General features: G+C 47.6%; 51 protein-coding genes (2 of these 51 running past the window's edge). 21 read left to right on the plus strand and 30 right to left on the minus strand.

Annotation, left to right across the window (positions count from 1 at the left end):
* A protein-coding gene (gene rfbC, locus DDT52_RS12435; protein WP_136156643.1) for a dTDP-4-dehydrorhamnose 3,5-epimerase crosses the window boundary here: on the plus strand, nucleotides 1-81 show its 3' end. Its footprint begins 453 nt before the window's first position; 81 of the gene's 534 nt are visible here — the last part of the coding sequence; its start codon lies off the left edge, out of view; its stop codon occupies nucleotides 79-81.
* Nucleotides 81-926, plus strand: coding sequence for a dTDP-4-dehydrorhamnose reductase (gene rfbD / locus DDT52_RS12440; protein WP_136156644.1), 846 nt, complete (start codon nucleotides 81-83; stop codon nucleotides 924-926). Before rfbC ends, rfbD begins: the two co-directional genes overlap by 1 nt.
* A gap of 42 nt (nucleotides 927-968) precedes the next feature.
* On the opposite strand, the gene DDT52_RS12445 is transcribed toward rfbD, so the two are convergent.
* From DDT52_RS12445 to wecA, 17 genes are all read right to left on the minus strand, one after another.
* Entirely contained in the window at nucleotides 969-2,135 is a 1,167-nt protein-coding gene (locus tag DDT52_RS12445) for a nucleotide sugar dehydrogenase (protein ID WP_136156645.1), read from the minus strand.
* A 63-nt stretch (nucleotides 2,136-2,198) separates the two neighbouring features.
* Complete coding sequence (locus DDT52_RS12450) at nucleotides 2,199-3,200, minus strand: NAD-dependent epimerase (RefSeq protein WP_136156646.1); 1,002 nt, start codon at nucleotides 3,198-3,200, stop codon at nucleotides 2,199-2,201.
* Between the two features lie 29 nt (nucleotides 3,201-3,229).
* The gene (locus tag DDT52_RS12455; RefSeq protein WP_136156647.1) at nucleotides 3,230-4,351 is read right to left on the minus strand and encodes a glycosyltransferase family 4 protein; all 1,122 of its coding nucleotides are present in this window, start codon (nucleotides 4,349-4,351) and stop codon (nucleotides 3,230-3,232) included.
* Between the two features lie 54 nt (nucleotides 4,352-4,405).
* Nucleotides 4,406-5,470, minus strand: a complete 1,065-nt coding sequence (locus tag DDT52_RS12460; protein ID WP_136156648.1) for a hypothetical protein — start codon at nucleotides 5,468-5,470, stop codon at nucleotides 4,406-4,408.
* On the minus strand, nucleotides 5,457-6,434 hold the full coding sequence (locus tag DDT52_RS12465) for a glycosyltransferase family 2 protein (protein WP_136156649.1): 978 nt from the start codon (nucleotides 6,432-6,434) through the stop codon (nucleotides 5,457-5,459). Before DDT52_RS12465 ends, DDT52_RS12460 begins: the two co-directional genes overlap by 14 nt.
* Before the next feature lies 1 nt (nucleotide 6,435).
* Complete coding sequence (locus DDT52_RS12470) at nucleotides 6,436-7,545, minus strand: polysaccharide pyruvyl transferase family protein (protein ID WP_136156650.1); 1,110 nt, start codon at nucleotides 7,543-7,545, stop codon at nucleotides 6,436-6,438.
* An 8-nt stretch (nucleotides 7,546-7,553) separates the two neighbouring features.
* Nucleotides 7,554-7,991, minus strand: coding sequence for an acyltransferase (locus DDT52_RS12475; RefSeq protein ID WP_168709775.1), 438 nt, complete (start codon nucleotides 7,989-7,991; stop codon nucleotides 7,554-7,556).
* A 124-nt stretch (nucleotides 7,992-8,115) separates the two neighbouring features.
* Nucleotides 8,116-8,919, minus strand: a complete 804-nt coding sequence (locus DDT52_RS12480; RefSeq protein WP_136156652.1) for a glycosyltransferase family 2 protein — start codon at nucleotides 8,917-8,919, stop codon at nucleotides 8,116-8,118.
* Between the two features lie 37 nt (nucleotides 8,920-8,956).
* Nucleotides 8,957-10,210 carry an O-antigen translocase gene (locus tag DDT52_RS12485; protein ID WP_136156653.1) on the minus strand — a complete coding sequence of 418 codons (1,254 nt, stop codon included), beginning with the start codon at nucleotides 10,208-10,210 and terminating at the stop codon, nucleotides 8,957-8,959.
* A complete protein-coding gene (locus tag DDT52_RS12490) occupies nucleotides 10,207-11,316 on the minus strand; it encodes a DegT/DnrJ/EryC1/StrS family aminotransferase (RefSeq protein ID WP_136156654.1) in 1,110 nt (369 codons plus the stop codon). The genes DDT52_RS12485 and DDT52_RS12490 overlap by 4 nt, the downstream gene beginning before the upstream one ends.
* On the minus strand, nucleotides 11,309-11,779 hold the full coding sequence (locus DDT52_RS12495; RefSeq protein ID WP_109053624.1) for an acyltransferase: 471 nt from the start codon (nucleotides 11,777-11,779) through the stop codon (nucleotides 11,309-11,311). Before DDT52_RS12495 ends, DDT52_RS12490 begins: the two co-directional genes overlap by 8 nt.
* Nucleotides 11,757-12,176, minus strand: coding sequence for a sugar 3,4-ketoisomerase (locus DDT52_RS12500; protein ID WP_109053625.1), 420 nt, complete (start codon nucleotides 12,174-12,176; stop codon nucleotides 11,757-11,759). The genes DDT52_RS12495 and DDT52_RS12500 overlap by 23 nt, the downstream gene beginning before the upstream one ends.
* Nucleotides 12,177-12,189: 13 nt before the next feature.
* A complete protein-coding gene (gene rfbA / locus DDT52_RS12505) occupies nucleotides 12,190-13,056 on the minus strand; it encodes a glucose-1-phosphate thymidylyltransferase RfbA (protein ID WP_136156655.1) in 867 nt (288 codons plus the stop codon).
* Nucleotides 13,057-13,185: 129 nt separating this feature from the next.
* Nucleotides 13,186-15,366: a tyrosine-protein kinase Wzc gene (gene wzc, locus DDT52_RS12510; RefSeq protein ID WP_136156656.1), complete on the minus strand. Its 2,181-nt coding sequence runs from the start codon at nucleotides 15,364-15,366 to the stop codon at nucleotides 13,186-13,188.
* 16 nt (nucleotides 15,367-15,382) lie between these two features.
* Nucleotides 15,383-15,817 carry an arsenate reductase/protein-tyrosine-phosphatase family protein gene (locus DDT52_RS12515; RefSeq protein ID WP_136156657.1) on the minus strand — a complete coding sequence of 145 codons (435 nt, stop codon included), beginning with the start codon at nucleotides 15,815-15,817 and terminating at the stop codon, nucleotides 15,383-15,385.
* A gap of 10 nt (nucleotides 15,818-15,827) precedes the next feature.
* The gene (locus DDT52_RS12520; protein WP_136156658.1) at nucleotides 15,828-16,964 is read right to left on the minus strand and encodes a polysaccharide export protein; all 1,137 of its coding nucleotides are present in this window, start codon (nucleotides 16,962-16,964) and stop codon (nucleotides 15,828-15,830) included.
* A 118-nt stretch (nucleotides 16,965-17,082) separates the two neighbouring features.
* Nucleotides 17,083-18,189 (minus strand): UDP-N-acetylglucosamine--undecaprenyl-phosphate N-acetylglucosaminephosphotransferase, encoded by a 1,107-nt coding sequence (wecA, locus tag DDT52_RS12525; protein WP_136156659.1) that lies wholly within the window; start codon nucleotides 18,187-18,189, stop codon nucleotides 17,083-17,085.
* A 723-nt stretch (nucleotides 18,190-18,912) separates the two neighbouring features.
* Between wecA and DDT52_RS12530 the strand changes: the two genes are divergently transcribed.
* Complete coding sequence (locus DDT52_RS12530; protein ID WP_136156660.1) at nucleotides 18,913-20,499, plus strand: TerC family protein; 1,587 nt, start codon at nucleotides 18,913-18,915, stop codon at nucleotides 20,497-20,499.
* A 54-nt stretch (nucleotides 20,500-20,553) separates the two neighbouring features.
* Here the strand turns inward: DDT52_RS12530 and dcuC are convergent, their stop codons facing one another.
* From dcuC to apbC, 5 genes are all read right to left on the minus strand, one after another.
* Nucleotides 20,554-21,906, minus strand: a complete 1,353-nt coding sequence (gene dcuC, locus DDT52_RS12535; RefSeq protein ID WP_136156661.1) for an anaerobic C4-dicarboxylate transporter DcuC — start codon at nucleotides 21,904-21,906, stop codon at nucleotides 20,554-20,556.
* 325 nt (nucleotides 21,907-22,231) lie between these two features.
* Nucleotides 22,232-24,064 (minus strand): outer membrane assembly protein AsmA, encoded by a 1,833-nt coding sequence (asmA, locus tag DDT52_RS12540; RefSeq protein WP_136156662.1) that lies wholly within the window; start codon nucleotides 24,062-24,064, stop codon nucleotides 22,232-22,234.
* Between the two features lie 121 nt (nucleotides 24,065-24,185).
* Complete coding sequence (gene dcd, locus DDT52_RS12545; RefSeq protein WP_109053633.1) at nucleotides 24,186-24,767, minus strand: dCTP deaminase; 582 nt, start codon at nucleotides 24,765-24,767, stop codon at nucleotides 24,186-24,188.
* A gap of 61 nt (nucleotides 24,768-24,828) precedes the next feature.
* Entirely contained in the window at nucleotides 24,829-25,470 is a 642-nt protein-coding gene (gene udk / locus DDT52_RS12550; RefSeq protein ID WP_136156663.1) for a uridine kinase, read from the minus strand.
* A gap of 265 nt (nucleotides 25,471-25,735) precedes the next feature.
* Nucleotides 25,736-26,845: an iron-sulfur cluster carrier protein ApbC gene (apbC, locus tag DDT52_RS12555; RefSeq protein WP_109053634.1), complete on the minus strand. Its 1,110-nt coding sequence runs from the start codon at nucleotides 26,843-26,845 to the stop codon at nucleotides 25,736-25,738.
* 245 nt (nucleotides 26,846-27,090) lie between these two features.
* Between apbC and metG the strand changes: the two genes are divergently transcribed.
* From metG to DDT52_RS12585, 6 genes are all read left to right on the plus strand, one after another.
* Nucleotides 27,091-29,118 carry a methionine--tRNA ligase gene (gene metG, locus DDT52_RS12560; RefSeq protein WP_136156664.1) on the plus strand — a complete coding sequence of 676 codons (2,028 nt, stop codon included), beginning with the start codon at nucleotides 27,091-27,093 and terminating at the stop codon, nucleotides 29,116-29,118.
* A gap of 281 nt (nucleotides 29,119-29,399) precedes the next feature.
* Nucleotides 29,400-32,447, plus strand: coding sequence for a formate dehydrogenase-N subunit alpha (gene fdnG / locus DDT52_RS12565; RefSeq protein ID WP_136156665.1), 3,048 nt, complete (start codon nucleotides 29,400-29,402; stop codon nucleotides 32,445-32,447).
* 12 nt (nucleotides 32,448-32,459) lie between these two features.
* Nucleotides 32,460-33,353 (plus strand): formate dehydrogenase subunit beta, encoded by an 894-nt coding sequence (gene fdxH / locus DDT52_RS12570; protein ID WP_136156666.1) that lies wholly within the window; start codon nucleotides 32,460-32,462, stop codon nucleotides 33,351-33,353.
* Nucleotides 33,346-33,981, plus strand: a complete 636-nt coding sequence (gene fdnI, locus DDT52_RS12575) for a formate dehydrogenase-N subunit gamma (protein ID WP_136156667.1) — start codon at nucleotides 33,346-33,348, stop codon at nucleotides 33,979-33,981. Before fdxH ends, fdnI begins: the two co-directional genes overlap by 8 nt.
* Before the next feature lie 289 nt (nucleotides 33,982-34,270).
* Nucleotides 34,271-35,347 carry a sugar ABC transporter substrate-binding protein gene (locus DDT52_RS12580; RefSeq protein WP_136156668.1) on the plus strand — a complete coding sequence of 359 codons (1,077 nt, stop codon included), beginning with the start codon at nucleotides 34,271-34,273 and terminating at the stop codon, nucleotides 35,345-35,347.
* Between the two features lie 13 nt (nucleotides 35,348-35,360).
* Complete coding sequence (locus DDT52_RS12585; protein ID WP_136156669.1) at nucleotides 35,361-36,611, plus strand: LVIVD repeat-containing protein; 1,251 nt, start codon at nucleotides 35,361-35,363, stop codon at nucleotides 36,609-36,611.
* A 46-nt stretch (nucleotides 36,612-36,657) separates the two neighbouring features.
* Here the strand turns inward: DDT52_RS12585 and pgl are convergent, their stop codons facing one another.
* A complete protein-coding gene (pgl, locus tag DDT52_RS12590; protein WP_136156670.1) occupies nucleotides 36,658-37,656 on the minus strand; it encodes a 6-phosphogluconolactonase in 999 nt (332 codons plus the stop codon).
* Nucleotides 37,657-37,814: 158 nt separating this feature from the next.
* Here pgl and DDT52_RS12595 point away from each other — a divergent pair, with 158 nt between their 5' ends.
* Nucleotides 37,815-38,636 (plus strand): pyridoxal phosphatase, encoded by an 822-nt coding sequence (locus tag DDT52_RS12595; protein WP_136156671.1) that lies wholly within the window; start codon nucleotides 37,815-37,817, stop codon nucleotides 38,634-38,636.
* Between the two features lie 159 nt (nucleotides 38,637-38,795).
* Here the strand turns inward: DDT52_RS12595 and modC are convergent, their stop codons facing one another.
* From modC to DDT52_RS12615, 4 genes are all read right to left on the minus strand, one after another.
* On the minus strand, nucleotides 38,796-39,854 hold the full coding sequence (gene modC, locus DDT52_RS12600; protein ID WP_136156672.1) for a molybdenum ABC transporter ATP-binding protein ModC: 1,059 nt from the start codon (nucleotides 39,852-39,854) through the stop codon (nucleotides 38,796-38,798).
* Nucleotides 39,854-40,543 carry a molybdate ABC transporter permease subunit gene (modB, locus tag DDT52_RS12605; RefSeq protein ID WP_136156673.1) on the minus strand — a complete coding sequence of 230 codons (690 nt, stop codon included), beginning with the start codon at nucleotides 40,541-40,543 and terminating at the stop codon, nucleotides 39,854-39,856. The genes modC and modB overlap by 1 nt, the downstream gene beginning before the upstream one ends.
* A complete protein-coding gene (gene modA / locus DDT52_RS12610; protein WP_136156674.1) occupies nucleotides 40,543-41,316 on the minus strand; it encodes a molybdate ABC transporter substrate-binding protein in 774 nt (257 codons plus the stop codon). The genes modB and modA overlap by 1 nt, the downstream gene beginning before the upstream one ends.
* A gap of 150 nt (nucleotides 41,317-41,466) precedes the next feature.
* A complete protein-coding gene (locus DDT52_RS12615; protein WP_136156675.1) occupies nucleotides 41,467-41,625 on the minus strand; it encodes an AcrZ family multidrug efflux pump-associated protein in 159 nt (52 codons plus the stop codon).
* Between the two features lie 203 nt (nucleotides 41,626-41,828).
* On the opposite strand from DDT52_RS12615, the gene modE reads away from it, so the two are divergent.
* The 10 genes from modE (at nucleotide 41,829) to gpmA (ending at nucleotide 54,436) form a co-directional block, all read left to right on the plus strand.
* Nucleotides 41,829-42,620: a molybdenum-dependent transcriptional regulator gene (modE, locus tag DDT52_RS12620; RefSeq protein ID WP_136156676.1), complete on the plus strand. Its 792-nt coding sequence runs from the start codon at nucleotides 41,829-41,831 to the stop codon at nucleotides 42,618-42,620.
* A gap of 83 nt (nucleotides 42,621-42,703) precedes the next feature.
* On the plus strand, nucleotides 42,704-44,218 hold the full coding sequence (gene modF / locus DDT52_RS12625) for a molybdate ABC transporter ATP-binding protein ModF (RefSeq protein WP_136156677.1): 1,515 nt from the start codon (nucleotides 42,704-42,706) through the stop codon (nucleotides 44,216-44,218).
* Nucleotides 44,219-44,380: 162 nt separating this feature from the next.
* Nucleotides 44,381-45,397, plus strand: a complete 1,017-nt coding sequence (gene galE / locus DDT52_RS12630) for a UDP-glucose 4-epimerase GalE (protein WP_136156678.1) — start codon at nucleotides 44,381-44,383, stop codon at nucleotides 45,395-45,397.
* 69 nt (nucleotides 45,398-45,466) lie between these two features.
* Nucleotides 45,467-46,513, plus strand: coding sequence for a galactose-1-epimerase (gene galM / locus DDT52_RS12635; RefSeq protein WP_136156679.1), 1,047 nt, complete (start codon nucleotides 45,467-45,469; stop codon nucleotides 46,511-46,513).
* Nucleotides 46,514-46,755: 242 nt separating this feature from the next.
* Nucleotides 46,756-47,202 (plus strand): hypothetical protein, encoded by a 447-nt coding sequence (locus tag DDT52_RS12640; RefSeq protein WP_136156680.1) that lies wholly within the window; start codon nucleotides 46,756-46,758, stop codon nucleotides 47,200-47,202.
* Nucleotides 47,203-47,278: 76 nt separating this feature from the next.
* Nucleotides 47,279-47,623, plus strand: coding sequence for a copper-binding protein (locus tag DDT52_RS12645; RefSeq protein WP_136156681.1), 345 nt, complete (start codon nucleotides 47,279-47,281; stop codon nucleotides 47,621-47,623).
* A 15-nt stretch (nucleotides 47,624-47,638) separates the two neighbouring features.
* A complete protein-coding gene (locus DDT52_RS12650) occupies nucleotides 47,639-48,898 on the plus strand; it encodes a TolC family protein (RefSeq protein ID WP_136156682.1) in 1,260 nt (419 codons plus the stop codon).
* A complete protein-coding gene (locus DDT52_RS12655) occupies nucleotides 48,895-50,412 on the plus strand; it encodes an efflux RND transporter periplasmic adaptor subunit (protein WP_136156683.1) in 1,518 nt (505 codons plus the stop codon). Before DDT52_RS12650 ends, DDT52_RS12655 begins: the two co-directional genes overlap by 4 nt.
* Entirely contained in the window at nucleotides 50,409-53,546 is a 3,138-nt protein-coding gene (locus DDT52_RS12660) for an efflux RND transporter permease subunit (RefSeq protein WP_136156684.1), read from the plus strand. The genes DDT52_RS12655 and DDT52_RS12660 overlap by 4 nt, the downstream gene beginning before the upstream one ends.
* 137 nt (nucleotides 53,547-53,683) lie before the next feature.
* Nucleotides 53,684-54,436, plus strand: a complete 753-nt coding sequence (gene gpmA, locus DDT52_RS12665) for a 2,3-diphosphoglycerate-dependent phosphoglycerate mutase (protein WP_136156685.1) — start codon at nucleotides 53,684-53,686, stop codon at nucleotides 54,434-54,436.
* Between the two features lie 118 nt (nucleotides 54,437-54,554).
* Here gpmA and aroG read toward each other — a convergent pair whose 3' ends face one another.
* Nucleotides 54,555-55,610 (minus strand): 3-deoxy-7-phosphoheptulonate synthase AroG, encoded by a 1,056-nt coding sequence (gene aroG / locus DDT52_RS12670; RefSeq protein ID WP_109053657.1) that lies wholly within the window; start codon nucleotides 55,608-55,610, stop codon nucleotides 54,555-54,557.
* Nucleotides 55,611-55,919: 309 nt separating this feature from the next.
* On the opposite strand from aroG, the gene zitB reads away from it, so the two are divergent.
* Nucleotides 55,920-56,840, plus strand: a complete 921-nt coding sequence (zitB, locus tag DDT52_RS12675) for a CDF family zinc transporter ZitB (protein WP_136156686.1) — start codon at nucleotides 55,920-55,922, stop codon at nucleotides 56,838-56,840.
* A gap of 27 nt (nucleotides 56,841-56,867) precedes the next feature.
* Here the strand turns inward: zitB and pnuC are convergent, their stop codons facing one another.
* Nucleotides 56,868-57,593 (minus strand): nicotinamide riboside transporter PnuC, encoded by a 726-nt coding sequence (gene pnuC / locus DDT52_RS12680; RefSeq protein WP_136156687.1) that lies wholly within the window; start codon nucleotides 57,591-57,593, stop codon nucleotides 56,868-56,870.
* Nucleotides 57,594-57,670: 77 nt separating this feature from the next.
* Nucleotide 57,671: a 1-nt sliver of a quinolinate synthase NadA gene (gene nadA, locus DDT52_RS12685; RefSeq protein WP_136156688.1), read on the minus strand. It continues 1,061 nt past the right edge of the window; only 1 of the gene's 1,062 nt is visible here; its start codon lies off the right edge, out of view; its stop codon straddles the right edge of the window (only 1 of its three bases is visible, at nucleotide 57,671).

Genomic DNA, 57,671 nt, shown 5'->3' on the forward strand with positions numbered 1-57,671 from the left:
ATCGGTATTAATTGGCCAATTTCAGAGCCCTTACTGTCAGAAAAAGACAGGCAAGGGAAACTGTTCAGAGATTTGAAATAATGAAGATATTACTCACTGGCGCAAAAGGCCAACTGGGCCGCTGTTTTCAGGATCGTCTTCCATCAGAATGGGAAATCTGGGCAACGGACTGCGATGAACTTGATATCACAGACATTGGGCAGGTTGAACAGGCGGTAGAACACTTTCAGCCAGATGCCATCGTAAATGCAGCGGCGTATACCGCTGTTGACAAAGCGGAATCAGAGCCCGAGTTAGCAGATCTAATCAATGTAGCAGGCCCGGCCAATTTAGCCAGCGTTGCGAATAAACAGCATATACGCCTCGTTCACGTTTCCACTGACTATGTCTTTGATGGCAAGGCTACACAGCCTTACACTGAAACCAGCTCTACGAATCCATTAAGCGTATATGGCAGGACGAAACTCGCGGGCGAACAGGTGGTGATGAAAACAGCGCCTGATTCGATCATTGTACGTACCGCATGGGTATTCAGTGAGTATGGTAATAATTTCGTCAAAACCATGCTTAGACTGGCTAAAGAACGAGATACGCTGAGCATTGTGAACGATCAGCGCGGATGTCCGACCTATGCCGGTGATTTGGCGCAGGCGATTATTGAACTATTGCAACAACAGGCAAAAGGCGAGATTTATCACTATTGCGGTGATAGAGAGGTGAGCTGGTATGAGTTTGCTGAAGTGATTTTTGATGTTGCAGCAAATAAATCGGTTCTGGCAAAAAGGCCGATACTGGCACCAATAACAACGGAACAATATCCGACACCGGCTCACAGACCTGGTTTTTCTACGTTGGCTTGCAATAATGTTAAACAGTTAAGTATTGATTTATCCAACTGGGAAAAAGCATTAGAAAAAGTCATTTAACCAAATCCCTACTTTGCGTAACACAAAGTAGGGATAACCATCTCAATCCGAGCCAAAAAGATCGCGCGTATACACTTTTTCTATAACATCAGAGAGTTCATCAGTCATACGATTAGAAATAATCACATCGGATATCCCTTTGAACTCATCCAGATCATTAATTACTCGAGACCGGAAGAACGTATCCTCTTTAAGTACAGGTTCATATACCACAACCTCAATACCCTTCGCCTTAATACGTTTCATCACCCCCTGGATCGCTGAGGCACGGAAATTATCTGAACCTGCCTTCATTACCAAACGATAAACACCCACAACCTTGGGGTTGCGTTCGATAATAGAATCGGCAATAAAATCTTTGCGGGTACGATTTGCTTCAACAATGGCGCTAATCAGGCTATTTGGTACACTAGCGTAGTTCGCCAACAACTGTTTCGTGTCTTTCGGTAAGCAATAACCACCGTAACCAAAAGAAGGATTGTTGTAATGGCTGCCGATACGGGGATCTAATCCTACCCCCTCGATAATCTGTTTACTATTCAAACCATGAATTTGCGCATAACTATCCAACTCGTTGAAATATGCTACGCGCATTGCCAGATAGGTATTGGAAAAAAGTTTTATTGCTTCAGCTTCTGTTGAATCTGTAAAAAGGACAGGAACATCTTTCTTAATAGCTCCTTGCAGTAATAGACTTGCGAATATTTCCGCTCTTTCTGAACGCTCGCCGATGACAATGCGGGATGGATATAAGTTATCATACAGCGCTTTTCCTTCTCGCAGGAATTCCGGAGAGAAAATAATATTCTCAGTGTTGAATTTATCACGTAACTGTTTAGTATATCCAACAGGGATTGTAGATTTTATAATAATGATGGCATTAGAAGCAATGCTCAATACATCTTGAATCACTGACTCCACAGATTTTGTATTAAAATAATTCGTTTTAGGATCATAATCTGTAGGAGTTGCCACAATGACAAAATCAGCGTCTTTATATGCTACATACTTGTCTATCGTAGCATGTAAATCAAGATTTTTATTTTTAAGAAAATCCTCAATTTCCGTATCGACAATCGGAGATGTTTTATCGTTTAAAAGTTCAACTTTTTCAGGAATAACATCTAATGCGATAACATGATTATGTTGTGCCAGTAATATGGCATTAGAGAGGCCTACATAGCCTGTACCTACAATTGCTATTTTCATTTTCTAACCGTAAAATTAATAAAAAAATTGTAGTTTTTGTTTATAAAAATCAAGAAATTAACTTTAATAAAAAGATTTATACCAGTTTACAAAGTTTGTCACACCTTCATTTATTCCAATTTTGGGTTTATACCCTGTAGCAGTAAAAAAGTCTTTCGTATCAGCCCAGGTCTGATAAACATCACCAGGTTGCATTGGCAAAAAGTTTTTCTTCGCCTCTATACCTAATACATTTTCTAAAGCAGTAACAAAATCCATTAATTTTACTGGGCTACCATTTCCTATATTATATATTTGATATGGTGCAGAACTGGTCGCCAAACTTCCAGACTCAACACTCCAATTATCATTTCCTTTAGGAACAGTGGCCGTGATGCGAACAATGCCCTCCACGATGTCATCAATATAGGTAAAGTCTCGACTTAAATTACCATTATTGTAGATATCAATAGGCTCATTATTTAATATATTTTGCGTGAATTTAAATAACGCCATATCTGGACGTCCCCATGGACCATAAACGGTAAAAAAACGTAACCCAGTGGTAGGTATATTGTATAGATGGGAATACGAATGAGCCATTAGTTCGTTTGCTTTTTTAGTAGCAGCATATAATGAAACAGGATGATCTACTGAATCAACTGTAGAAAATGGAGTTTTATTATTCAGGCCGTATACTGAGCTAGATGAAGCATATACCAAATGTTTTATCTTACATTTCCGACAACATTCTAAAATATTAAGGTAGCCGACTAAATTACTGTCTGCATACACACTAGGATTTTGCAATGAGTACCGCACTCCCGCTTGAGCTGCAAGATGAACTACGCAGTCAAAATTCTCAGACATAAACAAACTATTAAGGCCATCTTTATCAGAGATATCCAATCTGATAAATTTAAAATTATTCTCAGATTTCAAGATATCTAATCTAGATTCTTTCAGATTTATATCATAGTAATCATTGATATTATCAATACCAACGACAGTATCGCCTTTACTACAGAAAGATAGAGCAGCTGCATAACCAATAAATCCAGCTGCACCTGTAATCAATATTTTCATAGGTTCCACTCAAGAGTAAAAAGTTTAGCTTAGTAAGCTCGAACTAATTCTTTAACAGCCCTGACATATTCATTAATAACAATTTTCTCATCAAATTCATTCTCAGCTTTTTTACGACTATATTCTCCCATAGCCAATCTTTGAGCATGAGTCATATTTATCATACTTTCCATTTTTTCAAGAAGACTGAGACTAGATCTTGGCGTACATAAAAAGCCATTAATACCATCAACTACAGTTTCTCTGCATCCAACATTGTCGGTAGTAATAATTGGTTTTCCCATAGCACAAGCCTCCAAAAGAGATTTAGGTACCCCCTCTCTATAAAAAGAAGGTAAGACGATACAATCAGATCGCCCAATCTCTTTTTCAACATTTTGTGATACTCCCAAGTATGAAACAATGCCTTCATTAACCCAGATGTTTATTTGGTCTGACGATATCGCAGACGGGCTTACTGAATCAATAAACCCTAATAGGTTAAACTCGACAGAATCGCCATACTTATTTTTTAAAATTTTTGCAGCTTCTGCAAAATGAACTACACCTTTTTCTACTAATAATCTAGCGACCAAAAGAAACCTGACAACGCCATCATCTGGCGCCGAAACAGTGCAAAACCGTTCTAAATCAACTCCTGAACCAGGTAATCTTTTGGTCTTACTAATTGGAATAAGGTCGTTATCAATGAAAAAATTTCTATCTGTTTCGTTTTGAAAAAAAACCCTATATGCTTTATTTTGAGATAGCTTATATAAATTTTTCACTATAAAATATAAAAAATTATTTTTATTAAAAGACACTCCCAATCCCGCAATATTATTAATAACCTTTGAACCTGCATAGGTTGCAGCCAATGTGCTATAAATATTATTTTTAGGCGTAAAATTTAACACAACATCAGGTTTTAATTTATTATAAATTTTAAAAAACCTAATTATCAGTAAAATTTCCTTCAAAGGATTGATACTACCCCGTTCGATATGGACGGGAATAAAATCGGCTCCTAATGAAATTATTTTATCTGAATATTCATCTTTAGGGGATATAACAACGATAGAATAACCATTATCAATTAATGCCTTGATTGTATTTTTTCTAAAATTATATATATACCAACTAGTATTTGCAGTAAGCACGATAACGGCCATAACTTAACCTTAAGAAAATTTCAATAACAAATAAATACTTTATGAATCAAAATATCATAACACTCCCGTATTCCCTAAATATCTCTTTTCCATGCGAGAAAATATCGGAATACAGTAAAAAAGAATAAGTAAAAATGGATAATAACCTTGCTTATATCTAATAGCACTACCATAATTCATAACACCGAATGGATATGTGGCGAAAAGTAAAAGGAGAGTAGAAAAAACCAGCATTGATATAAATGAAAGTCTAAATCTATTAGATATCAAAATAAAAAACAATGTTATTAATATAATAGTTATTATCAGCGATTCAATAAAAACAAAAAGGACAATCATACTTCGTCCAGCCTCGGAAAATGTTGGTCCCCAAAAAGATAACAACATGCCTTCAAAAGCTTTTGTATACCAATCACTAGGCCTTACCCAAAACTCCTCACGACTCGCTCCAGCTTCGAGATCAAATCCTCGGATAACTCTGAATACCGTGTCAGAAATTACATCATTGAATGAATAGAGGGTAATTGCTATTGCCGTAATCCCAATTATAGATACCATCAGAAAAATACTTGCATTAGAATTTTTCTTACCAAATAGATAACCTGTTAGATAGCAAACAATAATGCTTGGCATATATTGAGGTTTAAATATAACAATGATATAAAGTGCTAATAAAACAACAAAAGAATTAAGCCGGTTAAATTTAAAGTATAACCTGACAATATCAGACGCCAGTATAATCATAAAACCTGATACAATTGCTTCTTTTGATGGAACACTGGTCCAGATTAAATAACTTGGAAAGGATAAGAAAGCAAGCAATGTGTAAAGTTGGAGACGTGTAAACGTGAAATCTCTTAGTGCATAAAACGTTAAGCATAAATTTATAATTGCAAATCCCAAGAATGCAAACGCACTACCACCAAGACCAAGAATACCGCCAATAAAATCCATAAAAGCAGTAGAATCATAGAAAGTCCTTAGCGAAATATTCAAATCCGCATTAATATATCTTTCACTATCACCAATTTTAGTAATGCTACTAAGAATGAAAAGTGATATTAAAGAATAAAGAACTTTTATTGAGAAAAAAAGGAACCAAGGTTTATTTATTTTCATATTTCCAGCAAAATTCAAATTTATTTTTACTTGTAAAAAAATATCTTACCAGAGACAGAAGTCTTAACACAGAGTGAGCAAGATTTTTTTTCCCAAAAACAAGAATATAGATAAGAGAAAAAATGAAGAGAAATAACAAAGCATATTTAACTTTAAAAAAAGAAATAAACAAAAACAAAGAAAAGAAACCCAAGAAACAAAAAAAGGGAGATTGATTTAGGATCGTATATTTAAAAGAACCATTTTTATAAGAATTAAATATATAATGAGAAAAATAATAACCAGTCCCATATCGTTTACAATAAGACCGAATGTTTGATGAGTAACTAGCAGTCTTTCTATTATTATGAATAATAAATGGAATGTTAATACACTTTATATTATAGCCCAGACTCATAATATTAGATAAGACAAGTTGTTCTTCCCACATAATCTGATCTGGTTGGAACCCTCCAGACTTTATTAAAACATCTCGGCGAACTAAAAATGCACCACCAATGTGTTTGACATTAGACATATTTTTGTTTTTATAGAAGTCTTTCGTTTTAATTTCAAACTCATTTCGGAAATAATTAAAAGTATTTTCTTGGCGAAGTCCAATGCAACCAACTGTAGAATCAGACAGAATATTCTCTGAAAAAATATTTTCTAGAAAACTTACATCTAAGAGCATATCACCATCTAAAAATAAAATATAGTTATACTTAGCATTTAATTCACCAACTTTTCTCGCAGCCGAAGCACTTCTGTTTTTAGTAAGCTTAAATATTTTACAGTTTCTAACCCCTCGAGCAATATCAACACTTCTGTCAGATGAACCACTATCTACATATATAATCTCATATTCAGCACGATCTAACTTAGAGATAGCTTTTGTTATAGACTGGAAACATCCATCTAATGATACCTCCTCATTAAGTCCTATAACAACAAAAGAGATCGAAATCCTCGAATTATCCATCATTCTAGCCTAATATTCTGCTGTAAGGTTTCAAAGAAAAAGATTCATAATCACTTGGTTTGAGCACATCAAGTTTAGCGGTGAGCAATTCATTGAGCACTAAATCAACCCTCTGAGAGGTAATATTGATATTATCTAATCTTATATCTCTAGGATAGAAAATAGCATTATTAAAATCAGTGCATTTTTTATGATATTCAACAAGACAAAAATTAATGCCTGATAAATACGCAGCAATACCCCCATGTAGTCTAGTTGTAATAAAAAAATCACATTCCTTTATTTTATCTATTGATTGTAAGGGATTTTCATGTTGCCAAAGGGAAACATTTATTCCATTTTCAGTAAGAAGATCGAATATATTTTTTGATATATAATAATCACCCAAATCATCATTAGTATTTAAAACAAAAACAATAACTTCAATGCTTCTATTTTTAGAGCAAAAATTGATAATACCATCAATAAGAGCGGAACTTCGATTATCTTCAATTCTTTTATCGCCTCCCGCATATCGTTCATAAAAGCATAAAGATACACCTAGTTTCTGAGTATTAGAGGGATATAATTTAATACGTTTGAAATAAGGATAGAGCACACCGGCTATATCAAAATTATTATCAGGAATATGTGTACATTTAATACGCTTACACTCATCAACAGATGCATTATCTCTAACTGAGAGATAGGATAAAGAATTAATAAACTTTCGACTAAACACCTCATCTTTCTTGCTAGAAAAAGGACCGACTGAAACACCTATAGCGTAAAACTTACAAATACCTATCCTTGCAAGAATATACTGAAGCATTCTCATATTATTTGATGTATTTGATGAAATAACAGATCCACCTGCAAGCACAATTTTATCGTATAAGAACGAGTAAAATAGCATAAAAAACATACGGGTAAGCTTGCTAAAAAAACTATTCCCTCGATAAATTTCACTTAAAAAATCTGGTACTAAAAAATTAGCATCTATCCCATCAATCTTAGGAGATAATATAGCTATATCAATTTCAGTCTCATTCTTTAATGCTTCTAACGATGCAAGAGGGAAAAGATCGTCACCAAAGTTATTAAAACCGTAGTAGCCGGTAAATAATATTTTCATAAATATATCTAGTCTAATTCTCTAATAACAACTGCAGGATTACCTGCCACCAAGACATTATCAGGAACAGAAGTTGTCAACACACTTCCTGCACCAACTATAGAGTTAATACCTATTGTGACGCCTTTTAATATGATCACATTTGAACAAATCCATACGTTATCCTTTATAACAACATCTCTGTCAATAGCATTTTTTTTAGTTTTCATACCGCTTGTAATAGCATGAAAGTCACTTCCAAATATTTTAACATTATCACCGATCAAACAATTATACCCAATCTCGATCTTTGCTTTATTTGCAATAATACAGAAGCCATTATTAATGGCCGTATTATCTTTAATAATAATCTCTGAGTCTACTTCTCGAGCTTCTATATATGCATATGTATTTAAATATCCAGGTGAATTTCTAACTCCGAAGGTAACTGAGCTATGTATTTTCACATTCCCTTTTCCTGTTATATATACCGGCTGCATAGCTTTAAAAGAGTGAATTCGGAATAATATTAAACTATAGTAAGCACGTCTTAGATATTGATGACTTTCAACCAAAAGGAACCTTATTATTCTAAAAAATCTTTTCATATAAAATTCTACCTATAATTCTAAAATCATATAAAAAGTAAAAAATGTTTAACTTGATTTTCTCAGTTAAATTGAAATCATTCAAAGTTAGAGCTGCTTTCCTGCATTTTATAAAATATCTACGCCTGTCAATGTAACTCGCTATGGTATTAAATGTGTTAGTTATATTAGAATCGTGCCTTCGATAAAAAGATATAATATCCGGAATAAACACTAGTTTTCCTGCAGAAGCTATTTTTAGATAAACTAGCCATTCTCCATAAAGCTTATATGATTCATCCCATCCAGAAACAGATAAGAAAACACTCTTCCTGAAACAGAGCCCGCAGCTTTGAAAAATGTTTCTTTTAGACATCTCATATCTATAATTATTTGTGACCTTAATTATTTTAGATGGTGAGATAAAATAATCGCCGACAATATCAGTTGGACTCAAAATCTTTGATGCATTATGACAAATAGTGACATTTTCGTCGAGGAAGACATCTTTTATCTTATTAAGATGATTTTTATCTAATACATCATCTTGCCCTAAGCAAATAATGAGTTCCCCTTTAGCCTGAGAAACTGCTTCATTAATATTCTTAGCTAATCCTTGATTTATTTTTTTTTCAATAATTTTAACTTCTGTAGGATACCTCGACCTTACCATGTTAACAGTACCATCTTTAGATGCATCATCAATAAGAATAATTTCAAAATCACGAAATGTTTGTTGTAGTATGGAATCAATAGTTTTAAAAATATATTTCTCGCCATTATAAGACGGTATCACTATCGTGAACATTGAACGTAACCTATAAATTAATTATAAATTTAAAACACTATACTAATTTCTTATAAAATACAAAGGTCAACATAAAAAAGAAATGCATTATGTAATTACATACATAAGCATAAGTCACACCAATAACACTATTAGTTTGTTTAATAAACATAAATGACAATAAAACAAAGGAAATAGAAAATATTACTTCAGAAAAAATAACGATTTTCACCTCAGCTTTTGAAATAAGGATAAACGCAAGCAACCAAGATGATATCTTAATCACATCACCAGTGAGTTGCCATTTAAATAACTCTCTCATTGCCATGAAGTCATTATTAAACAAAACCAAAATGATAAAATCCCTTAGCAAAAATATACTTAGCGACATAACAATAACAACAGGAAGGATTATCTTATATCCATTCATCAACTCTTCCCGCAACTCAGTCCGTTCTTTTATTTCTGAGAGCCGAGGCAAATAATAAGTACTTAAAGCAGTGGTAATAACCATCAGATACATAGTAGATATATACCAAATTGCCTGCCAATAGCCTGCAGCATCCCAACTAATTTTATCCACAATATAATTACGAACAATCAATTGAGAAATAGGAAGAGTCAATGCAGATGTTAATGCCATCGCCGCAAACCCTAGAAGTTTTTTACCTTCCACTTTATCAAATCTATGTAAAAAATTATCCCACTTTATTACTGCATGTTTTCTCAGCATCCATATAACAATTAGAAACACTACCGACTGGTTTGTTACTAAAGCAATAAGAGCTCCATCTATACCCCAAAAAACAATCAGTACAGTAGTGAAAACCAATCCATATAAGCTTTGGATTATATTAATAGAAATAAATGATTTAATTTCTCTTAATCCATTAAGAATAGATAAAATCAATTGATTTAATGAAAAAAGAATAATGGTAAAACCAAATATTACAAAAATATACTGATATTTTACGTCATGCAAAAAGTGCAAAGATGCGAAATTGGAAAAAAAAATGGTAAAGGCACCTACAATAACAGAGCAAATGATAGATATTTTAGCCGAAGTACTTATTAAAATAGGAACTTTCTCTTCCTCATTATTACCATACTCTGCAATGTACTTAGTAACACCGCTATTTATTGCTCCCTTAGCAGCAGTCATTGCTATTTGACTAAAATTCTGAAATTGGCCCACTAAAGCCAGACCAGCAGGTCCAACAAACATAGCAATTGCTTTATTTATTACTAACCCAGCTAAGACTTTAATGGCCGTTGCAATAAAACTTAAAATAGAAGTTTTTATCAAGTTCATTGGTAATCATTTACCGCTTCTATTACCTTATTTACCTCATTCTGCGTCATTGTAGGCCCCATTGGTAGACTTAAAACTTGCTGATGTATTTTCTCAGTAATAGGTAAATCCCCTATAGAATAACCTAACACTTGGTATGCCTTCTGCAAATGTGGTGGAGTTGGGTAATGTATTAACGTTTGTACCCCTTTTTCTAAGAGATACGCTTGTAGTTCATCCCGGCTTTCACATTGAATAACAAATAAGTGCCATACATGTTCACCAGTGGATTCAGGCAAACAAGGTAACTTAATTAAATTATTTTTTATTCCAGATGTATACGCTTTAGCTATTTCCTGTCTCCTGATATTGGTTGAATCCAAAAACTTCAATTTGACAGAAAGAAAAGCAGCCTGAAGCTCATCAAGTCGGCTGTTTACTCCCTGATATAGATTTTCATATTTTTTATGCGAACCATAATTTCTCAATGCATTGAGTGCCTCTGCTAACTCATCATCATTAGTTGTTATTGCTCCCGCATCCCCAAGTGCCCCGAGATTTTTACCTGGATAAAAGCTAAAACCAGCCGCATCTCCCCAAGCACCTGCTTTTTTGCCTTCTAATGACGCACCATGTGCTTGCGCACAATCTTCCAATACCAGAAGATTATATTCTTTTGCAATGGATATAATCTCATTCATTGGAGTTATTTGACCATAGAGATGAACTGGCAAAATTACTTTTGTTTTTGGAGTAATTGCCGCTTTTACTTTATTAGGAGAAAGATTATATGTTTGAGGATCTGGCTCAACAAATACAGGCTTCAGCAGATTTTCGGTAATAGCAAGAATAGAAGCGATATAAGTATTTGCTTGAACAATAACCTCATCACCTTCTTTTAACCTCCCCAATTCCTTCCATGCTCTGAGGGTTAAAGTTAGTGCATCCAAGCCATTAGCGACACCAATGGCATATTTTGTACCACAGTAATCAGCAAACTGTTTTTCAAATGTCGAAAGCTCTTTTCCTGTAATATACCAACCTGAATCTAGTACTTTTAAAAAGCTATCCTTCAATTCATTTTTATAAGCTGCATTGATCTCTTTGAGATCGAGAAAATTAATCATCTTCATGTCCAATATATCGAATAATTTTAGCAGGATTACCAACAACAATCGCATTATCAGGAACATCTTTAGTAACTACCGAGCCAGCACCAATCATGCTGTTCATACCAATTTTTATTCCTGGTAGTATCGTTGCATTCGCACCGATAGATGCATTTTTTTTAACTGTCGTTTTTAAAAACTGATCAGGATATACTTTTGAACGAGGTTTTTTATCATTAGTAAATGTAACACAAGGACCTATAAAAACATTATCCTCAACTATTATTCCATCCCATAAATACACTCCAGATTTTATCGTAACATTATTTCCAATAACCACATCATTTTCAATTAGAGTGTGCGCGCAAATGTTACAATTACTTCCTATCACAGCCTCTTTTAAAATCACAGAAAACTGCCATATCCGAGTGTTATTGCCTATATTTTCTGTTTGAACATCACTGAGGGGATGGATAAACATTAGAAGCCACCATATCTACAAATTTATCATAGTCTCGAATATAATCAGATTCATCATAAGGTTGGTCGGCCAAGACCATTAATACACAATCATCTGAAAAATCATACATTTCATGCCAGAAGTGCGGTTCAATTACTACACCCTGAGCTGGGTTATCCAGCAGCAACTCTATCTTTTCAGTACCATCATCCAACAAGAAACGACATGAACCACGCACAGCGATAGCTACCTGCTTTAGCATTCTGTGGGCATGGAAGCCTCTGCGTACACCTTCTTTTGTTTTAAACAAATAAAAGACCCGTTTAATGTCAAACGGAATGTTTTTACCTTCTTCTAATGCCACTAAGGCACCACGATCATCACCATGAGTTTGTAGCTGTAGAATTTTTATTTGCATAAATTTGATTCCATTATTCTTTGATCAATCGTTTAAGATATTGCCCATACTGGTTTTTAATTAATCTATTTGCCGAATCTAATAGCTGAATATCAGTCAACCAACCATTCCGCCAAGCAATCTCTTCTAAGCAAGCAATTTTCATTCCTTGCCTTTTTTCAACTGTCTCAACAAATGTCGAAGCCTCAATAAGGCTATCATGCGTACCCGTATCTAACCAAGCGAACCCACGACCTAAAAACTCAACCTGTAGCTGTCCACGTTTCAAATACATATCATTTAATGTAGTGATTTCTAACTCACCTCTTACTGAAGGTTTCACTTGTTTAGACAAATCCACTACCTGATTATCGTAAAAGTAAAGTCCAGTTACCGCCCAGTTTGATTTGGGGGCTTTCGGCTTTTCTTCAATAGAAATAACATTGCGGTTTTTATCAAACTCGACTACGCCAAAACGTTCAGGATCTACAACCTGATAGCCGAAAATCGTTGCGCCTGATACTTTTCCCGCAACGCGTTTTAAAACAGGGCTAAACCCTTGACCAAAGAAAATATTATCACCTAAAACAAAACAACAACTGTCCCCGTCTAAAAATTCTTCACCGATAATAAACGCCTGGGCTAAACCGTCAGGTTTAGGCTGGACAGCATATGAGAGTTGGATACCAAAATTTTCTCCATTGCCTAATAACCGCTGAAAGGTACTTTTATCCTCCGGTGTAGTGATAATTAAAATATCCCGAATGCCTGCCAACATAAGTACAGACAAAGGATAGTAAATCATGGGTTTATCATAAATAGGCAATAATTGTTTGGAAACACCCAATGTAATAGGATAAAGACGAGTTCCAGAACCGCCCGCGAGGATTATACCTTTCACTGCCAACTCCAATAGAAAATCAATTTTAATATAAATTTTAATCTATGATGACATACAAGAATAACCGGACGTACCGTACTCATCCGGTTATCTTAATAAACATGAATGATTTTATCAGATGGAATATTACTAACTATTTTTCTCTGACTTATAGTCATAAGTATAATAGTGATAGTTCCCATATCCATAATAGCTTGCTGCGCGTTTTACAATGGCGTTGAGAATAACACCTTTGATTTCAGCACCATTCTGTTCAAATCGACGGATGCTCACCTCAATTTCTTTCAATGTATTAACTTCAAAACGCGCAACCAATAATGATGTACCAGCATGCCTGCTGATAATTGCTGCGTCCGTCACAGCCAGAATAGGGGGAGTATCCAATAATACAATGTCATAGTGCTTAGCAGCCCATTCAATAAACTCAACAAAATGCGCATGCATTAACAACTCCGAAGGATTAGGCGGAATTTGCCCTCTAGGTATAAAGTCCATATTTTCTACTGCAGTTTTTCGGAGTGCTTTTTCCACAGTAATCTGCCCAGATAAGATATCTGACAAACCATTAACACCATTAGTACCCATCAATTCATGTGCATACCCCTTGCGCATATCACAATCAACTATCAGGACTTTTAAATTAGATTGAGCTATGACAGCGCCCAAGTTAGCACTGACAAAGGTTTTACCAATCGCCGGACTTGCACCAGAGATCATCAGCACATTATTCTTCGCCTCCATCATGGCGAAATGCAGGCTAGTACGTAAACTTCGAATAGCTTCAATTGCTAAATCTGTTGGGTTCCCAACTGCAAGTAATTCATTCGAACGCGCATTAATCTTTTTATTTTTATTATGAATGAATAATTCTCTGTCTTTTTTCTGTTGCCATTCAGAAAGTGGTACGCTCGCGTATACGTTAATACCTAACTCTTCAAGCTGTTCCGGACTTTCAATACCTTTATGCAACACCGCTCTAGCAATAACAACAATAATTGACGCCAACGCCCCGAAAATTGTTATCAATAGAACTATCAATATTTTTCTCGGTTTTACTGGGCTTGGTTGCGTAACTGCTGGATCAATAATACGAACATTACCTACAGTGCTCGCTTTATTAATACTTAGCTCTTGCTGCTTATTCAGCAATTGCATATACACTTCCTGCCCCGCTTGTACATCTCTAGTCAAACGTAATATCTCTTGCTGAGTCTTTGGCATCCCTCCTACTCGTTTATTTAATTTATCACGCTCTTGTTCCAGCGTTACTCGTTTCTCCATTAATGCACGATAAGCAGGGTGCTCTTTGGTATAAAGCTTAGATATCTCAGCTTCTTTAAATGTAAGCTCATTTAATTGTGACTCTACTGAGACCATTGTATCGAGAACTGCCTTAGCTTCTAAAGTTAAGTCAACCGATTCATTTTGTTGACGAAATTTATTAAGCTTATTTTCAGCTTCATTTAAGGCGTCACGAACACTTGGCAATTGTTCTTTTAAAAACTCTAAACTCTTACCTGCTTCTTCTGATTTTCTCTCTACATTTTGCTGTAGATAGTTTTGACTAATACTATTTAATATTTTGCTAGCTCTAATAGGATCTTCATCTTCAAGACTTAATTGCAATACCCCAGTATCCTTCCCTTTATCAACTACGGATAAATCATAAAGTAATGAATTAATAGCTGTCAGCTCATTTAACTTTTTGACACTAAAAACAGTTTTTGGTTTTGCGGCAATATCACTAACTAATACAGTAACACCATTGTGTTGTTCTAACTTCCCTACCGTTCCAGTAAATTTTACTAAATCACCTGAATTTATCTCATAAGTATTCTCTGTTAACACTGTTAATTCAATATCTTTATCCTGCCAAGATCCCACAACATCCAAACGGGACACAGCTATTTTTCCAGGCTCATTGCCTAACACGCGCGCAAGTCCCTTTCCAAAAACAGGGAAATACCTTTGCTCAACAACAGTATCTAATGATAGATCCCGAATGGTTTTTCCAATAACCATTCGAGATCTAATTAATTCAATTTCAGCTGCAGACTGCGGTTTCGCATCAGGTAACATACTAGAAATATCATTCAGTAAACTATTCCCCGACTTCTGCTCCACCTGAATCAAAGCGTCGGACTTATAAATTGGAGTTGCCAATGTTACATAAAGAATACCAATAATTGTAAATAGCGTAGTAACGCCAACAATCAGCCATTTATTGTCCAGCAATGTTCCCAATAAATGCCCTAAATCGATTTCATCTGCTTTATTTTCAGATGATTTTACTGAAATTTTCTCTGCCATGGATTTCCCTGACTGGTTAACGGCTTAATGCTTGCGCCCATTTTTGGGCAGACTGCTCAAGTTGTGAATAGACGAATTCAAACGCTTCGCGGCTTTTACGGTAGGGATCGGCAATTTCCTGCTGGTTCAGCCAATGACCAAATAGCATGGTTTTGCCACGCACTTCCGGTGCAATTTTACTTACAGCATCAATATGCTTTTTCTCCATGACCAGAATCAGGTCATATTGACGGCATAACGATGAAGTCAACTGTTGTGCACTATGTCCTTCCAGAGATAGTCCATGCGCTTGTGCCACATCTCTTGCCATGTCATCTGCTGGTTTATCCACCAACGCACCTAGTCCAGCTGACGCAATGTGTTTATTGGGTAATGCCTGTTTTAACAGTCGTTCCCCAGTTGGGGAACGACAGATATTACCAACACAGACCACTAATATTGAACCAAACATAGTCATATCCTTATGGCCAAGTACGGATACGTAAACTTCCTGCACTGAGGTCATTAAAGGCAGAAATAGTAGGCGCAAGTTGTGAAATTAAACGGTTCCAACGGCCAACCGGAGCAGTTGTCACATAGACAACATCGTACGGCTGCAATTGGAATTCAGTTCCCATTACCAATGATGTGGCATCCGATGCATTAAGCTGATAAATATCTGCGAGCTTAGGCCCTTTCGTTCCACGTAATGGACGAATCACAAATATACCTGTCGCATCCGCCAGTGATTGATCCATCCCCTCAGCATTACCCAGCGCTTCAGTCAATGTCATACCACTACGGTCCATTTTAAGCGTGCTTTGCTTTGTCACTTCTCCCATCACGAATATTTTCAGATCGTCATTGCGAGGAATGTAGAGAATATCACCCGGATAGAGGAGATAATTTTGCGAGAGATCGCCGTTTTGCATCAGCGCCTGGAGGGAGAGTCGTTGTTCTTTACCATTGTGCGTCAACACGATATTACGCCAGTCCGCATTCTCAGTCAGACCACCGGCTTTATTAATCGCATCCAACACCGTCAGTGGTACGTTGGTAATTGCCTGTTCTCCAGAAGTTGCCACTTCTCCGGTTACATAAGCTTTTTGAGAACGGAATGAAGCTATATTGACATCAACTTGAGGAGATTCAATATATTGAGCAAGTCGGCTCATAATCTCCTCACGCACTTCAGTCACCGTTTTACCCGCAACTTTTACCTTGCCGATATAAGGGTAGAAAATCGTACCATCAGAATGCACCCAGTTACCGGTATCCGCCGCAGTACGGTAAGTACCGGCCGGAGTAGTTAACTCAGGGTGATCCCATACGGTCACCATGATCACATCACCAATGCCGATACGATATTCATAGCCTTGCAGTTCTTTTTCCAACGCCGGATTACTTTGCGCTATCAGCGGTTTCGGCCGCATTTTTTCCACTAAATAAGGCGTTAGAGGATAAACATTAACCAACTTATCAATATCAAAATCAGCATCTTGCTGCTTAATTACTTCCTTGCCGCTGGTGGAAAGGTGTGTGCCGGGAATTATGGTGCAGCCACTAAGCAGAGCTGCCGACACCACCACCGGTATCAATTTTAATTTGTGCTTTATCATCCTGTGTATGCCATCGCTCTTAATTGAATATTGCGCAAATCCCTACAAAATAGTTCGTTATTATAGAGAAGAACAGACCCAAATTAACCCTCGGTCTAACGTGTAAAAAGCAGGTAATTTACCGCTTTAGCGGTGTTGTGCCATCTTTATCTACATCTACAAGTACTGTTCCGGAACGCTGCGGCCTATGGCTGATACGTCGAAACCAGGTCAATACACGCCATATTCTGCTGATCATCCAGAAATAGCCGACAAACGCCATCAGAAATACGCTTAACATAATAGACTCTGTCGTCCCGCTACGCTCGCTGATAATGCCTACAGCAGCAAATAAAATCGCCGCACCGACAATAACAGCCAATGCCTGACGTGGCGTTAAGCCCGCACGCATCAATATATGATGTAAATGTTCGCGATCGGGTTTGAACGGGCTATCTCCCCGACGGATACGACGTATCATGATCGTCACCATATCCATTAGTGGAATAGCGATCAACCAGAGTGCCGTTACCGGGCGTATTACAGCATCCTCACCCTGCGTTGCCAGCATTAACAGCCAGATTACCGTAAAACCTATCAGCGTACTGCCCGCATCCCCCATGAACACCTTAAATCTATTCCCCCAAAGAATCCCCAGATTCAGAAGGATATAAGGCAACGTTGCCGCCAGCAGGCACAAACTCCAACTGGCCAACGCACCATGGCCGCCAAGATAGAAAACCACAGCAAGCGCACCAAACGTCACGCAAGATAAAGCCCCCAGTAAACCATCAATGCCATCAACCATATTGAAAGCATTGATCGCTCCCCATACTGCAAACAAAGTAACGAAATAACCCAAAATGCCTAAAAAGAGTTCATATCCGAAGAGTATCTTTCCTAATGAGGTCAGATACAGACCCGCATACATCATCAATCCGGCAACAAATGCCTGTAATCCGATGCGGGGTAAGACAGGAAGATCGAAGCGATCGTCCAATACGCCGACAACCAGCAGCGCAGTGGCACAGATCATATAGAGGGAGAAATCGGGTAACCAGTCCGGCTGTAACGCATACAGTACCCATAGCGCCATATAGATGGATACCCCGCCAACGAGCGGAATATTTCCTTGATGTTTCTTACGTATGTTGGGCTTATCCACTAATCCAACGTTGATTGCCGCTTTTCTCGCCACGAATAATGCGACGAATGCGCTTAAAAATATCACCGTGAGTTCTTGCATTTTTACACCATCATCAACCGTTATGAGTTGTTACATTGGGCACGCTACCGCCCCTGGCTTATAGCTACCAATGCACTGTCAAAGTACGGAACACCATCCAGTGGTTAGACTTTGGAGCCGTAAGTTACACTTTTTTCTCTGTGAGCCTTTTTGTAGCTATGCAGCCCAATCAATTATGTTGAATAATTGTTGCAAGTAACAGATTTTTTACACAAAAAGCAATTCCTTTAGCAAAAATCGATTTCCAAGCATTCATAGTATTGACGACTAAGCGCAGATCACAAGAATTAAGATGTCGGAGGGTTTTTTTTCAGAATAAGACTACGTGCATCCATAGCGTTCGATCCTCCCTCAGGATGAAAAACCAACTTAAAGGATAAAGTCAGCATATTTCGATGAAAATTTTATAAAAGCACACCATCTTTAACGGGTAAGGCGCCTGACAAGTACGCGCGCTATTCTATGTGCGGTTCACTGATATGATCAAATGTTGCGGCCTGTATCGTGCCGATATAGTAGAAAATTTTGCGTATGGCCGCTTTTTTTAACCTTTATTAGCTAAAATTTGGCGACGCCATCTACAAACAGCTAACAATATACGTTGGATATTCATGTGTAATCGTTTTTGTTAGATGTTACATAATGCCTTTACAAATTCTGGTTCATTCACGTTGGCCCTGATACGCTAGTCATGTCTACGTCAAGAAAGGTGAAATAATAAATATGGAGTGGATCGCAGATCCAACGATATGGGCCGGTTTGGCCACACTGGTCGTGCTGGAACTGGTATTAGGTATTGATAATCTTGTTTTTATTGCCATTCTGGCGGAAAAACTACCAAAAGAACAACGAGATAGAGCCAGAGTCGTAGGACTTTTGCTCGCATTGCTGATGCGACTGGTTCTCTTATCTTCAATTTCCTGGCTGGTTTCTCTGACAACCCCCCTCTTCACGCTATTTGGACATACCTTCAGCGCTCGTGATGTGATCATGCTGATTGGCGGCCTGTTTCTGCTATTCAAAGCCACCATGGAGCTTAATGAACGGCTGGAAGGCAAAGATGAAGAGCAGCATGCCCAGCGCAAGGGGGCCAGATTCTGGCCGGTCGTCGCACAAATTGTCGTTCTGGATGCCATTTTCTCACTGGATTCGGTCATCACCGCCGTTGGCATGACGGACCATTTATTGGTGATGATGTCTGCCGTCACCATCGCCATCTTTTTAATGCTGCTGGCCAGCAAGCCGCTGACCCGGTTTGTCAGCGAACATCCGACGATTGTGATTCTGTGTCTCAGTTTCTTGCTGATGATCGGCTTCAGCCTGGTGGCAGATGCCTTTGGCTATCACATCCCCAAAGGTTATCTCTACGCCGCAATTGGTTTCTCAGTACTGATTGAATTGTTGAATCAGGTTTCGCAATTTAACCGCCGACGCTTTCTCTCCTCTTCGGTTCCCCTGCGCCAGCGCACTGCTGAAGTTGTGTTACGTATTCTGCGCGGCGATCATGAGGAAGCCGAACTGGATAATCAGACATCATCGATGATTGCGGATAATGCGCATACAGGTAACGAGGTCTTCAATCGTCAGGAACGCCGTATGATTGAGCGTGTGCTGGGAATGGCGCAGCGTACCGTCAGCAGTATTATGACCTCACGCCACGATATCGATCCGGTTGAATTGAATACCCCGCAAAGCGAACTTGCCCGGATACTCACCACCAATCAACATACCCGGCTGATTATTACGGACAGTGAGACGTCAGATGAACCGTTGGGGATTGTGCATGTCTCGGAGATTCTGCAACAGCAGTTGAATCAGAAGCCGTTCGATCTCTCTATTCTGATCAGGCAGCCGCTGGTCTTCCCTGAACAGCTCTCTCTGTTGCTGGCGCTGGAGCAATTTAGAGAAGCAAGGACTCACTTTGCATTTGTCGTGGACGAATTTGGCTCGGTTGAAGGGATTGTGACACTCAGCGATGTGATGGAAACCATCGCGGGCAATCTGCCGCTGGAAGGTGAAGCCGTGGATGCCCGCCATGATATTCAGCAGAACGAAGACGGCAGTTGGACCGCAAACGGCTATATTCCGCTGGAAGACCTGACCATGTACGTTCCGCTCTCGCTGGATGAAAAACGGGAATACTATACGCTGGCCGGACTATTGATGGAGCATTCTCAACGTATCCCGCAGGCTGGTGATAAGCTGTCTATTGATGGCTATCAATTCACCATCCTCACCGTCGAGAGCCATCGCATTATGAAAGTGCTGATTACCCCCGGCAGCGAGCCGCAATCTGACTTTGAGGTTTGATTTTGCGTAGAGAAAACGGCGCCTTCCCCAGAGGGAAGCGCCGTTTTTATGTTCTTAACGTGGCACCATAATCTCGGTTGCGACCACGACGACGATTAAGCCCACCAGTACCGGAACTGATGTCCGTTTCACCACCTCGAAAGGCGATATTTTCGCCATCCCGGCTACCGCGACAACAACGCCGGAAACGGGGGAAATCGTCCGTCCAAGGTTCGATGCCTGTAACATGGGAATAGCCAGATAGGCCGGGTTGATACCCATTTGCGAAGCCAGCTTGGGAATCAATTCAACGAACGCATAGAACGGCGCATTACCTGAACCCGTTGTCATCGCCGCCAGCATGGTGATCACCACCAGCACCAGCATAATCACCAATCCACCGCTGCCAAAAGACTGGGCAAAACCGATTAAACCGCTGATAAATCCAACCGTGCTGAGGCCCTGTGCGAAAACGCCTGCCGCCACCAGCAGAATGACCACGCTGGAGAACGCTTCAGCCATACCGCGATAAGCGACATCCAGACCGGCAAAGATCTTTTGTGCATTAAATAAACGAATAAACTCCAGCACCGCCGCCAGAATAATACACATCACCAGTACGGTAATGATGTGCAGTTCCGGTCCCCATTTGCCATCAAATATCAGCACCCCCATGATAGGGGTAAATGGCAGGATAGCGTAAAAACGCGGCGCGTCAGTGGTAATCTCACTGGCATCCAGGATTTCATGGCTGACATTCGCTTTATTATCCAAATAGCGTTGCCAGAAGAAATGCGCCACCGCCATGCAAACAATGGCAATGACGGAGATGGGCAGCGTAATCTTGAAGGCAAAATCGACCAGCCTCATCTCTGCAGCCTGTGCGGCCAGCACCACATCACCGGATGTCGGGGACAGGATCAGCGCAACCGGAGACGCGCAAATTGCGGCGGCGGCGCCACGGCTGATGCCAACGTTGACCATAACGGGAAACAGAGTCGCCATCAGTAAAACGCCCAACCCCGTTGCGGATGACACCGCCAGCGACATCAGGCAGGCAACAAAGTATGCCGCAATCATCAGCAAATAAGGCGAGTTGATCATTTTCAGCGGGCGTGACACCAGCTTGACGACAACATCGTTCGCGCCGATGTGGGTCATGTAGGCGGCAAATCCACACAGCGCCATGATCATCATGCCAAGGTCGCCGCCTCGGCTCATCAGCAAAATCTTAACGTATTCAACAATATCTGTGGCACTCAAGCCGGTTGACTTGGCGCCGGCGGGCAACACATCTTTCCCCAGCAGGGCGCTGATGACCAGCAACACCAACCCGCCCACCATCAAGACCCCGGTGGCTGAGTAGCCTTTTATGATGTAACGTCCCACAAGCACCGTTACAACAACACCAATCAGAAGTTCGAGCATTTAGTTTTTGTACCTGAATAATAAAATGTAAATCGCCTGGCGTTCAGGCGTTAAAATTCGGCAGCAACAGATTCCTCTGTTACAGGCGGAAAAGAGTGTACAGATCTGCCAAAGAAGCTCAAATATTCAAGTGAGATCCGTGAATCAACGCATAGAAAAGATATAATGTGCTCGCAAAAGAAGCCGTACTGTGAGGAGTGTTCAGGTTTTCACGCCGACCGATATCGGCGCTATCCCCGCTAAGAAAATAAAAGCTCGCCGCCGGGTGGCGTTGCTGGAAGCGGCGCAAGTCGGCCAGGCAAAAGTATAGTAATAAAACCGATGCTTACAGCCGATCGAGCAGCTGTTTCAGGTCCTTACCTTTCTGACTTTCCTGGTTTTTATTAGCCCAGTCATTTAAGCGTTTCTTCAATTCATCTTGCAGGCGTTTACGCAGCAATTGATCTACCTGTAGCTGATAATTCAAATTATCCCACGAGCCATAAATCCGTAAGGGAATCGCCGTATTTTGCAATACGTTGATTAACTGTTCGTCACCTTGCCATCCCTCGGTGATCCGTACGTCCAGATTGGTATCACTGGTTCTGGCAGTGAGATCAACCACCCCGGAACCGGTTAACGCCAGCAATTCAGAACTACCATTCAGGTTAGTAATTCGCAATTTACCCGCATTAAGCTGCACATTTCCCGTCAACTGCCGTACTTCGGTATAACGTTCATAGCGTTCCTGCCCACGTATATTCATGTTATTACGCACGACAGCCATCTGCACCATTTGCTGAATATTCATCCCCTGTAACCGCAGATTGCTGGCTTTCAACGCCGCCTTCCCCTGCCACTGCTGTGTCAAGGCAGGCAGACTGAACGCGTTACCGGAAAACTGGCCGTTCAGCGATAGCTTACCGCTCAGGCTCTGGGGCAGCGCAAACGCTGCCGTTAGTTGTGAAACATCAACATTCGTGAGTTCAGGCTGAAAAGTGATAGCAGGAGACACGTTTGCATCTATCTTTCCCGGTAAGGAGAAACTCCCTTCGCCCAGCTTGCCGTTCAGCGCGTCGATATTCAGCACGCCCTGCTGGTTAGTCGCCAGAAGATTAAACTGACTGATGTTAAGTCCACGATAGACCAGCGAATCGGCTTGCAGTGATAAACGCGCGGTGAACCCCTTCAGGTCATCTTGCACATCGGGTGGGGGCGCTTGCGTGGAAATCACCGGCTTGCCCGCTTTAGCCTGAACAGCTGACGCGCCGTTCACCATGGCAGGTTTCATGCCGAGCAGCGCATCCAAATCCAGCTTGCTGGATTTCAGATCCAGAACGTAGTCGGGAAGTTCGCCAAGCCTGGCGCTGCCGCTTCCCGTTATCTGGCTCTCATTGGCGCTCAGCGCCAGTTGGCTGACAGTGATTTTTTCAGGCTGTTGTTGATAGCTGGCTTGCAAACTGCCGCTGCCGCTAATTCCGCCTTCGGGAATGCCTGCGCCCTGAATCTGGTACTCCAGCGAGCTGATATTCGCGTTGACCTGCTGCGGAAAGTGTTGCATATCCATATCCGCAGACAGAGAAAATGCGATATCGCGCTGGTCGCGATTAACCCGGCTGGATAAGGTAATACTGACCTGGCGGTTACCGTCCTGCTCCATCAATAAATTGATATCACGAACGTTGATCTGCTCATCATCGCTGCGCTGTAGCACCAATAGGCTATCCGCTACTTTCAGTTTATCAATGTCGAATCGCCATCCCTGCGCTTCTGCCGGTGCCGGTGATCCGGCCGGCGCAATAGGCGCACTACCGGATTTTTTCGCTTCGCTTGCGGGCGTCAACTGAATAACCGCCCCTTTCAGCATGATCTGCTTGATCGCAAGCCTGTGAGACAGCAGCGGCAGAAGCTGCACATCAAGCCGCATATTTTCCGCGCTAACCACGGGCGCCGTCGACCCGGGCGCGCTTAGCGACATACCGCCAGACAGAATGCTCAACTGCGGCCAGACGTGCCAGCGCAGATCGCCATCCAATTGCAGACGATAGCCGCTACGCTCCTCGACCTGTTTTATCATATAAGCGCGAAAATCATTGGGATTAACCAGCACTACCAGGGCGGTCATTCCTGCCACCAGCACGACAAGCAGAATTGCCAGTGTTGTCAGAAATCTTCTCATGCCATCCTCACATGTGATACGCGTTATGCCCTTCATCCCTCAAGCTGCAAACGTGCGGCTTTCGCTTTCCGCCTTACCGCGTCTTGAAATCTGTCAGGTATACAACAGGCCTGCTGGCAATTTAGTCTTCATCAATCCGGCTCGCGACAGCGCCCTGCTGATCTTTATATTTGGCATCCTGCCGACGATTGTAAGGACGAGCCGCCGGACCTGATAACGGCTCAAAACTCAGCGCGCCGATCATCATTCCGGGACGCAACGCCAACGGCAACTTACCTGAATTATAGAACTCCAGCACAATTCTTCCTTGCCAACCGGGATCAATACGGTGCGCAGTCACATGGACCATCAATCCCAGGCGAGCGAGAGAGGAGCGACCATCCAGCCATCCGACCAGATTATCCGGCAACGTTACCGACTCGAACGTCACCGCCAGCGCCAGTTCTCCCGGATGAAGAAAAAAGGCTTCGCCTTCCGGTAAAATAATCTCATCGCTCATCACACGATCCAGAGCCGAACTGACTTCATCCTTCGGTCCGCTTAGATCAATATAGGCCGCGGTATGGCCGCTGAACACCCGAAACTGGTTTCCCAAACGGACATCAACAGTCGCGCCATTAATTCTTTCTGTTGGCGGGCGGGGAGTAATCACCAACCGGCCATCATCCAACCAGGCTTCAATGTCACGATCACACAGTCTCATCTTTTTCTCCACTCGACACTGGCATTGGGGAAAATCCCCTTCACTTATTTAACGCACCGGCTTATTCAAAGAACTGGCTTAGCTTGGCTTTCAAAATATCAATCGCGATACGATTTTTACCGCCGCGAGGAACAATGATATCGGCGTATTGCTTTGACGGCTCGATGAATTGCAAAAACATGGGCCGCACCGTTTTCTGGTACTGCTCCATCACGGAGTCCATTGAACGGCCGCGCTCGTTAACATCGCGACGCATGCGGCGCAGCAGGCAGATGTCCAACGGAGTATCGACAAAAATGGAAAAATTCATCTCATCACGCAGGCGAGCGTCTGTCAGCAGCAAAATACCTTCAAGAATAATGACTTTCTTTGGCTCAAGATGAACCGTTTCCTGCTTACGGGTATGCTCAACATAGCTGTAGAGGGGAAGTTCTACCGCCCGCCCCGCCTTCAGCATTTGCAGATGCGTCAGCAACAGGCTGTGATCCATTGAGCTGGGGTGGTCATAATTGGTTTTGACCCGCTCTTCCATGGTCAGATGGCTTTGATCTTTGTAGTAGCTGTCTTCAGGTATCACACCAATATGTTCGTCACCGACCTGATCGCGCAATTCACGGTATAACGTACTGGAAATAAGACTTTTACCGGAAGCCGATGCCCCCGAGATCCCGATGATGACACACTGATGAGACTGCTCAGTCATGGTATTAACGACCTGATTAACAATAAAAAGAGAGGGGAACGCGCCAGCAGGCGCTTTGTCGCGCAATTATAGGGAGTTAGCACGGTTCACGCCACCCTTTCAAACATCCCGAAACCTTGCTGCATAGAACGGCGAATGGCAATGTTCGGTTCAGTATGAATGCGATTCTATCAAAGGGAACCAGAGAGGTTAATGGCAGAGGGAAACGGAGACGACGAGGAAAATCAGGCGCCCGCCGCCTCACCAACCGGATTGTTACGTGAAACTACACCGCCCGGAAAGCAATCTCAGTGGGAATCACCTGTCCCTGCCAGTAAAGCTGTGCGGCCACCTGCCCCGCCAGCTCACGGTACAATGAGGTGAATTCGCTGTCAGGATGGCTGATGACCGTCGGTTCGCCACGATCCAGATCTTCACGCAAAGAGATGTGCAACGGCAGTTGTCCCAGCAGGGCGCAATGGTATTTTTCCGCCAGTTTCTGTGCCCCCCCGGTGCCGAAGATTGGCTCCAGGTGACCACAGTGACTACAGATGTGGACACTCATATTCTCTACAATGCCCAATACCGGCACGCTGACTTTCTCAAACATCGCAATACCTTTCATGGCATCCATCAGTGCGATGTCCTGTGGCGTCGTCACCACGACGGCTCCCGTCACCGGAATATTCTGCGCCAGCGTCAACTGGATATCACCGGTTCCCGGAGGCATATCCAGCACCAGATAATCCAGATCCGGCCAGAGCGTATCCTGCAACAGTTGCAACAGCGCTTTGCTGGCCATCGGCCCGCGCCACACCATGGCATTGTCATCCGTCACCAGATAACCAATCGAGTTTGTTGCCAGACCGTGCGCAACAATCGGCGCCATATGCTGGCCGTCCGGTGACGTTGGACGCTCACTCGCCGCCCCCAGCATCGTTGGAATCGATGGCCCGTAAATATCAGCATCCAGAATGCCGACATTAGCCCCTTCCGCCGCCAGCGCCAGCGCCATGTTGACCGCAGTGCTGGATTTTCCGACGCCGCCTTTGCCGGAGCTGACGGCAATAATGTTCTTCACCCCTTTCACACCAGCCTGATCGTTTACCCGGCGCAGCGTGGCAACATTATGCGTCAAGCGCCATTCGATGGCTTTCGCGCCAGACAGGCGCAGTAGTTCGTCGCTGACCGTCTCTTTTAATGCTTCCAGTCCACTGAGCCAGACGAACGGCATCGTCAACTCAATATGCAGCACATCATCCAGTAGCGCACAATGGTGCAGCGCATTCAGCGTGGTCAGATTGTTTTTCAGTGTCGGGTGCTGAAAAGTAGAAAGAACCCCGTTGACCATGGCACGCAATGCTTCAGGACGTTGCTCGGGGAGTTTTGAGTTCATTCCGGCTCCTTGAAATTCTCGTTATCAACCGATAAAAAAACAGTTATAGAATACCAGAAGCTCACGGCGCTCGCGCGTTCGAGTGTAAAAAATCGTGCGGGCTATGTTGATCAACGGTGACATTAATACGTTCCACCCGAATCTGTTTGCCGTCAGAGGTGTTTTACATAAGGCAGCGGTTTACGCCATAAGCCGCTATCGGTTAACATCGGTTTCCCTCTATCACAAAAGAAAGCAAGTTCCTCATGACTCAAGTCGCAAAGAAAATATTGGTAACGTGCGCGCTGCCTTACGCTAATGGTTCGATTCACCTCGGTCATATGCTTGAACACATTCAGGCGGATATCTGGGTTCGTTACCAGCGAATGCGCGACAACCAGGTTCATTTTATCTGTGCAGACGATGCCCACGGCACGCCGATCATGCTGAAAGCTCAGCAGATGGGGATAGCACCGGAGCAAATGATTGCGGCGATGAGTCAGGAACATCAGCAGGACTTCGCCGGTTTCAACATTAGCTATGACAACTATCACTCAACGCACAGTGAAGAGAACCGCGAACTGTCCGGACTGATTTACGGTCGTCTTAAAGAGAACGGTTTTATTAAAAACCGTACCATTTCCCAACTGTACGATCCGGAAAAAGGCATGTTCCTGCCGGATCGTTTTGTGAAAGGCACCTGTCCGAAATGTAAAGCGGCCGATCAGTACGGTGATAACTGCGAAGTCTGTGGCGCCACCTATAGCCCCACTGAGCTGATCGATCCCAAATCCGCAGTGTCCGGCGCCACGCCGGTGATGCGCGAATCCGAGCACTTTTTCTTTGATTTACCGGCCTTTAGCGACATGCTGCAAGCCTGGATACGTTCAGGTGCATTGCAGGAGCAGGTTGCCAACAAAATGCAGGAATGGTTTGACGCCGGTCTACAGCAGTGGGATATCACCCGCGATGCGCCTTACTTCGGTTTCGAAGTTCCCGATGCGCCGGGCAAATATTTCTACGTCTGGCTGGATGCGCCAATTGGCTACATGGGCTCATTCAAGAATCTGTGCGACAAACGCGGCGATCTGAACTTTGATGAATTCTGGAATAAAGATTCTACTGCCGATCTGTACCATTTCATCGGCAAAGACATCGTCTATTTCCACAGCCTGTTCTGGCCGGCGATGCTGGAAGGCAGCGGTTTCCGTAAACCCACCAACCTGTTTGTACACGGTTATGTGACGGTTAACGGCGCCAAGATGTCCAAGTCACGCGGCACCTTCATCAAAGCCGGCACTTACCTGCAACATCTGGATGCAGACTGCCTGCGCTATTACTATGCCGCGAAGCTCTCTTCCCGCATCGACGATATCGATCTCAATCTGGAAGACTTCGTGCAGCGCGTGAATACCGATATCGTGAACAAGCTGGTAAATCTGGCATCACGTAACGCAGGCTTCATCAGCAAGCGTTTTGACGGCAAGTTGGCGGATAAACTGGCTGACGTAGCCTTGTACAACACGTTCACCGATGCCGCAGAAAGTATTGCCGAAGCTTACGGCAACCGTGAATCCGGCAGAGCGATCCGTGAAATTATGGCGCTGGCCGATTTGGCAAACCGCTATGTGGATGAGCAGGCTCCGTGGGTTGTGGCGAAGGAAGAAGGCCGCGACGCCGATCTACAGGCAATCTGTTCAATGGGCATCAACCTGTTCCGGGTGCTGATGACCTACCTGAAACCGGTATTGCCGGCGCTGGCAGAACGTGCGGAAGCCTTCCTGAACAAAGAACTGCGTTGGGATGAGATCGCGACACCATTGCTCAGCCATCAGGTCAACGTCTTCAAGGCGCTTTTCAGCCGTATCGATCTGGATAAAGTCAATGCCATGGTCGAAGCGTCCAAAGAAGATATGGCCCAAACCAAAGCGGTTTCCGGTCCGCTGGCGGATGACCCGATACAGGATACGATCGGCTTTGACGATTTTGACAAAGTGGATATGCGCATCGCGCTAATCAAGCAAGCTGAGCAGGTTAATGGTTCTGATAAACTGCTGCGTCTGACGCTGGATCTGGGGGGGGAAACCCGTCAGGTCTTTTCCGGTATCCGCACCGCGTATCCCGACCCGGGCAAACTGGTTGGTCGTCTGACGGTGATGGTCGCCAACCTTGCGCCTCGTAAAATGCGTTTTGGCGTATCGGAAGGAATGGTACTGGCAGCCGGTCCCGGTGGTAAAGACATTTTCCTGCTGAGTCCGGATAGCGGCGCCCAGCCAGGCATGCAGGTCAAATAATCCCTTCTCCAGGCCGAACCGATGTTCGGCCTTTTATTTTCCCCTCTTCCTCCATTTCATCACTCCCCCCTTCATTGAAGGCATTACATCCATGAATCTGCAATTCAACAAACCATTAACCTATCGCTATATATAACATGATATAGCGCAAATAAATCATACCTGTTAAGGGGGAATCAGGCGTCTTAAATGATTAAATTTTGATTTCGCGCAAAACCCACAAATTGTGTGTTGTTAAATTGCCCGCAACAAAAATGACACATAATAAAACAGGGAAACTAATGCAATTGAATCGAAGAGGTTTCTTTAAAGTTTGCGCGGGGGGAATGGCTGGAACCACTCTCGCGGTATTGGGTTTTACACCCACGGAAGCAATGGCATCTGTACGTCAATACAAACTGTTACGCGCTAAAGAGACACGTAACAACTGCACCTATTGTTCTGTTGGCTGCGGCATCCTCATGTACAGCCTGGGTGACGGCGCCAAAAACGCCAAACCTTCCGTCTTCCATATTGAAGGCGATGCCGACCACCCGGTCAGTCGTGGTTCGTTATGTCCCAAAGGCGCAGGTCTGGTGGATTACATTCATAGTGAAAACCGGCTGCAATACCCCGAATACCGCGCGCCAGGCTCCGATAAATGGCAGCGAATCAGTTGGGATGACGCCATTGACCGCATTGCCCGGTTGATGAAGTCGGACCGGGACGCCAACTTTGAGCAAACCAACGCCAGAGGGACCGTCGTAAACCGCTGGTTGACGACCGGTATGCTGTGCTCCTCCGCCGCCAGCAACGAAACCGGCGTTCTCGATCAGAAATTTACCCGGGCGCTGGGTATGATCGCCATCGACTGTCAGGCGCGCCTGTGCCATGGACCTACGGTGGCCGCGCTTGCACCTACCTTTGGTCGTGGGGCCATGACCAATAACTGGGTCGATATCAAAAACGCCGATGTCGTGATTGTCATGGGCGGGAACCCGGCGGAAGCCCACCCCGTCGGTTTCAAATGGGCCGTTGAAGCCAAAACGCATAATAATGCGAAACTGATTGTGGTTGACCCGCGTTTTAACCGCTCGGCCGCCGTGGCCGATCTGTACGCCCCGATACGCGCCGGCTCAGACGCCGCATTCCTGCTCGGTATCGTTAACTATCTCATCACACACAATAAGATTCATCGTGAGTATGTCGTCTCTTACACCAGCGCCAGCCTGATAGTGCGTGACGATTTCAGTTTCGACGAAGGCCTGTTCAGCGGCTATGACGAACAGACCCGCCAGTACGATAAATCCAGCTGGCAGTATGAGTTGGACGCATCAGGCTTCGCCAAACGTGATATCACGTTGTCACATCCGCGCTGCGTATGGAATCTGTTGAAGAAACACGTTGAACGCTACACGCCGGAAATGGTGACCTCGCTGTGCGGCACCCCGGCGAAAGATTATGAAGAAATCTGCCGTACGCTGGCGGAAACCTGCGTACCCGACAAAACCACCACGTTCCTGTATGCGCTGGGTTGGACACACCATACCAACGGCGCTCAGATTATCCGCTCCGCCGCCATGATCCAGCTCCTGCTGGGCAACATTGGCATGCCCGGCGGCGGTATCAACGCCCTGCGTGGTCACTCCAATATTCAGGGTTATACCGATCTCGGTTTGCTGACCACCAACCTGCCCGGCTATATGCCGTTGCCGTCCGAAAAGCAGGCCGATCTGAAGACATACTTAGGCCAGATCACGCCGAATGCCCTGCTGCCAGAGCAGGTTAACTACTGGAAAAACACGCCAAAATTCTTTATCAGCATGATGAAGAGTTTCTATGGCGAACATGCTCAGGCCGCAAACAGCTGGGGCTATGACTGGTTACCCAAGTGGGATCGCAGTTACGACATCATGGCGCAGACCGAGCTGATGGTGGAAGGTAAAATGAACGGTTATATCGTTCAGGGCTTTAACCCCGTCGCCGCGTTCTCCAACAAAAATAAAGCGACCGAAGCGCTATCCAAACTCAAGTTCATGGTGATCATCGATCCACTGGTGACGGAAACATCGACTTTCTGGCAAAACCACGGCGAGTTTAATGACGTCGATACCTCATCCATCCAGACAGAAGTTTTCCGTTTGCCTTCATCCTGCTTTGCCGAAGAAAACGGCTCTATCGCTAACTCGGGCCGCTGGTTGCAATGGCACTGGGCCGCGGCAGAGCCACCGGGAGAAGCGCTGCACGATGGCAAAATTCTCGGCAAATTACTGATGCGTCTGCGTGAACTTTACCGGGAAGAAGGCGGTGTTTACCCGGACCCATTGATGAATATCAACTGGAATTATCAGGATCCGGAAGATCCGACGCCGGAAGAGATCGCGCGTGAGGCCAACGGTATGGCGCTGGCGGATCTTTATGACGACAGCGGCAAATTGATACTGAAAAAAGGTCAGCAACTTGCGGATTTCTCTCAGTTGCGCGATGACGGCACCACCTCCAGCTTCTGCTGGATTTACGCCGGTAGCTGGACCGAATCCGGCAACCAGATGGACAAACGCGACAATGCGGATGCGGGGTTGGGCTGCACGCCAAACTGGTCATGGGCATGGCCGCAAAACCGCCGCATTTTATACAACCGGGCGTCCGCCGACCTGCAAGGTAAACCGTGGGACAGTAAACGTAAACTGATGGAATGGAACGGTCAGAAATGGCAAGGAATTGATGTGCCTGACTTTGCCGGCACGGTACCGCCGGGTAAAGACACCGGGCCGTTTATCATGCTGCCGGAGGGGCTTGCGCGTCTGTTTTCCATGGACAAACTGGTGGATGGCCCATTCCCGGAGCATTATGAACCGATTGAAACCCCAATCGGCACCAATCCGCTGCACCCATCCGTGGTTTCAAGTCCGGCGGCACGCCTGTTTGCCCGCGACGCGAAAACAATGGGAACAGCGAAAGATTTCCCTTACGTTGCAACGACCTACTCCATTACCGAGCTATTCCGTCACTGGACCAAACACGCACGACTCAATGCCATCGTACAGCCAGAACAATTTATCGAAATTGGTGAACATCTGGCCGAAAGCAAAGGCATCAAAGCAGGCGACGAAGTCAAAATCTCCTGTCAGCGTGGCTACATCAAAGCCAGGGCGGTGGTGACCAAGCGTATCAAAACGCTGCAAATCGCCGGTCGCGCGGTGGAAACCATTGGTATTCCCTGCCACTGGGGTTTTGAGGGCGCCACCCGTAAAGGTTTTCTGGCTAACACACTCACCCCCAGCGTCGGTGACGCTAATTCACAAACGCCTGAGTACAAAGCGTTTTTGGTTAATGTAGAGAAGGTGTAAGGGTAGCCAACCATGTCAATGCAATCTCAAGATATTATTAAACGTTCGGCCACCAATAGTTTCACACCGCCACCGCAGGTACGCAGCGATAAAAGTGAGGTGGCCAAACTTATCGACGTCACGACTTGTATTGGCTGTAAAGCCTGTCAGGTCGCATGCTCAGAATGGAACGATATTCGTGACGACGTCGGTCACAACACCGGCGTCTATGACAACCCGGCCGACCTGAGCGCCAAATCCTGGACACTGATGCGTTTTTCCGAAGTGGAAGAAAACGATCGTCTGGCGTGGCTGATCCGCAAAGATGGCTGTATGCACTGTAGCGATCCCGGCTGCCTGAAAGCCTGTCCGTCAGCGGGTGCCGTCATTCAGTATGCCAACGGCATCGTGGACTTTCAGTCCGAGCACTGCATCGGCTGTGGTTATTGCATCGCGGGTTGTCCGTTCAATATTCCACGTCTCAATAAAGACGATAACCGTGTTTACAAATGTACGCTGTGCGTCGATCGGGTCAGCGTCGGGCAGGAACCGGCCTGTGTGAAAACCTGTCCGACGGGGGCGATTCATTTCGGCACCAAAGAAGAAATGAAACATCTGGCGGAAGAACGCATGGTCGATTTGAAAAAACGCGGCTATCAACATGCCGGTCTTTACGATCCGCAGGGCGTAGGCGGTACACATGTGATGTATGTTCTGCACCACGCAGACCGGCCATCGCTGTATCACAATCTGCCAGACAATCCGCAAATTTCCACGCCGGTCAATCTGTGGAAGGGGATTCTGAAACCGTTATCCGCGCTGGGGTTTGTCGCCACGTTTGCCGGGTTAATGTTCCACTATGTCGGTGTGGGTGCTAACACGGAAGAAATGGAGCATGAACATGAGGGAGAGGACAAACATGAGTAAACAGAAAATGATTTTGCGCACCAGATTCATCGATCGTATCTGTCATTGGATTGTGGTGATCAGCTTTTTCCTGGTTGCGCTGTCCGGCATCGCCCTGTTTTTCCCGACCTTGCAATGGCTGACGCAAACATTCGGTACGCCGCAGATGGGCCGAATCATGCACCCCTTTTTCGGCGTGCTGATCGTTATCTGCCTGATCCCGATGTTTATCCGTTTCGTCGGTCACAACATTCCCAAACGGGGCGATATTCCCTGGTTCCTTCATATCATCGAAGTGCTGAAAGGCAATGAGCATGAAGTGTCCGATGTGGGCAAATACAACCCGGGGCAGAAACTGATGTTCTGGAGCATCATGGGACTGACGTTAGTTCTGCTGATTACCGGTGTCATTATGTGGCGGCCTTATTTCGCGCATCGGTTCCCGATTGATATTGTGCGTTACGCCATCCTGATTCATGCCGCAGCGGCTATCGTACTGATCCACGCCATCCTGATTCACATGTACATGGCATTCTGGGTTAAGGGTTCCATTAAAGGCATGATTGAAGGCAAAGTCTCCGAACAGTGGGCGAAAAAACATCACCCCCGCTGGGCCCGCAGCCTGAAAGAAAAAGAAACCAAGAAGTAATCCTGAACTTTCCCCCTCCCCTGCAAAAGGGGAGGATTATGCCCGCTGACGGACCGCTTTCCATATCCACGTCCCCTACAAACTAATCGTTATAACTTAAACCCAAAATTCATAACCTACCCCATTCCGCCATTGCTGCTTAACAGTTATGATGCGTTATCATTTTAAATAGACATCCAGACATAAAGATAGCTATAGCTGTCGTCAGACAGTGACAACACAACATCATATTGCTGAGACACCACCTATTCCTGAACACCATCTATTCCTGAACACAATGGAGCTGATAATGAAAAAATTTACCCCTGCACTGCTTGCGCTAAGCCTGGTTGCCGCTTTACCGGCATTCGCCGCTCAGAGCGCCGCCATTGCACCGATTCCAACAGCTCTGGCTCAGCATGAAGGCCCGATCCGCATTGCGCTGATCCGTAATCTGGGCTCCGATGACAACACGACGCAATTCGTTTCAGGCGTCGTTGAGGAAGGCAAAAAGCTGGGCTTCAAAATCAGTACCTTTCTGAGTAATGGTGATGACGCCCGTTTTCAGGATTTCGTTAATCAGGCCATCAGTCAGAAATACGATGGCATCATTCTTTCCCAGGGACGCGATCCATACTCTACCGACCTGATCAAACGTATCGTCGACAGCGGTATTGCGGTATCCGTGTTTGATACCGCCGTCAACGGTGATATCCCGGGCGTAACCGTGACCCAGCAGGATGACGCTTCTCTGACGAATGAATCGCTCGGTCAACTGATTAAGGATTTCAACGGTAACGCCAATATCATCAAACTGTGGGTTGCCGGTTTCCCGCCGATGGAACGTCGTCAGGCAGCCTATCAGCAAATCCTGAAAACCAACCCAGGCATCAAAGAGCTGGAATCCATCGGCGCCGTGTCTTCCGATGTTCAGGGCGATACCGCCAATAAAGTCGGTGCGGTGCTGGCCAAGTATCCGAAAGGGAAAATCGATGCAATCTGGGGCACGTGGGATGCATTCAGTCAGGGCGCCTATAAGGCATTGAAAGAAAATGGCCGGACTGAAATCAAACTCTACAGCATCGATATTTCCAATCAGGATCTGCAACTGATGCGGGAAACCAATAGCCCCTGGAAAGTCAGCGTGGCGGTGGATCCTAAACTGATTGGTAAAGTGAACCTGCGTTTAGTCGCCAACAAAATTGCAGGCGAACCGACCCCGGCGACTTACGAGTTCCGCGCCGCATCCATTCCACAAGCCTTGTTAGCCAGCCAGCCGGGCCCGGTGAACGTAGCCGGATTAGCGAAAATCATTCCTGGCTGGGGCCAGACCGATGATTTTATTGCCCCCTGGTTTGCTACACTGGAAGCCAAACAGGCTAAATAACAGGAGTTACTTTATGGCATCAAGTCCCCTGCCAACCCCTGATTACAGCCGCAACATGCGGCTTATTGGACACAGCGATCAGGGAGGCAGACCCGATGGCGTACAGGTCATGGTTCATCGCGGCTATGCGTACATCGGACATATGGTTTCACAAGGGGTATCGATTGTAGACGTGCGCGACCCCAAAAATCCGCAGCCTGCGGGGTATATCGCCGCACCCCCCGGAACCTGGAGCATACACCTGCAGACGCACGACGACCTGCTGTTGGTCGTCAATGCCAGAGACCTGTTTGCCGATGCCAGCTTTGCCGAAGAAAAAGTGTATTACACCCGCTCCGTCGCAGAGACGGTAAGTACCAGACAGCAGAACAGAAGCTGGAGCGCGGGACTGCGCATTTTTGATATTTCCACGCCAGACCGGCCGCGTGAAATCAGCTTTCTGTCTCTGGATGGGATTGGCATTCACCGCATCTGGTATGTCGGCGGACGCTGGGCCTACGTTTCTGCCCTGCTGGATGGCTACAGCGATTATATTTTCCTGACCATTGATCTGGCCGATCCGCAGCGTCCGCAGGTGGCCGGACGTTATTGGCTACCCGGCATGCACACCGCCGGCGGGGAAGTCGCCAACTGGCCGGAAGGAAAACGCTACGCGCTGCATCATGCCATTATCAGCGGCGATACGGCCTACGGAAGCTGGCGCGATGGCGGGCTGACGTTGCTGGATGTCAGCGATCGCAGCCAGCCCCGGCTGATTAGTCATCGGAACTGGAGTCCGCCTTTTGGTGGGGGAACCCATACGGCGCTGCCGCTTCCTGACCGCAACCTGCTCATCGTTCTGGATGAAGCGGTGCTGGATAACCAGGAAGACGGGGAAAAACTGATCTGGGTCTTTGATATTCGCGACCCGGGCAATCCCGTGAGTATTTCAACGTTCCCGCAGCCCGATGAAATCGATTATGTGAAGAAAGGCGCGCATTTCGGCCCACACAATCTGCACGAAAATCGCCCCGGCAGCTTTATCAGCTCATCGTTGATTTTCGCCACCTACCAGAACGCCGGTGTCCGGGTTTATGACATCAGTAATCCCTATCAGCCGAAAGAGACCGGCGCGCTGGTGCCTGCCGCCCCGCAGAAAATGGTGGACAAACGTCCCGGCAGACCACGGGTGATTCAATCCTGTGATGTTTTTGTCGATGCGCAAGGTCTTGTCTACAGCACCGATTACAACGCAGGCCTGTCGATCATTGAGTATCGCGGTTAAAACACACCTTCAACCCCGCCCCCGTGGCGGGGTTGAAACTGACCGCTTAATCCAGCGCCAAAACACTCACCCACATCGGCCCTTGTCCAACGGCATAACGCGCCAACGGTTGCAGCGCGCCTTTGTCGCCATCAATACGATACACTTCGATGTGCTGTGATTTCTGTCCGGCAGAAATCAAGAACTCGCCGGTGTGATCGATATTGAAACCGCGCGGCTGCGTTTCCGTTGGCTGATGCCCCGTCAAAGACAGCGTGCCGCCATCTTCGGATACCTGGAAAATACTCAGCAGGCTGGCGGTGCGATCGCTGATATACAGGAAACGACCATCGGGCGTGATGTGAATATCCGCCGCCCAGCGCGTATCGGAAAAACCGGCAGGCATCGCGTCCAGCGTCTGGACCTTCTGCAAGTGGCCGTCCGCCGCGTCGAGCTGATAAACGTCCACTGAACTGTCCAGTTCGTTGACGCAATAGGCAAAACGATGATTGGGATGGAATGCCATATGACGCGGTCCGGCCCCTGCGACAGTCGTCATTTCTGGCTGACGATGTACGCTAAGCTCGCCGGTCGACCCCAGATCATATAAACGAATGCGATCTTCTTTCAGGCAAGGCGCCCAGAGCACCGTATTAGTCGGGTCGATATTGGTCGAGTGGCAACCTTCCAGACCCTCCAACTGTTGGATCGGCTCACCGGCAACGCCATTCTCCCCAATGGGACTCACGCTGACGCAGGCACCGCTATAGGACGCGCTGAACAGAAAACGGCCAGCAAGATCGGTAGAAAGGTGGGTCGGGCTGCCGGGCAGCGTTGCCGCCCCTGCATCGGTCAGCAGCCCCTGACCATCAATACGGTAGCTGATGACACGGAATTCAGGACGAACCCCCACATACAGATGGCGCTTATCAGGAGCAATTGTCATGGGCTGCACTTGTCCGGGAACATCAACAACCTGCAATAACGTCAGATTACCCTCTGCACCGAGCTGCCATACATGGATTTGCTGACTTTCCGGGCTGGCGACATAAACCACTTGCTGCATCGTACTCTCCTTTATTCACGCGAAATTTACTGCTCAGTCACAGATTACATCCGTTCCTGGCTATAGCGAACCGTCGCTGTCAGTCACATTTTGCGCAACCTGATTTACGGTGTACCATCACTAATAGCGTTATTCTACCGACACCTTACGAGACTACTATGACCTATCGTGTAATTGCACTCGATCTCGACGGAACCCTTCTGGATCGACAAAAAAAAATTCTGCCGGAATCCCTCTCTGCATTAGCGTTGGCCCGCCAACAAGGTATCAAGATCGTTATCGTGACCGGACGTCATCATTCGGCCATCCATCCGTTTTATCAGACGTTGCAGCTTGATACCCCGGCGATTTGCTGTAACGGCACTTATGTCTACGATTATCTGACGGGCAAAACGTCTCACACCAATCCACTGTCTGCCACTCAGGCCAAAAACGTGCTCAGCATGCTGCAAGCGTTTGATATCCACGGTCTGATGTATGCCGATGACGCTATGTATTACCAATACCCCACCGGGCATGTGACACGCTCCCAGGCCTGGGCATCTACCTTGCCGGAATTGCAACGCCCTTCCTTTCTACAGGTTGAGGATTTGCTCCAACAAACCGATGAATCCGATTCTATCTGGAAATTTGCGACATCCCATGCCGATATTCCTGTCCTGAACGATTTCGCCGGTGCGGTGGAAAAGCAACTCGGACTTGCCTGCGAGTGGTCATGGCAGGATCAGGTCGATATCGCGCAAACTGGCAACAGCAAAGGTAAATTGCTGCAACAGTGGCTCGCGGAACAAGACATCAGCATGAAAGATGTCGTCGCTTTTGGGGATAATTTCAACGACATCAGTATGCTTGAAGGTGCCGGACTGGGCGTCGCGATGGGCAACAGCGCGGATGAAATCAAAGCCCGCGCCGATCTGGTTATCGGCGACCATGAAGAACCCGGCATAGCCGAGGTCATTCGTACCCGCATCCTGGCGTAGTCTGAATGGAAATCGGCTTGAAGAGGGTGATACTAAGGAATGGGTCTGGAATATCTGTAAAAAGTTGAAGGATGTTGCGGCAAAAATTGCCGCTATCAGCCCGTCAGCTTAATTTTGGCCGAGGAAACCATCGGCCACTACGTCTCACAATCGGGATTTTTATGTCGTAATTGAAACGCTTTTTACCTGCGCATAAAGCTGCTGTTGCGGATGCAGCGCCAAATCGTCGCGCGCCCATGGTGTAATCCTGGCCCACAGGACCTGGTTATCCACAATCAGCTTTACCTCCACCTGCCCATCAACATCGATAAACTCAGCCACCGTGGCAGGCAGGATATTACGAATGCTGCTCACGTCTGGCGGTTGCAGCACCAGCGAAACATCGGCGGCATTGACGCGGATGCGCAGCGTAGAGCCTATCGGCACATCCACTTTCCCCACCCACAGCTGCTGTTGCCCCAACGATAAGGCCGTCATCGCGTAGCGTTCATGCTGAGCCAGCAGTCGCACGTTCAGAATGCTGCTCTGTTCATCATGCGGCAACCAGGGGCGTAGCGTGCTGCTGGCCCAAACCTCCTCCAGCCTTCCCTGCGCTTTAACCTTGCCTTTATCCAACACCAGCACGCTATCCGCCAACCGGACAATTTCTTCCATACTGTGGGTCACATACAGGATGGGAACATTGACTTCTTTGGCCAGTTGATCCAGATAAGGCAACAGCTCTCGTTTTCTGGGTAAATCCAGCGATGCCAACGGCTCATCCATCAGCAACAGCTCCGGCCCCGTGAGTAACGCCCGGCCAATCGCCACGCGCTGTTTCTCACCGCCGGATAACGTCATCGGGTAGCGATTCAGCAGGGATTCAATACCGAGCAGCCCGACAATATCGTCAAACTGTGATTTCATCACGCCGGACATGCCATAACATAAATTACCGCGGACGCGATAATGGGGAAACAGGCGTGCATCCTGAAAAACGTAGCCGATGTGCCGTTTTTCAGGGGGGGTGAAAATGTGCTGTTCGGTATCGACCAGTACATGATCGTTTAACACAATACGTCCTGAATCAGGCCGCGTAAGGCCAACCACCGCATTAATCAGTGAAGTTTTACCGGCGCCGGACACGCCAAAGATCGCGGTAATGCCATTCGCGGGCAGATCGGCTTTTACACTAAGGGCAAGCGCGCCAAGCTGTTGGTTAAAATCAAGTTCTAGCATTATCCCCCCAACCGCTTACGACTCCAGGTCGTCAGCCACTCCGACACCAACAGCGACATCAGTGACAACACAATCGCAATAACGCACAGCCGCGCGGCATCGGTTTCCGCACCCGGCGTCTCAATCAGCGTATACATCGCCAGCGGTATCGTCCGGGTTTCGCCAGGAATATTGGAGACAAAGGTAATCGTCGCGCCGAACTCGCCTAAAGAACGAGCGAACGCCAGCACCGTGCCAACCACAATGCCGGGAAAAGAGAGGGGTAACGTGATAGTGAAAAAAACCCGCCACGGCGAAGCGCCCAGCGTCCTTGCTGCTTGCTCGAGGTGCTTGTCCACCGCGTCCAGCGACAAACGGATCGCCCGCACCATCAAGGGAAACGCGACAATGGCTGACGCCAATGCCGCACCACGCCAGCTAAAGCTGAAACTGAACCCAAACCAGTCATAGAGCCACGAACCAATAACGCCGCGCCGCCCCATGCCTATCAATAGCAGGTAGCCAATCACCACGGGCGGCAACACCAACGGTAAATGGATAATACTATCCAGCAGCGATTTGCCGGGAAACCGGCAACGCACCAGGATCCACGCCGTCAGTATTCCAAAGGGTAGGCTGCATACCACCGCGACAACGGAAACTTTAAGGCTCAGCTCAACTGCCTGCCATTCATAATCGCTGAGCATCATTACCGGGGCGTAAATCCGTAACGTTTAAATACTTCTGCCGCTTCTGGCGTTTTCAGATAGTCATAGAATCCACTAACAACCGCATTTTTATGATCTTTCACGATCGCCATTGGATACTCTACAGGCTTATGGCTGCTTTCCGGGAACATACCGATAACCTTGACCTTATCGCTAGCCACCGCATCCGAGCCATAGACGATACCCAGCGGCGCTTCTTCACGCTCAACCAGCGCCATTGCCGCACGTACGTTATTGGCCCGAGCCATGATCGGAGAAAGTTCGTCCCATGATTTCAGATTTTGCAGCGCTTCCTTGGCATAGAGACCCGCCGGAACATGGTCGGGGTCGCCAACGGCCAGGTGGCCGCCCTTCAGCAGGCTTTTCCAATCCGTTTTTTCATCAATGGTGATGTCGTTATACTCACTGGATTTTGGTGCAATCACCACCAGTTCATTGCCTAACAGCGTATAACGGCTGTCATTTTCCATCAGATTTTTATCTTGTGCGTAGTCCATCCATTGCTGATCTGCCGAGATAAACAGATCGGCAGGCGCCCCTTGCTCGATCTGGCGCGCCAATGTCGAAGAGGATGCGTAGGAAGCCACAATGGCAACCTGCTTATCTTTCTGGTACTGGGCGCCGATTTCCTGCAAAGCGTTGGTCAGTGAAGCCGCGGCAAATACCGTCACTTTCTCTTCCGCAGCCATTGCCGGCAATACCATCCCAGCGCTAATTGTCAGCGCGGCAAACCATTTCAACCATTGCTGTTTCATTGCTATCTCCTGACATTTGTCATCGTTATGTAAGGCATACTATAACGTGGAGTTGTACAATGTCATGCAGTTTATCAGTGACATAAAGAAATCTTGGGAAGATGCGTCCGGCGTCACGCCGGACATCAAAACAGGAGGGGAAATACTCGATTAATGCGGTTTTTTAGCGGTCTGCTGACTGTCAGAATGGCCGATTCTGGAAAAAACGTTAAACACTTCACCCAAACCATAAATGGCGCCCAAAATCACAGCCATCATCACCGGCACCATGGCTACTGCAAACAGCAGGCTCGTTAACAACTCCAACATGCTTACCTCACTTATCGCAATGTACCGCTACTTCCGTCGCTCATATAGCGCACGGTTTCACCGTAAACTATCATCGTCACACTGATATACTAATAGTTTACCGTAATGAAAGAAAATAATGCGGCCATTTGTGCGATTTGCCCCTGATAAAAAAAATAGCGACAATACAAATCATTAAACTCTTCATCCATTGGGCTCTCCCTATGCAGGCTGAAATTCTCCTTACCTTAAAACTCCAGCAACGCTTATTTGCCGACCCGCGGCGTATCGAGCTACTGAAACAAATTCGCCATACCGGCTCCATCAGCCAGGGCGCCAGGCTGGCGGGGATCAGCTATAAAAGCGCATGGGATGCCATTAACGAGATGAACCAGCTCGCTGAGCAAACGGTCGTGGAACGGATGACGGGCGGCAAAGGGGGCGGCGGCGCGCAGGTTACGCGCTACGGTGAGCGCCTGCTCCAGCTTTACGATTTGCTGGCTCAGATTCAACAGAAAGCGTTCGACGTGCTACAGCAAGAAGATTTGCCACTGGACAGTCTGCTGGCGGCCATTGCGCGTTTCTCACTGCAAACCAGCGCTCGAAATCAGTTTTTTGGAACCGTGCTCGCACGTGGCGATCACAACGTTCAGCAGCAGTTGGATATTTTACTCGCCGATGGCAAAACGACGGTCAGTGCTCTGGTTACCCGTCAAAGCGCCGAGCGTTTATGTCTTGATGCGGGGAAAGAAGTGCTGGTGCTGATTAAAGCGCCCTGGATAAACGTTTGTGCCGCCGACGCCCCGAAAACACCTGCCGATAACATTCTCACCGGGCAGATAAGCACCCTTGAAACAGGTACGGAGAATAGCGAAGTGCTGATCACGCTGGCGGGCGGTGAAACGCTGTGTGCCACCGTTCCAAATGATATCGTCGAAGCAGAACAACTACACCCGGGTGCCGACGTTAGCGCCTCTTTCAATGCCGATCGGGTGATTGTGGCCACGCTCTGCTAACGCCACAATGTGGTGACGTCAGACGCCCCCTGTTCATCTGATTCTGACTGAATGATGATTAATCTGCTGACAAAGGATAAAAAATGTCGTTGTTGAAAATATCGCAAGGATTATTCCGGCTGAATGACACTCGCATGCTACGGCTGGATAACCTGACGCTCGAGCAAGATCAGTGCTGGGCATTTGTTGGGGCAAACGGCAGCGGAAAATCTTCACTGGCCCGTGCGTTATCGGGCGAGCTTCCTATACTGAGTGGCGATCGGTCATGCGATTTTCAACGGATTATCCGGCTGTCGTTTGAACAGTTGCAACAGCTGGTTTCCGAGGAGTGGCAACGCAATAACACTGACATGCTGAGCGCCGATGAAGACGACACGGGACGCACAACGGCTGAAGTTATTCAGGATAGCGTGAAAGATCGGAATCGTTGTCAGCAGCTTGCTGAACAATTTGGTATCGCCTCCCTTCTGGAGCGTCGGTTCAAGTATCTTTCCACCGGTGAAACACGCAAAACGATGCTATGTCAGGCGCTGATGCCACAGCCCGACCTGCTGATTCTGGATGAACCGTTTGACGGGCTGGATGTCGCCTCACGCAAACAGCTTGCCGAACAGCTACCGGCACTTGCCAGCCATGGTTGTATGCTGGTGCTGATCCTGAACCGGTTTGACGATATCCCCCCGTTTATTAATCATGTCGGTATTCTCGCTGATTGCACGTTAACCCGCGTGGGTGAACGCGAGGAGATCCTTTCGGAAGCGCTGATTGCCCAGTTGGCCTACAGTGAAAAACTGTCGGGAAGCGCCATCCCCGAACCGGAAGATCCGCAGAGACATACCCGGCTGCCCGCCGATCTTCCTCGCATCACGCTGCGTAATGGCGTCGTTCAGTATAACGATCGTCCCATTTTGCATGGATTGAGCTGGGAAGTGTTGCCCGGCCAGCACTGGCAGATTGTCGGTCCGAATGGCGCAGGAAAATCAACATTGCTGAGCTTGATTACCGGCGATCATCCCCAGGGCTACAGCAACGATCTCACGCTATTTGGCCGCAGACGCGGCAGCGGAGAAACCATCTGGGATATCAAACGTCATATCGGCTATGTCAGCAGCAGCCTGCACCTGGATTACCGGGTTAGCGTCAGCGTACGCAATGTTATTTTATCGGGATTTTTCGATTCCATCGGCATTTATCAGGCGGTCTCCGATCGTCAGCGCCAACTCACCGATCAATGGCTGGCGTTACTGGGCCTTGATGGCGCTATTGCGGATACCCCTTTCCAGGCCTTATCCTGGGGTCAGCAGCGTCTGGCGTTAGTCGCCAGAGCGCTGGTAAAACACCCTGCCCTGTTGATTCTGGATGAACCATTGCAAGGCCTGGATCCCCTTAACCGCCAACTGGTCCGCCGCTGGCTGGATATCTTGATCGGCGAAGGGGATACACAATTGCTATTCGTTTCTCACCATGCCGAAGATGCGCCGCAATGCATCACACACAGACTGACATTCGTCGCCGACGGCGACATCTATCGCTATCAAATTGATAACGTTATGGATATTAGATCATCAACCTCGAGTGATAACGCTACCACAAAATAAATCACGCTGTAGGAAACCGCTCTGACTAAAAATAACTTATACTCATCACTCAATCGGTTTGTTAAAAAAACTATCCATAACAAGCGTTATTTTCGCTATAGATCACCCTTTTCAGCGTGAAGCCATGCTATTTTTCGCCTAATCGCCCTAATAGAGGTCAACATGAACGTTCTAGTTACTGGTGGTAGCGGTTACATAGGAAGTCATACCTGTGTACAGTTACTAACTGCTGGGCATCAGCCCGTCATTCTCGACAACTTATGCAACAGCAAAGCCAGCGTGGTTAAAACCATGGCGCAATTAACCGGTAAAACCCCTGAATTCTATCAGGGCGATATCCGCGACATCTCATTGTTGAACGACATTTTTTCTCGTCATGAGATTGATGCGGTTATCCATTTTGCCGGCTTAAAAGCGGTCGGCGAATCTGTCCGCGAGCCTGTTAGCTACTATGATAATAATGTCTACGGTACGTTGACGCTGGTTGAAGCAATGAAAAAAGCAGGCGTGAAGAATCTGATTTTCAGTTCCTCCGCGACCGTTTATGGCGATCAGCCGCAGATCCCTTATAAGGAAAGCTTCCCGACCGGTCATCCGGCCAGCCCTTATGGCCGCAGCAAGCTGATGGTCGAGCAAATCCTGCAGGATTTGCAGCATGCCGAACCCGATTGGAGCATCACGCTGCTGCGTTATTTCAACCCGGTGGGTGCGCATCCGTCAGGTGAAATGGGGGAAGATCCGCAGGGTATTCCCAATAATCTGATGCCTTATATCGCCCAGGTGGCCGTTGGCCGTCGGGAGTCGCTGGCTATTTTCGGCAATGACTACCCAACGGAAGATGGTACGGGCGTACGCGATTACATCCACGTCGTCGATCTGGCCGACGGACATATCGCGGCCATGAACGCACTGCAAAACCGCGCCGGCGTACATATCTACAATCTGGGAGCCGGCGTTGGTTATAGCGTATTGCAAGTGGTTGACGCTTTCAGCAAAGCCTGTGGCAAACCGTTAGCCTACCACTTCGCTCCACGTCGTCAGGGCGATCTGGCGGCCTATTGGGCCGATGCCGAGAAAGCGGCGCAGGATCTCAATTGGCGGGTCAGCCGTTCGCTGGACGAGATGGCGCAGGATACCTGGCGCTGGCAGTCCACTCATCCTCATGGTTACCCAGACTAAAAAACCAAGGGTATAACTTGTTCAGGCAACCGCTTATGTTTGCCGGGCATCCACCCACAGGAGCAGGTCATGTTGAATGAAAGAACCTCTGCGCTGGCGCCCGATGGCCAGCCGTTTCAATTAACTACCTTACAGAATCTGGCTGGCATGCGCGTTTGCCTGATGGACTGGGGCGCGACATGGCTTTCCTGCCAGCTCCCCATGTCGGGTGGCGAAATCCGGGAAGTGCTGCTGGGCTGCGCGTCGCCCGAGCAGTATCCACAGCAAAGCGCTTATCTTGGCGCGTCTATTGGCCGATACGCCAACCGTATCGCCAATGCCACATTCAGTCATGGTGATGAAACATACCTTCTGATCGCCAATCAGGACGTTCATCAGTTACACGGCGGTCCGGACGGATTTCACGCCCGCCGCTGGGTTATCCTCAGCCAGGATGCGACGCAGGTTACCTATCAACTGAACTCGCCAGATGGCGATCAGGGATACCCGGGCCACCTCAATGCGCAGGTTTGCTACCGTCTGACTGAACATAACGCGCTGGAAATAACCTATCAGGCCGTCACGGAGAAAATTTGCCCCGTATGCCTGACCAACCACGCCTATTTCAATCTCGACGGCAGTCCAACGGATGTACGCAAGCATCAGCTACAGCTGTTTTCCGATTATTATCTGCCGGTAAACAGCGCGGGCATACCCTGCGCGGACCTTAAACTGGTCAAAGAAACGAGCATGGATTTTCGCCAGCCCAAAACGCTGGAACAGGATTTCCTGCGGGACGACGATCAGGTTGCCGTCGGCGGTTACGATCACGCTTACCTGCTGCACAGAACCTGTGGCTCCAGTGAGAGTCCGGCGGCCAATTTATGGTCATCGGATGGCCGGGTGATGATGAGTGTTTTTACCAGCGCGCCGGCGCTGCAACTCTACAGCGGCAATTTTCTATCAGGAACGCCAGCAAGAGAAGGCGGATACTATGAAAACCACGCAGGCGTGGCGCTGGAAAGCGAATTCCTGCCGGACAGCCCCAACCATCCAGACTGGCCGCAGCCGGACTGTTGGTTAAAACCGGGCAAAGTGTATCGCTCTGAAACGACTTATCAGTTTTTTACCCAGTAATCCTGCCGGCTCTGTTGCTGCGACCTTGCTTTCCCTTTCTCTCCCAGTCACTTACTAACGTGGTGACTGGGAAATTCGGCTGACTTTCTCCAGACTGAAACCTGCAATTCATCAGCGATTATTAACTCATTGATAACACTGACAGAACATCTCTCCGCCAATTTACAAATCTCTTCAATTCCCTGCTTGCCCGCGTCAGATTTCCGCGCTTACACTGCGATGACTCACTGTAAGGATACGTTATGCCAGCATCGTATTTATCGCCATCAATGATTCATCATCTGCGAACCAAAGGCAGATGGGGATGGCTATTAGCGTTATGCTGGCTGTTCCTGAATGCGCAGTTGGCGATTGCCGGTCACCAATGCGATTTGACGATCGGTCAGACGTCAGCATTCATGCAGCACCAAACTCATCTGCAACAGACCGTCTCTCATGGGACTCATCACCATGACGAAGCCATGTCGGCCCAAGTGGTTAAACAGCAGACCCCGCTGTGTGAGAAACACTGTGTCCCAGATACCATCAAGCAGGACTACGCCAATCTGGCGCTGCTGGCTATCCCGGTCAGTAATGAACTGGCTCTGGCCAATCAACCCTATTCCGTAAATTGCACCAGCGATGTCTGGTTTTCTCCACCGGCAGCAGGACCTCCGGCCGAAATCCGTTTCTGCCGCTTTAGAGAATAGCCCGAACGATTAATAACCTCCGCTGCGCCAAACAGGCGTACTCACTGTTATTTATCGTTTTTATGGAGCTATTACTATGCGTGCCATTTACGTCGCAATGATGACCGGTTTACTGTTCTCTTCTTCTCCCTTATGGGCCAATGAACATCAGCATCACTCAATGATGCCTTCCGATACGACCTCCACTGCAACTGACAACGCGTATCAAGCCACCGGGACGGTGAAGCAATGGAACGCCGACAGCGTAACCATCGCCCATACCCCGATTGCCGATTTGCACTGGCCTGCCATGACCATGGCGTTCAAATTGCCTGCCGGGAGCGCGTTTGTTCCTTTGGCGGCGAATACGCCCGTCGCGTTCAGTTTTGTACAACAGGATAGCGGCTACGTACTGACCAATATTACGCCACAGCAAAAATAAACGAGGGTAGAACCAATGCATATGTCCAAACATCGTGCCTCAGGCGCGTGTCTGGCAGTGTTGCTGTGGCTGCCAGCCGCATCTTTTGCGGCAGATCTGGATCTTGATCAGGCATTACAGGCGGCGGAACGTTATTCTGCCGAGCTGTCAGCCAACCAGCACCAGATTAGCGCGCTACAAAACATGGCCGACTCCGCGACACAACTTCCCGATCCACAGCTTCGATTCGGCGTTGAGAACCTGCCTTTGGGTGGAAACAACGGCAGCCGGCTGACGCGTGAAGGGATGACCATGCAACGTATCGGTGTTATGCAAACCTATGTCAGCAGCAGTAAACGGGAAAGCAAAGCACAATCTTTCCGCGTGGAAGCCGACAGCCTGCGCAGCAACGGCGAAACCCTGCGCGCCCGGTTGCAGCGGGATACCGCTCAGGCCTGGCTCGAACTGGCTTTGTCACAAAAATCCCTGAAAGACGTGAAATCGCTGGTTGCCGAAAGCGAACGACAAATTGCCTTGCAGCAAGCGAGCGTGGCAGCAGGCAGCGAAGCCAGCAGCGTGCTGGATGCCAGATTAACGCTGGCAGCGATGAAAGATCGTCTGGCCGATGCAGAACGGGATGTACAGATTGCCCGGGCCATGATCACACGGCTTACCGGTCTGTCTGATATCAATGTGCGGGGCGCTCTTCCGCGCTTTGAACGGCTGCCGGCATCACCGGAGGAACTGAGTAAAAACCTGCACCAACATCCGGAAATGCAACAGGCGCAGCGTGAGGCCGAGCTCGCTCAGGCTCGCTCGGCGCAATCGGCCGTTGCGGCGATCCCCGATATAGGGGTGGAGGTTTACTACGCCAAGCGGGGCAATGACTATGACGATATGGCAGGCGTGATGGTAACGGTCGATCTGCCGCTGTTTCAATCCAAACGGCAGGATAAAGACTACGCCGCGGATGTAGCACGAACGCAGGAAGCTCGCGACAACGTGCTGCTGGCAGCCCGGGAGCATCAGGTACAGCTCGATACGCTGATCGCGCAATATCAGGCAGCCCAATCACGCTGGCAGCGGCAGAATAACGAGGTTCTGCCCCTCCAACAGCAGCGCAGCAAGCTGATTCAGGCGCAGTATCAATCCGGCAGCAGTAGCCTTGACAGCGTTCTGGAAGCCCGACGCTCGCTGCTCGAAAGCAATATTGCCGCACAAGCCGCCGCACGGGAAATGGCACAGTTCTGGGCGGCCATTCGCTATCTGACGCCACAGGGAAAACCGTTACAATGAAAAAATCCTTCGCTCTCAGCTTGATCGCGCTGGCGATCGTCGGTGCTATCGGTGTCGGCTATCTCTGGGGTCAACACCAGGCGGCATCAACATCGCCAGCCGCTCCATCAGCTAAAACAGAACGCCCGGTATTGTACTGGTACGATCCCATGGTGCCCGATAAGCGCTTTGACCAGCCCGGCAAATCACCGTTTATGGATATGCCGCTTGTTCCGCGTTATGCCGACGAGGTACAGGACGATGGCGGCGTCACTATCAGCGCCCGCCAGCAGCAAAATCTTGGCGTCCGTACCGCACGCGCAGAAATTCGCACCGTCAATGCCCAGACGTCCGGCTACGGCACCGTCACGCTCAACGAACGGGGATTACGCACGTTGGTTGCCCCCAGTGGCGGTATCGTCGAACAGCTCAATGTCAGCGCGTTGCAACAACAGGTTAAAAAAGGGGAAACGCTGGCAACGCTGTGGAATCCGGCCTGGGCCGCGGCGCAGCAGGAATATCTGGCGGTTCGGCAACTCGGCGATGATTCGCTGACCCAGGCTGCCCGCCGTCGGCTTTCCCTGCAATTTATGCCAGACACGGTTATCCGCCAGGTTGAACGCAGCGGTAAACCGCAGGCCAGAATGGTCATTACCGCGCCGGAATCCGGTTACGTCAACAAACTTGAAGTCCGTGTCGGCATGCAGCTAACGCCAGCCCAGCCCTTGTTTGAACTGGCGAGTCTGAACCCTGTCTGGGTCGAGGTAGACTATCCCGAAGCACAGGCGGCGCGGTTAAGCGTCGGCAGCGAGATAACCGCCAGCAGCAACGCCTGGCCCGGACAAACGTTCCACGGGAAAATCAGCGAATTGCTTCCGCTGCTAGACAGCGACACCCGCACGCTGAAAGCCCGTGTCGTACTGGAAAACCCCCAGCAACAGTTAAAACCGGGGATGTACCTAACCGTCCAGCTTGCCAGCCAGCTTCCGCAGCCGATGCTGATGATCCCTCAACAAGCTTTGCTGGTCAGCGGCAGTCACAACCGGGTACTGATCAACGAGGGCGACGGCCACTTTACGCCACGAATAGTTACGGTAGGGACGACACAGAACGGTTGGACCGAAGTCGTTGCCGGGCTGAAAGCGGGTGAGAGCGTGGTGACATCGGGCCAATTCCTGATTGATTCCGAAGCCAGTCTGCGCAGTTCGCTATCACAGTTTGACGAAGCTAATCAGGCGGAATCATCGCAATCCGCGGGTGAGGAAACTGCCGCACCGCCAAAAGACGTCTATCAAACGCAGGGGACGATCAAAGCCGTCAACGGCGACCAGATCACCATCGAACATGATGCCGTTCCGGCGTTGAACTGGTCGCCCATGACGATGGATTTTACCCTGCCGAAGAGCGGATTGCCTCAGGGTATCAATATCAACAGTAAAGTTCGCTTCAGTTTCAGCATGGACGACAGCGGCATTCATATTCAGGATATCTCCCCGCTTGACGTACCCCAAACCGGGCATGGAGGCCACCAATGATTGCCTATATCATCCGCTGGTCATTGCAAAACCGGCTGTTAGTGCTGCTGGCGGCATTATTGATGGCCGCCTGGGGGATAACCTCGTTGCAGAAAACTCCGCTGGATGCCCTGCCAGATCTGTCTGACGTGCAGGTGATTATTCGCGTCAGCTATCCGGGGAAGGCACCGCAGGTTGTCGAAAATCAGGTCACCTATCCGCTGACCACCACCATGCTGTCCGTACCGGGCGCCAAAACGGTGCGGGGTTTCTCCATGTTTGGTGACGCCTACGTTTATATTCTGTTTGAGGACGGCACCGATCCTTATTGGGCGCGCTCCCGCGTGCTGGAATATCTCAGTCAGGTGCAGTCCAGCCTGCCCGCGGAGGCTAAAACGTCGCTGGGGCCGGATGCCACCGGCGTCGGCTGGATCTACGAATATGCCCTTGTCGATCGCAGCGGTAAGCATAGTCTGGCCGATCTGCGCGGCATACAGGACTGGTTGTTAAAGTTCGAACTGAAAACCATCCCTAATGTGGCGGAAATCGCCAGCGTCGGCGGCATGGTGAAACAGTATCAGGTCATCGTCGATCCGGAGAGAATGCGCACACAAAACATTACTCACCAGCAGATTATTACCGCCATACAGGCTGCCAACCAGGAAAGCGGCGGTTCGGTGCTGGAACTGGGTGAAGCTGAATACATGGTTCGCACCTCCGGCTACCTGAAAAATGCGCAGGACTTCAATCATGTCGTCATTACCATGCGCAATGGCATACCGGTCTTGTTACAGGATGTCGCTACCCTGCGTGAAGGGCCTGAAATGCGGCGCGGCATTGCCGAATTGAATGGCGAAGGCGAAGTGGCCGGCGGCATTATTGTGTTGCGTTCAGGCAAAAATGCGCTGGATACCCTGCATGCCGTGAAAGCCCGGCTACAGGAAATTCAAAAAAGCCTGCCTGCCGGGGTAGAAATTGTGACGACATACGATCGCTCTCAGTTGATTGAACACGCGATCGAAACGCTCAGCCATAAATTGCTGGAAGAGTTTGCCGTTGTTGCCGTCATCTGCGCCCTGTTCCTGTTCCATTTCCGCTCGGCGCTGGTGGCGATCATCAGTTTACCGCTGGGGATCCTGGGCGCGTTTATCATCATGCGTTATCAGGGCGTCAACGCCAACATCATGTCGCTGGGCGGCATCGCCATCGCGATTGGCGCGATGGTGGATGCGGCGATCGTGATGATAGAGAATATGCATAAAGTCGTTGAGCAATGGCGTCACGATCACCCGGGAGAGGAACCACAGGAACGTGATTGGTGGCGCCTGGCTGAAAGAGCCGCCGTCGAAGTTGGCCCGGCGTTGTTTTGTAGCCTGCTGATTATCACGCTGTCCTTTGTGCCGGTGTTCTCGCTGGAAGCACAGGAAGGCCGTATGTTTTCACCGCTGGCGTTTACCAAAACTTACGCCATGGCGGTTGCCGCCGGACTCGGTATTACGCTGATTCCGGTGTTGATGGGATATTTTGTACGGGGGAAAATCCCCGATGAGCAGGCCAACCCGCTGAACCGCTGGCTAATCAACGCCTATCACCCAATCCTGCAACGCGTGCTGAGCCATCCCAAAACCACGCTGTTGATTTCGGGTCTGTTACTCCTGTTCACGCTGTTTCCTTTGGGGCGTCTCGGCAGCGAATTCATGCCGCCGCTGGACGAGGGAGATCTACTGTATATGCCCTCGACGTTGCCCGGAATTTCCGCCCGTGAAGCTGCGCGCCTGCTGCAACAAACCGATCGGCTGATCAAAACCGTACCTGAGGTCGAATCCGTTTTCGGCAAAGCTGGCCGGGCGGAAACCGCGACCGATCCGGCGCCGCTGACCATGCTGGAAAGTACGATTCGGTTGAAACCCCGCGATCAATGGCGTCCTGGTATGACCACGGATAAGCTGATTGCCGAGTTGGATCAAACCGTCAACCTGCCGGGCATCGCCAACGTTTGGGTGCCGCCGATTCGTAACCGTCTGGATATGCTGGCGACCGGCATTAAAAGCCCGGTCGGTATCAAGGTGAATGGCAATAATATACAGGACATCGAACGGATTGCCGCCCAGATCGAACAGGTGGTGAGAAACGTCCCCGGCGTAACGTCGGCGCTGGCTGAGCGGCTGGCGGGAGGGCGCTATATCGATATTGATATCGACCGCCTGCGGGCCGCTCGCTACGGCGTTTCCGTCGATGAATTGCAGTCTATGGTATCGACCTTGATTGGCGGACAGAATATCGGTGAAACCATCGAGGGCCGTCAGCGCTACCCCATCAATCTCCGCTACCCACGCGAGTTGCGGGATTCGCTGGAAAAACTGCGTGATTTACCGGTTATCACGGAGAGCGGCGCACGCGTCACGCTGGCAGAACTGGCTGATATCCGCGTCAGCGAAGGACCGCCGATGCTGAAAAGCGAAAACGGACGTCTGTCTGACTGGATTTATGTGGATCTGCGCGGCCGCGATTTGAAATCTGCCGTCGAAGAAATGCAGCAGGTCGTCGCACAACAGGTAACACTGCCAGAAGGCGTCTCGCTCAGTTGGTCCGGGCAGTTTGAGTATCTCGAACGTGCGACGGAAAAAATGAAAATCGTCGTGCCCTTCACGCTGCTGATTATTTTTGTGCTGTTGTACATGACGTTCAAACGGGTGAAAGATGCCCTGTTGATTATGGCGACTCTGCCCTTCGCACTGATTGGCGGAGTCTGGTTACTGTATCTTCTTGGCTATAATCTTTCTGTGGCCGGCGCCGTCGGCTTTATTGCTCTGGCGGGCGTCTCGGCTGAGTTTGGCGTCATTATGCTGCTGTATCTCAATCATGCGGTGGAAAAACACCGCATAGCCGGGCAGCCGTTATCCCGACAGCAGTTGATGGACGCCATTCACGAAGGTGCGGTACTGCGCGTTCGCCCCAAAATGATGACTGTCGCCACCATCATGGCGGGTCTGTTGCCCATCATGTGGGGAGGCGGCAGCGGTTCGGAGATCATGCAACGGATTGCCGCCCCGATGATCGGTGGTATGGTAAGCGCACCGCTGCTTTCCATGCTGGTCATCCCGGCGGTTTACCTTTTATTGCACAAGGATGATTCGGATACGCTGAAACGGTAAAGCAAGAGCGTGATTTTGAGCAAATATAGTGCGGATAAATCACGCCCGTCATCGACTATCGATTGCCGATAACCGTTCTCCGCCCCTATAATGAAACGAGTTATCACAGAAATCTTAGGATATGAAGGAGTTTAGCTATGGCTGTAACTAAGCTGGTACTGGTAAGACACGGTGAGAGCCAGTGGAACAATGAAAACCGCTTCACAGGCTGGTACGACGTGGATCTGTCCGACAAAGGTCGCACAGAAGCCAAGGCCGCCGGTAAATTGCTTAAAGAAGAAGGTTTTGCCTTTGACTTTGCTTATACCTCCGTGCTGAAACGTGCCATTCATACGCTGTGGAATGTACTGGACGAGCTGGATCAAGCCTGGCTGCCAGTAGAAAAATCCTGGAAACTGAATGAGCGTCATTACGGTGCCTTGCAGGGTCTGAACAAAGCCGAAACCGCTGAAAAATACGGTGACGAGCAGGTGAAACAATGGCGTCGTGGTTTTGCCGTTACCCCACCAGAACTGACTCGTGATGATGAACGTTTCCCTGGACACGACCCGCGTTACGCGTCACTGAGCGACGATGAACTGCCGTTAACCGAAAGCCTGGCTCTGACTATTGAACGTGTGGTGCCTTATTGGAATGAAACCATTCTGCCGCGCATCAAAAGCGGTGAGCGCGTTATCATCGCCGCTCACGGCAACTCCCTGCGCGCCTTGGTTAAATATCTGGACAATATGGGCGAAGACGAAATTCTCGAACTGAACATCCCGACGGGCGTGCCGTTGGTTTATGAGTTCGATGAAAATTTCAAACCGATTAAACACTACTATCTGGGCAACGCTGATGAAATCGCAGCAAAAGCCGCAGCCGTAGCGAATCAGGGTAAAGCCAAGTAATTCGGCTGACCTGACAACCCAAAAAACCGGCTGATCAGCCGGTTTTTTATTGGAGATTAATGACAGAGCGCAGTGATAAGGGATAGATCGTAAAAACCCAATCATCCCTGTAAGCCGCTTACTTGCTGCGGCGCTCGCGCACCGCCGAGGCCAGTTGACGCAACAGCATTTCGGTATCTTCCCAGCCAATGCAGGCATCGGTGACGCTCTGACCGTATACCAACGGTTCATTGTTTTCCAGACTCTGGTTGCCTTCAACCAGATGGCTTTCAACCATCACCCCCACAATCGCTTTTTCGCCCTGAGCAATTTGCCCGCTGACGTCTTCACAGACTTCCATCTGCTTTTTGAATTTCTTGCTGCTGTTGGCATGGCTGAAATCGATCATAACCTGCGGCGTCAGGCCCGCTTTTTCCAGACCAATCTTCACCTCTTTCACATGTTCGGCGCTGTAATTCGGCGTTTTACCACCGCGCAGAATAATATGGCAATCATTGTTACCGCTGGTGTTAACAATAGCGGAGTGACCCCATTTAGTGACGGACAAGAAGCAATGCGGCGCGCTGGCGGCATTAATGGCGTCAATAGCAACTTTGATCGTACCGTCAGTACCGTTCTTAAAACCAACCGGACAAGACAAACCGGAAGCCAGCTCACGGTGTACCTGAGACTCCGTGGTCCGCGCGCCAATCGCGCCCCAGCTCATTAAATCCGCCATGTATTGCGGCGTGATCATATCCAGAAATTCGCCAGCGGCAGGCAAACCCATGTTGTTAATTTCCAGCAACAGATGACGCGCAATACGCAGGCCGTCATTAATCTGGTAGCTGTTATCCATGTGCGGATCGTTGATTAACCCTTTCCAGCCCACCGTTGTACGCGGTTTTTCAAAATAAACCCGCATGACAATTTCCAGATCGTCGCTCAGTTCCTGACGCAGCGTGACCAGGCGGGCGGCATACTCTTTGGCGGCTTTCGGATCGTGAATAGAGCACGGACCGATGACAACCAGCAAGCGATCATCGTTACCGTTAAGGATTTTGTGAATAGCTGTACGCGCGAACGATACCGTTTCTGCGGCCTTGTCCGTGGCGGGAAACTTCTCCAGCAGAGCAACCGGCGGCAAAAGTTCCTTAATGTCTTTGATTCTTAAATCATCATTTTGGTAATTCATAGTAATTCCATCGATTCCAGAACGGTATTTTCAACTCACACCCAATGCGTGCCCCGTAGGCAAGATAGCTTGAGAGGCTGGGTTTTTCATATTGCAGTCGGGTCATTATATGTCAATCAGGCGCTATCGTGGCGCTGAATTCGCCCCTAATTATTCATTCAAACGCCGTCAGCGGCAAAATGCGCCCTCTTTCCACCACGCCATCGACGTCATCAATACGCGGTATAGCAGCCCAAAAGGATATTTTTCCCCTGCCGGTTCCCGTAGAGTAAAATGAACGCCAGATAAGTAAACAACGCGGGATAAACGATGGCACACGATCGCAATCATGCGGAACCGGGCAATAGTAAACGTCTGCTGGCAGCCTTTATCATAACGGCGACCTTTATGGTAGCGGAAGTAATCGGGGGACTGCTGTCGGGATCTCTGGCGCTGCTCGCGGACGCCGGCCACATGCTGACCGATGCGGCGGCGCTGTTCGTCGCGTTGCTGGCCGTTCGTTTTTCCCAGAAGAAACCGAATGCCCGCCATACCTTTGGTTATTTACGCTTCACCACGCTTGCCGCGTTCGTCAATGCCTTGGCGCTGTTGGTTATTACCGCACTCATTGTCTGGGAGGCGATCCGGCGCTTCTACGAACCGCAACCCGTTGCGGGTGTACCTATGTTGCTGGTTGCCATTGGGGGCATGTTGGCGAATATTGCTGCCTTCTGGCTACTGCATCACGGCAACGAAGAGAAAAATATCAATGTTCGGGCTGCCGCTCTGCATGTTCTGGGGGATTTACTCGGTTCGGTGGGGGCGATCGTCGCCGCATTAATCATTCTGTTCACCAGTTGGACGCCTATCGACCCTATTCTGTCGATTTTAGTCTCCTGCCTGGTGCTGCGCAGCGCCTGGTCGCTCATGAAAGAGAGTATTCATGAGCTGCTGGAAGGCACGCCGAGCCAGATAAGTATTGAGGCGCTGAAGAAAGATCTGACGATGAATATTCCCGAGGTGAGAAATATCCATCATGTACACATATGGCAGATTGGCGAAAAGCCTATGATGACGCTGCACGCACAGGTCATTCCGATTTACGACCATGATACGTTACTGAAACAGATTCAGGCGTATTTGCTGAAAAATTACCAGATTGGCCACACGACTATCCAGATGGAGTATCAGCACTGTGATGATGACCACTGCGATATCCATCCTGCGCAAGATCATCACCACCATCACTAATGTGTAAACAGAAAGCGGTTTTAGCGTTTAGGCTTCACGCGCAAGGGGTAAAGAGTGATTATCCCGCGCGCTCTTGATCCACAACCAGGAACCGTTCAGCGCGATCAGCGTCAGGATAGCGTATTCCACCGCCATGGCATAAACCCCCTGGTAGGCAAAAATCACCACGCTAATAATGTCGATAACCACCCAAAGCAGCCAGTTTTCAACATACTTGCGCGTCATCAACAGCATCGCCACGATGGATAACACCATCATGGTTGAGTCCCAGAACGGGAATGCATCAGGTTGCAACTCTGGCATTTGTGCGGCGATCCCGAACATTTGCATACCCGATACCGCCACACGCGTCAGCGCCGCAAAAACCGGATCGATATAAGCCGTCATCAGCCCAATTGCGACAACGCTTATCGCAGACCAGCCTATTAGCTTAGGCAATGACAGCCAGCGGATCTTAAGCTCAACTTCATTGGTATCTGTCTTGCGTGTCCAGGCATACCAGCCATAAACATTGGCAGCGAAAAAGAAAATCTGTAGCAGCAGGCTGGCATAGAGTTGAATCTGGAAAAAAATCACCGCAAACAGCGTGACATTAATCAAACCAAACAAGTAGTTAATGGTTTTTTCCAGACTCGCCAGCCAAATGCACAACAGACCAACCAGCGTACCAATCGCCTCGATCCAGGACAGATCGTATCCACCCGCACCTAAAGGAATATGAATTAAAATGTTACTGGTACTGAAAAAATCCATCTCTCCACCTTGTCTCAATGATTAAGCGCAAATTGATTATGTTGATCAAGCAAAGACCATAAAGAACAGCATTGCCAT

The sequence above is a fragment of the Brenneria roseae subsp. roseae genome (assembly GCF_003115845.1).
In the GTDB taxonomy this organism is placed as follows: domain Bacteria; phylum Pseudomonadota; class Gammaproteobacteria; order Enterobacterales; family Enterobacteriaceae; genus Brenneria; species Brenneria roseae.

Bases quoted from the DNA above. Each gene is read 5' to 3' on its own strand.
- rfbD (WP_136156644.1), top strand. From the start codon at position 81: ATGAAGATATTACTCACTGGCGCAAAAGGCCAACTGGGCCGCTGTTTT.
- DDT52_RS12445 (WP_136156645.1), bottom strand. From the start codon at position 2,135: ATGAAAATAGCAATTGTAGGTACAGGCTATGTAGGCCTCTCTAATGCC.
- DDT52_RS12450 (WP_136156646.1), bottom strand. From the start codon at position 3,200: ATGAAAATATTGATTACAGGTGCAGCTGGATTTATTGGTTATGCAGCT.
- DDT52_RS12455 (WP_136156647.1), bottom strand. From the start codon at position 4,351: ATGGCCGTTATCGTGCTTACTGCAAATACTAGTTGGTATATATATAAT.
- DDT52_RS12460 (WP_136156648.1), bottom strand. From the start codon at position 5,470: ATGAAAATAAATAAACCTTGGTTCCTTTTTTTCTCAATAAAAGTTCTT.
- DDT52_RS12465 (WP_136156649.1), bottom strand. From the start codon at position 6,434: ATGATGGATAATTCGAGGATTTCGATCTCTTTTGTTGTTATAGGACTT.
- DDT52_RS12470 (WP_136156650.1), bottom strand. From the start codon at position 7,545: ATGAAAATATTATTTACCGGCTACTACGGTTTTAATAACTTTGGTGAC.
- DDT52_RS12480 (WP_136156652.1), bottom strand. From the start codon at position 8,919: ATGTTCACGATAGTGATACCGTCTTATAATGGCGAGAAATATATTTTT.
- DDT52_RS12485 (WP_136156653.1), bottom strand. From the start codon at position 10,210: ATGAACTTGATAAAAACTTCTATTTTAAGTTTTATTGCAACGGCCATT.
- DDT52_RS12490 (WP_136156654.1), bottom strand. From the start codon at position 11,316: ATGATTAATTTTCTCGATCTCAAAGAGATCAATGCAGCTTATAAAAAT.
- DDT52_RS12495 (WP_109053624.1), bottom strand. From the start codon at position 11,779: ATGTTTATCCATCCCCTCAGTGATGTTCAAACAGAAAATATAGGCAAT.
- DDT52_RS12500 (WP_109053625.1), bottom strand. From the start codon at position 12,176: ATGCAAATAAAAATTCTACAGCTACAAACTCATGGTGATGATCGTGGT.
- wzc (WP_136156656.1), bottom strand. From the start codon at position 15,366: ATGGCAGAGAAAATTTCAGTAAAATCATCTGAAAATAAAGCAGATGAA.
- DDT52_RS12515 (WP_136156657.1), bottom strand. From the start codon at position 15,817: ATGTTTGGTTCAATATTAGTGGTCTGTGTTGGTAATATCTGTCGTTCC.
- DDT52_RS12520 (WP_136156658.1), bottom strand. From the start codon at position 16,964: ATGATAAAGCACAAATTAAAATTGATACCGGTGGTGGTGTCGGCAGCT.
- wecA (WP_136156659.1), bottom strand. From the start codon at position 18,189: ATGCAAGAACTCACGGTGATATTTTTAAGCGCATTCGTCGCATTATTC.
- DDT52_RS12530 (WP_136156660.1), top strand. From the start codon at position 18,913: ATGGAGTGGATCGCAGATCCAACGATATGGGCCGGTTTGGCCACACTG.
- dcuC (WP_136156661.1), bottom strand. From the start codon at position 21,906: ATGCTCGAACTTCTGATTGGTGTTGTTGTAACGGTGCTTGTGGGACGT.
- asmA (WP_136156662.1), bottom strand. From the start codon at position 24,064: ATGAGAAGATTTCTGACAACACTGGCAATTCTGCTTGTCGTGCTGGTG.
- dcd (WP_109053633.1), bottom strand. From the start codon at position 24,767: ATGAGACTGTGTGATCGTGACATTGAAGCCTGGTTGGATGATGGCCGG.
- udk (WP_136156663.1), bottom strand. From the start codon at position 25,470: ATGACTGAGCAGTCTCATCAGTGTGTCATCATCGGGATCTCGGGGGCA.
- apbC (WP_109053634.1), bottom strand. From the start codon at position 26,845: ATGAACTCAAAACTCCCCGAGCAACGTCCTGAAGCATTGCGTGCCATG.
- metG (WP_136156664.1), top strand. From the start codon at position 27,091: ATGACTCAAGTCGCAAAGAAAATATTGGTAACGTGCGCGCTGCCTTAC.
- fdnG (WP_136156665.1), top strand. From the start codon at position 29,400: ATGCAATTGAATCGAAGAGGTTTCTTTAAAGTTTGCGCGGGGGGAATG.
- fdxH (WP_136156666.1), top strand. From the start codon at position 32,460: ATGTCAATGCAATCTCAAGATATTATTAAACGTTCGGCCACCAATAGT.
- fdnI (WP_136156667.1), top strand. From the start codon at position 33,346: ATGAGTAAACAGAAAATGATTTTGCGCACCAGATTCATCGATCGTATC.
- DDT52_RS12580 (WP_136156668.1), top strand. From the start codon at position 34,271: ATGAAAAAATTTACCCCTGCACTGCTTGCGCTAAGCCTGGTTGCCGCT.
- DDT52_RS12585 (WP_136156669.1), top strand. From the start codon at position 35,361: ATGGCATCAAGTCCCCTGCCAACCCCTGATTACAGCCGCAACATGCGG.
- pgl (WP_136156670.1), bottom strand. From the start codon at position 37,656: ATGCAGCAAGTGGTTTATGTCGCCAGCCCGGAAAGTCAGCAAATCCAT.
- DDT52_RS12595 (WP_136156671.1), top strand. From the start codon at position 37,815: ATGACCTATCGTGTAATTGCACTCGATCTCGACGGAACCCTTCTGGAT.
- modC (WP_136156672.1), bottom strand. From the start codon at position 39,854: ATGCTAGAACTTGATTTTAACCAACAGCTTGGCGCGCTTGCCCTTAGT.
- modB (WP_136156673.1), bottom strand. From the start codon at position 40,543: ATGATGCTCAGCGATTATGAATGGCAGGCAGTTGAGCTGAGCCTTAAA.
- modA (WP_136156674.1), bottom strand. From the start codon at position 41,316: ATGAAACAGCAATGGTTGAAATGGTTTGCCGCGCTGACAATTAGCGCT.
- DDT52_RS12615 (WP_136156675.1), bottom strand. From the start codon at position 41,625: ATGTTGGAGTTGTTAACGAGCCTGCTGTTTGCAGTAGCCATGGTGCCG.
- modE (WP_136156676.1), top strand. From the start codon at position 41,829: ATGCAGGCTGAAATTCTCCTTACCTTAAAACTCCAGCAACGCTTATTT.
- modF (WP_136156677.1), top strand. From the start codon at position 42,704: ATGTCGTTGTTGAAAATATCGCAAGGATTATTCCGGCTGAATGACACT.
- galE (WP_136156678.1), top strand. From the start codon at position 44,381: ATGAACGTTCTAGTTACTGGTGGTAGCGGTTACATAGGAAGTCATACC.
- galM (WP_136156679.1), top strand. From the start codon at position 45,467: ATGTTGAATGAAAGAACCTCTGCGCTGGCGCCCGATGGCCAGCCGTTT.
- DDT52_RS12640 (WP_136156680.1), top strand. From the start codon at position 46,756: ATGCCAGCATCGTATTTATCGCCATCAATGATTCATCATCTGCGAACC.
- DDT52_RS12645 (WP_136156681.1), top strand. From the start codon at position 47,279: ATGCGTGCCATTTACGTCGCAATGATGACCGGTTTACTGTTCTCTTCT.
- DDT52_RS12650 (WP_136156682.1), top strand. From the start codon at position 47,639: ATGCATATGTCCAAACATCGTGCCTCAGGCGCGTGTCTGGCAGTGTTG.
- DDT52_RS12655 (WP_136156683.1), top strand. From the start codon at position 48,895: ATGAAAAAATCCTTCGCTCTCAGCTTGATCGCGCTGGCGATCGTCGGT.
- DDT52_RS12660 (WP_136156684.1), top strand. From the start codon at position 50,409: ATGATTGCCTATATCATCCGCTGGTCATTGCAAAACCGGCTGTTAGTG.
- gpmA (WP_136156685.1), top strand. From the start codon at position 53,684: ATGGCTGTAACTAAGCTGGTACTGGTAAGACACGGTGAGAGCCAGTGG.
- aroG (WP_109053657.1), bottom strand. From the start codon at position 55,610: ATGAATTACCAAAATGATGATTTAAGAATCAAAGACATTAAGGAACTT.
- zitB (WP_136156686.1), top strand. From the start codon at position 55,920: ATGGCACACGATCGCAATCATGCGGAACCGGGCAATAGTAAACGTCTG.
- pnuC (WP_136156687.1), bottom strand. From the start codon at position 57,593: ATGGATTTTTTCAGTACCAGTAACATTTTAATTCATATTCCTTTAGGT.